This is a genomic window from Aureimonas sp. AU40, assembly GCF_001463785.1.
Lineage (GTDB): Bacteria > Pseudomonadota > Alphaproteobacteria > Rhizobiales > Rhizobiaceae > Aureimonas.
The window spans coordinates 226,419-271,784 of record NZ_BBWL01000054.1 but is presented as its reverse complement, the minus strand read 5'-3'; the positions used below and the strand labels follow the sequence as shown (position 1 = coordinate 271,784).

Genomic DNA, 45,366 nt, shown 5'->3' with positions numbered 1-45,366 from the left:
CTGCGGGCCGTTGCGTAAGCTTCCCGCCTCGTCGGTCCAGGCGAGCGAGCCGCCGCCGGCGCCGATGGTCAGCACCTCGATCGAGGAGAAGCGGATGGGATAGCCGAACTCGATGAACCAGTCCTTGGTGACGCGCGACTGGCCCTCGTAGGCGAGCGAGACGTCGGTGGACGTGCCGCCCATGTCGAGGCCGATCGAGTTGGGATAGCCGCAGAGCGAGGCGATGTGGCGCGAGGCGATGGCGCCCGCCGCGATGCCGGAGCCCGCGAGCCGCGCGGCGAAGTCCTTGACGCTGGCCGGCGTCATCACGCCGCCGCCGGTGTGGAGGAGAAGAAGATCGCGGGTGTAGCCCTCCGTCGCCAAGCGCTCGCCGAGGCGCGTCGTGTAGCTGACGACGACCGGCGAGAGAGCGGCGTTGGCGACGGTGGTCGAGAAGCGCTCGTGTTCGAAGATCTCGGGCAGGACCTGCGAGGAGATCGACACCGGCACGTCCGGCATGGCCTCCAGCAGGATCTCGCGCATGCGGCGCTCGGGCTCGCCGTTGAGATAGGCGTTCATGAAGCAGACGGCGATGGCCTCGACGCCGCGCTTCTTGAGAATGCGCGCGACCTCGCGCGCGGCCGCCTCGTCCAGCGGCTCGACCACCTTGCCGGCGGAATCGACGCGCTCAGGCACCGTCAGCCGGTCGCGGCGCGGGATATAGGGCTTCACGACGTCCTTGTAGACGTCCCAAAGGTCTTCCTTGTTGGCGCGGCGGATTTCGAGCACGTCGCGAAAGCCGGCGCTGCACACCATGGCGGTGCGCGGCAGACGGCGTGTGATCAACGCGTTGGTGGCGACCGTGGTGCCGTGGCTGAACAGCGCGACCTTGGACAGGTCGATCCCCGCCTTGCCGACACCGGCGAGAATTCCCTCGATCGGGTCCTTGGTGGAGGACGTCTTCTCGATGCGGATGAGGCCGGTGTCCTCGTCCATGATGCAGATGTCGGTGAAGGTGCCGCCGACATCGACGGCGACGCGAAGATTCTGCAAGGCGGCACATCCCATGCTTCGACCGGGCTTGTCGGCACGAGAGTGCCCGGCGGCGCGAGGGATCGATGCGATCCTCGCCCGTTCTCACAAGGACGGTCGGTGATTTTCGAAAGGTTGCCGGGGGATTAAAGAGGCTTTCGCGCGGCCGCTCTTGTCGGCCAGCGCATCAATCCTTGCGCCGGCGCGCACTCGCCGCCCAAGTCTTAGGCGCCTTTGTGCGTTGCACTATCGATGATCACCCGCGCGCGGCGGCGCGGGTCTCGCTTGGGCTTCGCCCGAACTGGGCACGGTAGTTCCGGCTGAACTGCGCCTGATCGCCGAAGCCCCACTCGTAGGCGATCTCGGAAATGGCGCGGCGATGGTTCTGCGGATCCTTCAGGAGCGCGTCGCACATCAGAAGGCGCTGGGTGCGGATATGGGCGCAGACCGTGGTGCCCTCGGCCTCGAAGAGCTGGTGGAGGTAGCGCAAGGATATGCCGCAGCCCTCCGCGATGCGCTGCGGCGACAAGTCGGTCTCGCGAAGGCGCGCGCGGATGAAATGCTCGGCGCGGTGAAGATGGGCGTTGCGCACCGATGAGCGCGAGCCCGACAGGACGCGCTGGTCGGCCTCCACCGCCATGGCCAGGAGATCCACGAGATGGCCGCCCATGCGGTCGCGCGCCGCCTCGTCCATCTCGTCGAGGCGTGGCGCCGTCATGCGCACCATGTCCACAAACAGGGCGCCGACACTGCGGCTGGCGTCGAACTGAAGGGTCGCCAGCCGCTCGGGCCGCGCGATGCGCGAACGAAGCAGTGCGCTCGGCACCTTCATCACCCAGAGCGCGGCGCGCTCGCGGTGGCTGAACTCATAGGGCAGGTGGCTGCGCTCGATCAGGAACTGACCGGGTCGGCAGGTCACGTCCTGATTGTCCTGCGAGAACCGGATCTCGGCGATGTCCGGCACGGTGATGAGATAGCTTTCCTCGCGCTCCGACACGAGATGACGCTCCCGCCGCCGATACAAGAGCCCGTCGCAATGGTTGCGTGAGATCGAGACCTGGCCGAGCGACCAGAAGTCGAGGTCGCCCGCGAACTCCTGAGCGTTGCGGAACTGGATGTCGAGCGGGAAGTAGGTCCGCGAAACCGCGTCCTGCCAGAACTGCTTGCGCTGGCCGCCTGGGCTCTGGTTGGTGGAATAGCTCATTCGCATCGCACGCCTTCCTACCCGGTTCCGGCCACGGGGCCGGCGAACAAGAGTTCAGCACCCGATCGGCGGGGTCTGAAGCCCCACACCCATCGACACGTCGGAACGACCTCAGCAGGAAGCGTGCCAACTCGAGGCGACGACGGTTGACTTTATAAGAACACTGGAATGCAGTTCATGCATAGTCTGCCTGTCAATTTTTAAAGCCTGCCAACAAACGAAGTCGAACAGGCCCTTGGCGGCTTTCTTTCTATGGTTGTATTGCCGAGATCGACTGCCGCCCCCAGTTTCCGCATCGGTCCGGCCGTTTTCGCGGAAGGTTTCTTGAAGCTCGTCGCCCGCGCTTTCCGAGACGAGGCGGCGGCGGCCGCGCTTGCCGAGCGAGAGCGGCCTATCGCGGAGTGGGGAGGGGAGCGCGGAAGGCCCGTTCGCGTCAGCCTGAACGCTTGGTTTCCTGGGAACGCGGTCCGTTGCCCAGCGAGCGCCACCAGTGCAGGAGCCTTTGGGCGTCCGGGCGCACGGAGACAGCCAGCCCGCCGGTGCTTCGGACCCATGCGTCGCGCAGCCCGATCGGAACGGCCACGGCGATCGGCACGATATCGACGAGGGCGGCGGACAGGATTTCGACCAGTCCGCCGCCCTCGAGCTCGGCGCGGCCGAAGCGGTTGAGCAGGATGAGGTCGGGCTTTCGATCCAGCGCACCCGCAAGGCGGTGTCCGAGTTCGGGGAGTCTGTCGGACGCGCGTCCCTCGTACCGGCTTTCGTCGCTTCCGGCTTCCGGCCATTCCATCTCCGGGGCCAGAACGAACTTCACGGAACGGCTTTTCGAGGGAGCATCCGCCACGCGCCGCTGAAGGATGCCAAGAACGTCCCAGCCCTCCGCCAGCAACAGGCGGATGAACTCCGCGAGAATGGCGTCCGGATCGTCTCCCGGCGCATAGAGCATGCCCGCGACATCGTTGTCGGAATAAAGGCGGGGAAGGGTCGCCATCGCCTCAGCCTACCGACCGCAGCCAGTCGCGTCTCCAACAGCGGGAGACGCAAGGCCGGTCGACGTGAGGGGAGGGCAGACGCGCCGCGAGGCTGGGCCTTCGAGCCTAACGAACGGCCTTCGCGCGCTCGGGCGTTCGCGCGGCATCATGCCCGGACATAGACCCAGGCGAGAAGGCCGGACACGGTCGTCGCCTCCACGCGCCGATAATCGTCCACCTCGTAGCGATCGGCGGCTGCAAGCTCTTCGCCCGTGATCCGGAAGAGCGTCCCCTCGACGAGATCCGAGGCGTCGCCCGACGGCATGACGACGGGGTGAAAGCGCTCCCCGCTCGTTTCGAGAACGGCCGGGTCCGTGATCTCCAGCATCTCGCGCCGAAAGCCTCGGATCGCGTCCGGCTCCCCAGCCAGTTTGCGCCCGAACGACGCGATCTGAACGTTCTCCTGTTGAAGCGTGCCGTAGGAAAACAGGCGAATGTCGGCGTCTTCGGTCAATGAAATCTCCTTTCGAAACGGCCCCAAACGGGGCGCCGCGAATCTCCCGGCCTCCAACCACCATAGAGGTTTGGCGCATCGGCTATATCCCGGAGAATACAGCGACTGGCCGACGGATTCCAACAGCTCGAAAGGTTTCGAATTCCCGGGCGCTTGCGCTTTGCGCCGGCATGGATAGGCGGTTGATTGACATGGCCAGCCTGAAGCGCGAGAGGGCGAAGGCCTGAGCCGGAGCGGCACCTGCGCCCAACCTTCCCTCAGGAGCTTGCCAGGCCGCGTGCCGCGCATTCGTTCGGAGGATCGAGACCATGTTCGTGACGGGCCCAGCCGAAGAGCACGCGACGAAGGCTGAGCTTTACGAGGCTTTGGCGGGACAGTTCGCGGCCCTCATCGCCGGCGAACGGGACGGTATCGCCAATGCGGCCAATCTCTCGGCCCTCCTGTTCACATCGCTCCCCAATCTCAACTGGGCGGGCTTCTACTTTCTCCGGGCGAACAGCGAACTCGTGCTCGGCCCCTTCCAGGGCAAGCCCGCCTGCGTGCGCATTCCGGTCGGCCGGGGCGTGTGCGGAACCGCCGTCGAACGGGCCGCGACGGTTCTCGTCGACGATGTCCATGCCTTTCCCGGCCACATCGCCTGCGACGCCGCCTCCCGGTCGGAGCTCGTGGTTCCGCTGCTTCGGGAGGGGCGGGTGATCGGCGTCCTCGATCTCGACAGTCCCATTCCCTCGCGCTTCGACGCGGAAGACCGGGAGGGCATCGAGAGGCTCGCCGCGATCTACGCAGAGGGCAGCGACCCGGTCTGACGAGCCGGTCGCGACCCGAACGATCCGGCGGCTTGAGCGGGGGCGCGATCCTGGCATCGTTCGGCTTCCTGCCGGCCTGACGCGGGTTCCGTGCGCCCGCGAGGCGCGACCGGAGGCGACGGATCGCAGGCTCCGGTCGCGCGATGGTTCGGTGCGTCAGCCCTCGTGCGCTTTGGCGGCCATCTCGTTCAGCGTGCGCAGCGTGTCGTCGAAGCGCCCTTCGGCTTCCGCGCGGCGCAGGAACCCGACCCGCTCCACCAGGATCTCCCGCGGCGTCGGCTCGCGCGCGAACAGCGCCATGACCTCGTCGATGAAGGCCTCGAGCGGCAGGTAGCCGGGGCGGCTTTCCTGGCCGGGGGTGAGACCGGTCTGCACGGCGGGCGGCGCGAGCTCGATGACCTCGACCCGCCCCTTCAACACCTCGCGCATCGACACGGTGTAGGAGTGCATGGCGGCCTTGGTGGCGTTGTAGGTGGGCGTCGTGACCAGCGGCACGAAGGCCAGCCCCGAGGTCACGTTGACGATGGCGGCATCGGGCCGAGCGACGAGGTGGTCGATCAGGGCGTTCGTCAGGCGGATCGGCCCGAGGAGGTTGGTGGTCACCGTCGCTTCCGCGTCCGTGAGATCGCGGCTCTGGTCCAGCGCCTCGAAGCGCATGATGCCGGCATTGTTGACGATGACGTTGAGAGCGGGGTGGGCGGCGAGCAGCCGCTCGGCGAAGTCGGCCACTCCCGCCGCGCTTTCGATGTCGAGCGTGATGGCGTGCATGTCGGCGCGCCCTTCGCAGGCGCGCTCCAGCGCCTCCTTTCGGCGTCCGGCCACGATCACGGTGTTGCCGTTGTCGTGGAAGCGCTGGGCCAGCGCTTCGCCGATGCCGGAACCGCCGCCGGTGACGAGAATGGTGTTGCCGGTCTGCTTCATGGGAAAGCTCCTGCCTGGGTTCGATGCGCTCTTATCTGTCGATCCACGATGCGATAGGAAGAAGGCACCGAAAATATCCATACGCACCTTTCGGAGAGTGACGCGATGTCCGGCCTTCCCTTCGACGACGCCACGGTCCGCAGGGCGCGGGCCATCGCCCAGACCAAGCCGCCGGCCGACAGCGACCCCAGGGTGGAAGCGCTGGTCAACGACCTGATCGGGCGTGTGGCCGACAAATGGACCATGATCGTGCTCGAGGTTCTGAGCGAGCACGAGGAGCTGCGCTTCACCCAGCTCTCGCGTCAAGTCGCGGGCATAAGTCAGAAGATGCTGACGCAGACGCTGCGGCAGATGGAGCGCGACGGGATGGTGACGCGAACTGTCCATGCCGTGGTGCCGCCGCGCGTCGACTACAGGCTCACCGAACTCGGCCTCAGTCTCGGCGCGGCCTTCTGCGGCGTCTGGATCTGGGCCGAGGAAAATCTCGGCCGGGTCGAGACGGCCCGGGAGACATTCGATCGCACCAGCCGGTAGATGGCTTCTCGCGAAAGCCGGCGCCCTCCATGGCGATCGGGCTCGCAACCGAGAAGCGACGCGGCGTCGAGGCCGGGCGCGAGGAGCGTCCCGCCACCCCGCCGGGCAGGGTCGCGATGGATGTCCCGATCAGGTTTTGGGCGCACGAGATCGCGGCGCGACAAACCGCGCTTCCCCTCGGCGGCAAGACCGTTATATCTGGCTGGCCATATCGCTCTGATCGGGAGACAACCATGCCCAGCCGTAGATCCTTCCTCGCCCTGCTTACGGGCGCGACCGCATGCCTCGGACTTGCGTTCCTGCCGGGGCAACCGGCCCAAGCGCAGGAAAAGGCGCCCGTGGTCTTCGCCGCGGCAAGCCTGAAGAACGCGCTCGACGAGATCAACACGGCCTGGACGGCGGAGACGGGCAAGTCCGTCACGATCTCCTATGCGGCAAGCTCGGCGCTTGCCAAGCAGATCGAAAGCGGCGCCCCGGCCGACCTGTTCGTATCGGCCGACCTCGACTGGATGAACTATCTCGAGGGCAAGAAACTGATCAAAACCGATACGCGGGAGACGCTTCTCGGAAACGACATCGTCCTGATCGCGCCCAAGGACGCCGCGACCACGGCGGAGATCCGTGAAGGCTTTCCGCTGAAGGACCTCCTCGCCGGGGGCAAGCTCGCCATGGGCAGCGTCGCGAGCGTTCCCGCCGGCAAGTATGGAAAGGCGGCGCTGGAAAAGCTCGGCGTCTGGGACAGCGTCAAGGGCAACGTGGCGGAAGCCGAGAACGTCCGCGCCGCGCTGGTTCTGGTTGCCCGGGGCGAGGCGCCGCTCGGCATCGTCTACAAGACCGACGCGGCGTCCGACCCGTCCGTCAAGATCGTCGGCACGTTCCCGCAGGACAGCCACCCGCCGATCCTCTACCCCGTCGCCCAGACGGCGGACGCCACCCATGCCGATGCCGCGACGTTCCAGACCTATCTGCGCTCCGCCAAGGCGAAGGCCGCCTTCGAGAAGCAGGGCTTCAACGTGGTGAGCGCGCAGTAAGCTATTGCGGGGCGGCGCAGACCGTGGAGCGGGTCAGGAAACGCCGCTCCCGGCCATTGTCGAGCGAGAACATGCCGCCTCGTCCCGGCACCACGTCGAGGATGAGATCGGTGTGCTTCCACACCTCGAACTGCGCCCCGCCGATATAGACGGGCGTGTCGTCGACAAGTCGGCCCAAGAGAACGTCGCCCTCGCCGATACGGAACTCGCCCCTGGGATAGCACATGGGCGAGGACCCGTCGCAGCACCCGCCGGACTGGTGAAACAGCACCGGGCCGTGGTCCGCGACGATCTCGGCCAGGAACGCCATGGCCTCCGGCGTGGCCGTGACCTTGTCCATGATGACCTCCGTGAAAGCGGGCAAGGCGGCGGGAGAAAGACCCCCGCCGCCCTTCGCGGCCTCTTGCTCAGAAGAAGCCTAGCTTCTTGGGCGAGTAGCTGACCAGCATGTTCTTGGTCTGCTGGTAGTGATCCAGCATCATCTTGTGCGTTTCGCGCCCGATGCCGGACTGCTTGTAGCCGCCGAAGGCGGCATGCGCGGGATAGGCGTGGTAGCAGTTCGTCCAGACGCGGCCGGCCTGGATGGCGCGGCCGAAGCGATAGGCCCGCGTGCCGTTCCGGGTCCAGACGCCGGCGCCCAGGCCGTAGAGCGTGTCGTTGGCGATGGCGAGCGCGTCGGCATCGTCCTTGAACTTCGCGACCGAGACGACCGGGCCGAAGATTTCCTCCTGGAAGACGCGCATCTTGTTGTGGCCGGCGAAGATCGTCGGCTCGATATAGAAGCCCTGCGAAAGCTCGCCGCCGAGGTCTGCTCGCTTGCCGCCCGTCAGAACTTCTGCCCCTTCCTGTCGCCCGATGTCGAGATAGGAGAGGATCTTCTCCATCTGCTCGTTGGAGGCCTGGGCGCCGATCATGGTCGTCGGGTCGAGCGGGTGGCCCTGCTTGATCGCCTTCACGCGGGCGACCGCCTTCTCCATGAATCGATCGTAGATCGATTCGTGCACCAGGGCGCGGCTGGGGCAGGTGCAGACCTCGCCCTGGTTCAGCGCGAACATGGCAAAGCCTTCCAGCGCCTTGTCGAGAAAGTCGTCGTCCTCGTCCATCACGTCGGCGAAGAAGATGTTGGGCGACTTGCCGCCGAGCTCCAGCGTGACCGGAATGAGGTTCTCGGAGGCATATTGCATGATGAGCCGGCCCGTCGTCGTCTCGCCGGTGAAGGCGATCTTGGCGATGCGCTTGGACTGCGCCAGCGGCTTGCCGGCCTCCAGGCCGAAGCCGTTGACGATGTTGAGAACGCCCTCGGGCAGGATGTCGGCGATCAGCTCGGCGAAGACGAGAATGGAGAGCGGTGTCTGTTCGGCGGGTTTCAGCACCACGCAATTGCCGGCAGCGAGAGCCGGGGCGAGCTTCCAGACCGCCATCAGCAGCGGAAAGTTCCAGGGAATGATCTGGCCGACGACGCCGAGCGGCTCGTGGAAATGGTAGGCGACCGTGTCCTCGTCGATCTCCGAGATCGAGCCTTCCTGGGCGCGCAGGCAGCCGGCGAAGTAGCGGAAATGGTCGACCGCGAGCGGCAGGTCGGCGTGGGTGGTCTCGCGGATCGGCTTGCCGTTGTCGAGCGTCTCGACCATGGCGAGGAGATCGAGATTCTCCTCCAGCCGTTCGGCGACGCGGTTGAGCAGCTTGGCGCGCTCGGCGGGCGCGGTCTTGCCCCATCCCTCGCGCGCCTTGTGGGCCGCGTCCAGGGCAAGCTCGACATCCGCCGCCGACGAACGGGCGACATGGCAGAGCGTCTGGCCCGTGACCGGGCTCGGATTGTCGAAATAGCGCCCGTCGGCGGGCGCGACCCATTGTCCGCCGATGAAGTTGTCGTAGCGATCGCGGATCAGGACCTTCTTGGAGACCTGGTCGATGGCTTGCTGGTACATGGGTTCCTCCCGGTGGCATCATGGCCGGCGGCCGTGTGGTTTCGCCGATCCGGGCGCGCTCCCACGTCGCCCGAGGCGGTGCGGAGGGGGCGCCGATCGACCGCCGGACACGACCCGCCGTCCGATCCCTGCCGGACGAAGCCCTCGCACGGCGGCAACCTGCGCCCGATTGGAGGCGCCGTCAACGTTATGTCCGCTCGAATATAACGGTTCTAAATTGTGGGCGCCCGAGCCTTGACCCATGGGGGCCGGCGAACGACTTTGGCCTGATGCCAAGCGGTCGGACCGGCGCCATGACTTCGAGAATTACTCTGCGGTTCGACCTCGGATCGCAAGGCCGGATCGGCCATGGCAAGATCGCTCTCCTCGAGGCGATCGGCACCACGGGCTCCATCTCCGCGGCGGGGCGGGAATACGGCATGTCCTATCGGCGGGCCTGGCTGCTGGTCGAGGAAATGAACGGGATGTTCGACCAACCCGTGGTGGAAACCCGAAACGGCGGCCTGAAGGGCGGCGGCGCCGAGTTGACGGCGCGGGGCCAGCATCTCGTCCGCGTTTATCGGGAGACCGAGGAACTGGTGGCCAAACAGGCGCGGTCCTCGCTGCGCGAACTCGAGCGATGGCTCGCCCCCGCCACGGACGCCGAGACGCCCACGACATAAACGGGCGGGCACCGCGCCGCAGGGCGGTTGCCGCGCCGGTTCTTCCGTTATATCCGTATGGACATAACGAGAGGGTCGAGCCCATGTCCATCCTCCTGCGCCAGCTGCCGCCTGCGGTTCGGTTCGAGCCGAGCCCGGTTTCGTTCGAGCCTGCGGCGGAAGGGCCTGCGCCGAAGGCGAGGCGGAAGGACAGGGACCGGATCTGGGATCTGTCCACGAACCTTCACTGCTCCATCGTCGGCACCTGCCTCACGACGGGGGAGCTCAGGCAACTCCTGGCCAAGCTGGGGGACACCAACACGAGGACGGCCAGCAGCCACGCGATCCACCATCGCGCCGTCCAGGCCGCAAGCCTCGGAGACCTCGCGGGCAAGCTTCTGAACAAGCTTCTCGACCGCAAGCACGAAACCTTCGTGCGCCGGTTCAACAAGGCGACGACGCGCGACGAGGTGGCCGGCCTGTGGCGTGCCGCGCTGGAGGCCGGCGATATCCCCGGCGCCTACTGGGCGACGCTGACCCATCCGCTGACCGACGACCTCTTGGTTCGGGAAGCGTTCGGCGAGGTGCACATGCTCTCGCATCTCGTCGGCACGTCCAATCGCCTCGACCTGGCCCGCCTGCGGCGGCTGGAGGAAGCGCTGGCGGAGCGCGAGGACACCATCGCCCGGCAGCAGGCGCGGCTTCAGGAGAAGGTCGCCGAGATCGAGCGGCGGGACCACCGGATCGGCGAACTCGAAGCGCTGACGAAGGTTTTGCCGACCGAGCCCGCAAGGCCCGCTCCGGACGAGCGCAACCGGCTCGATTTGCTCCGGCGCGCGGATGTGGCGGAAGAACGGTGCGCGCGCCTGGAGACGGAGCTTGCGGCAGCGCAGGCGGCGCAGACGCGAACGGAGCGCGCCCTTTCCGCCGCCGAGACCCGGGAGGCCGAACTCAAGCGGGAATTGGCGCAATTGGACGAGGTGCTGGCCGGGCCGGGCGAGGAGGCCGAGGCGATCGACTTCCGCGGAGCGACGTTTCTTTATGTCGGCGGCCGTCCGGGTCAGGTCGAAAGGTTGCGCGACCTGATCCGGACCAAAGGCGGGGAGCTCCTGACGCATGACGGCGGCGTCGAGAACAACCACAGCCTCCTGCCGGGGCTCGTGGCGCGCGCCGACGCGGTCTTCTTCCCGGTCGACTGCGTCAGCCACGGCGCGGTCAACACGGCCAAGCGGCATTGCCGCGAGATGCGCAAGCCCTTCGTGCCCGTGCGCCACGCCAGCCTCGCGAGCTTCCTCTCAGCCGCCATCCAGCATCTCGAAGCGACGCACTGAATTGACACGGTCGATCGCGATCGGGCGCTCGAATGCCTTGAGCGACGCTGGGTCGGCTCGGTTCGAACGGCCGCGCCAGCTCGGCGATCGTCGCTTCGCAACGGTCTCGCCGCTCGCTGCCCTCGGGCCTTAGCGCTCCGAACGCATGAGATCGATGATGTAGCGACCTGACCCGCGCACATGCGTCTCGATCGCAGCCACCGCACCGACCGCGTCCTGTTCCTTGAGGCAGCGAATAAGCTCGCGATGCTCCACCTGCCGCGCCGCGTAGCGAGATCGTCCGATCGTCAAGCCTCGGCTGATCGTACCGAGCGTCTTTCGATAGCGATGCCAGAGCTCCACCGCGTTTCGATTGTAGTGCCGATCGTAGACGGCACGGTGAAATTGCTCGTCGAGTTGGTCGTACCGGTCGTGTCGCTCCACGCCGAGCGCCTCGATCTCGTCCTGGATGGCCTCCATGCGAAGAATGTCGGCGTCGGTCGCGTAATCGGCGAACCAGCGGACGAGATAGGGTTCGATCAGGACGTTGATCTCGTACATGTCCCGCACGAAGCTTTCGTCGATCGGGCGGACGCGGGCGCCCCGGTTCGGCTCGATCACCACGAAGCCTTCGCCGCGAAGCTGCTGAAGCGCCTCGCGTACCGGATTGGTGCTGGTGCCGTATCGCTTGGCGAGATCGGTCACCTTCAGACGCGCGCCCGCGGGAACATGCCCTGCCAGGATATCGTCCAGCAATCGGTCGTAGACGCGCCCGGCGGCCGCCGGCGCCAGTGCGTCGACCTCGGCATTCGGCAGCGATCGAGCGAAGAGAAGTTCGGTTGCCATACTTTTTTCACACATTCGATTTGACAGATAATGTACGATCTGAGCGTTATGATGGCAAATCTGCTGGTGAGGGCGGGTTGGAAAATAAGCGGGGACACTGCGGAAAGCGGGCTCCGACGGGAGGAAAATCAATGGCATCCGCTGTCCGGCAACGCTTGGCATGGAAACTGACGCTCGGTGCGGCGATCGCCCTGTCATGGGGGGTGGCCGGGGCCGCCGAGTTTCGTCAGGCGCCTATGCTCGACGCCAAGGTCTCCGACGGCAGCCTGCCGGCGGTCGCCGAGCGTCTTCCCGCGACGCCCTTCGTCGAGACGTTGATCGACGGGCCGGGTCGCTACGGCGGCAACCTGCGCACCACGATTCTGGGCGGCGGCGACCAGTACAACATCACCCGCACCATCGCGAACGAAACGCTGGTCCGCTGGACGCCCGACTGGACCAAGGTCGTGCCCTCGATCGCCGAGACCGTCGAGGCCTCGCCCGACGCCAAGACCTTCACCTTCAAGCTGCGCAAGGGAATGCGCTGGTCGGACGGCGCGCCCTTCACCGCCGACGACATCCTGTTCTGGTACGAGGACGTCTTCTCGAACCCCGCGCTGACACCGTCGAAGAACCCGACCTTCACGGTGGCGGGGAAGCCCGTCGTTGTGGAGAAGGTCGACGACGCGACCGTGGTATTCCGCTTCGAGAGCCCTTACGGCCTGTTCCTGCAGCAACTGGCCTACGGTCAGGGGCACGCCCCGATCATCTACCCCAAGCACTACCTCTCGCAGTTCCACGAGAAGTACAACAAGGACGGCATTCCGGCGCTGCTTGCCAAGAACCCCTCGGTGGGCGACTGGGTCTCGCTCTTCAATTCGAAGGTCTCGCCGAACTTCCAGCCCGTCTACTGGCAGAATCTCGAGCTGCCGACCTTGAACCCCTGGGTTCTGACGGTGCCCTATGCCGACCAGGATCGCGTCGTGGCGAGCCGCAATCCCTACTACTGGAAGGTCGATCCGGCCGGAAACCAGCTGCCCTATCTCGATACCATCACCTGGGCCAAGCTCGACGACGTGCAGCTCATGCTGCTGCGCGCGACCAGCGGCGAGCTCGACTATGCCTTCCGGCACATCAACAACTCGACCTACAAGTCCGTTCTCTACGACAGCCAGGAGCAGGGGCACTACCGGCTGATGGACGTCGCCGACCTGCCGGCCAACGACGCCACGCTCCTCCTGAATCTCAACGTTCAGGACCCCATCAAGAACGCGCTCTTCAACAACAAGGACTTCCGCATCGCGCTCAGCCACGCGATCAACCGGCAGGACATCATCGATCTCGTCTATGTCGGCCAGGGCGCGCCCGCCCAGGTCGGGCCTCTGCCAGAGCACGAGCTCTACAACGAGCGTCTGGCGAACCAGTATGTCGAGTTCGACCCCGAGCAGTCCAAGGCGATCCTCGACCGGATCGGTCTCGACAAGAAGGACGCGCAGGGCTTCCGCCTCGGACCGGACGGCAAGCGCTTCACGATCACCTTCATGGTCGCCGACGTCTTCGGCCTGTCATATCCCGACATCATGCAGATGGTGCAGCGATACGCCGCCGACGTCGGGCTCGACATCCAGATCCGCACCACGGACCGGGCGCGCCTCAACTCCATGTGGTACGCCAACGAGCAGGACGCCTACATCTGGAACTGCGTGGGCGGGCGCGCCGAAGCCTATACGGACGTGCGCTGCTACATGCCCTTCCAGAAGGCCGACATCTTCTTCGCCTCGAAATGGGCCGATTGGTACGCGGACCACTCGAAGGGCGAGGAGCCGCCGGCAGCGGTGAAGGAGCACATGGCGCTCTACGACAAGGTCAACGAGGCGGTGACCGACGAGACGCGGCTCGCGGCCATGAAGGTCTACCTGGAAAAGGCGGCCGACAATTTCTACACGATCGGCATCTCGCGCCCGATGCCGAAATACGCGCTGATCAACCGCGACATCAAGAACGTCTTCGAGCCGATCCCGATCACCGGCAATCTCTGGCACCCCGCCCCGACGCTGACCCAGTGGTATTTCGACCGGCCGGCGCCCTGACGCGGTAGCCGCCAGCGCGGCCGGCTGAGAGCCGGCCGCCCCTTCTCGAACATCGGCAAGGAGACCGGGATGCTCAGGTTCATCCTGCGACGCGTCGCGTACATGGTTCCCACCTTGTTCGCGGTCTCGATCGTGGCCTTCGTCATCATCCAGCTGCCGCCCGGCGACTACCTCACCACGCTCATGGCCGACTGGGCGAGCGGCGGCGGGGCGGTGGAGATGGGCACGGTGGAGGTGCTGCGTCAGCGCTACGGCCTCGATCAGCCGGTCTGGATCCAGTATTTCTACTGGATCTCCGGCATCGTGACGCGCGGCGACTTCGGCATTTCCTTCGAGCTGAACCGACCCGTCACCGACGTCATCTGGGGACGGCTCGGCTACACGTTCCTCATCTCCTTCTGCACGCTCCTGTTCATCTGGGCCTTGGCGCTGCCGATCGGCATCTACTCGGCCGTGCGCCAGTATTCGATCGGCGACTACGTCGCGACCTTCCTGGGCTTCCTGGGCCTGGCGATCCCGAACTTCCTTCTGGCTCTCGTCCTGATGTATGTGACGGTGAGCTATTTCGGCGCGAGCGTCGGTGGCCTTTTCTCACCTGCCATGGTGGACGCGCCGTGGGGGCTCGCGAAGTTCGCCGACTTCCTCGCCCATGTCTGGCTGCCGATCCTCGTCGTCGGCACCGCCGGCCTCGCCTCGCTGATCCGCATCATGCGGGCGAACCTTCTGGACGAACTCCACAAGCCCTACGTCACGACGGCGCGGGCCAAGGGCGTTTCGGAGTTTCGCCTTCTCCTCAAATATCCCGTGCGTGTCGCGCTGAACCCGCTGATCTCCACGCTCGGTTGGATCCTGCCGGCCCTCGTTTCGGGCGAGATCATCGTCTCAGTGGTTCTCAGCCTGCCCACCACCGGCCCGATGCTCCTGCGCGCGCTGCTCGCCCAGGACATGTACCTCGCCGGCTCGATCATCCTCATGGTGAGCGTCCTGACGCTCGTCGGGACGCTCGTTTCCGACATCCTCCTCGCCATCGCCGATCCGAGGATCCGCTTCCAATGAGCGACATCGCGACAACCATCGGTCAGCCCCTCGACCCGCAGCCCTCGCCGCTCGAAACGGGCAGGCGCGACCTCGCCGTCGCGGGGCAGTGGACGCTGTTCTGGCTGAAGTTCCGCCGGCACAAGCTCGCCGTCGTCAGTCTCGTTGTGGTCCTCCTCCTGTATCTCGTGGCGCTCTTCGCCGACTTCATCGCGCCCTTCGATCCCAACGCCGCCAACGCGCGCTACACCTACGCGCCGCCGCAGGGCATCGCCTTCTTCCTGTCGGAAGGCGAGGGGACCCGCTTCGCTCCGCACGCGGCGGGCCTCAAGATGGAGCTCGACCGCGTCGCCATGCGCCGCGTCTTCCAGGCCGACCCCGAAAACCCCGTGCGCCTCGGCTTCTTCGTGCCGTCCGCGCCCTATAAACTCGCCGGGCTCATCCCGATGGAGCGCAAGCTCATCGGCTCTGTGGAGCCGGGAAAGCCGTTCTATCTTCTGGGCGCCGACCGGCTCGGGCGCGACATCTTCAGCCGCGTCGTCTACGGCGCTCGCATCTCGCTCTCGATCGGCCTCGTGGGCGTCGCCATGAGCCTCGTGCTCGGCGTCGTGCTCGGCGGCATCTCGGGCTACTACGGCGGCGCCGTCGACACGGCGATCCAGCGCGTGATCGAATTCCTACGCTCCGTGCCGACCATCCCTCTCTGGATGGGGCTTGCTGCGGCCGTGCCGCTGAGTTGGCCGCCTGTGCGCACTTACTTCATGATCACGCTGATCATCTCGCTGATTGGCTGGACGAGCCTGGCGCGCGAGGTGCGGGGTCGCTTCCTGAGCCTTCGAACCGAGGATTTCGTCCTGGCGGCCCGGCTCGACGGGGCGTCCGAGGCGCGGATCATCCTGCGCCATATGGTGCCGTCCTTCGCCAGTCACATCATCTCGGTGATGACGCTCGCCATCCCGACCATGATCCTCGCCGAGACCTCGCTGTCCTTCCTCGGCATCGGCCTCCAGCCGCCGATCGTCTCCTGGGGCGTGCTCCTGCAGGAAGCGCAGAACATCCGCGCCGTCGCGCAGGCCCCCTGGCTGCTCTTCGTTCCCGGCGGCGCGGTGGTGATCGCGGTGCTTTCCCTCAACTTCCTGGGAGACGGGTTGCGCGACGCCGCCGACCCCTACAGCCGATGACCGAGACCCTTGCCACGATCGAGGCCGCCGAGATTCCCGAGCTGGTTCTCGAGGTGCGCGACCTCCGGACCCATTTCGAGAACCGGACCGGCGTTCTCAAGGCGGTGGACGGCGTCAGCTTCGACGTGCGCCGGGGCCGGACGTTGGCGGTGGTCGGCGAGTCCGGCTCGGGCAAGAGCGTGACCGCGCGCTCGATCCTCCAGATCGTCGATCGGCCGGGGCGCATCGTCGGCGGCTCCGTGCTGCTCCATCGCCAGGATGGCTCGAGCGCCGATCTCGCCAAGCTCGACCCGCGCGGACGCGAGATCCGCGCCGTGCGGGGCCGAGAGATCGCCATGATCTTCCAGGAACCGATGAGCTCGCTCTCGCCGGTCCACACGATCGGCAACCAGATCGAGGAGGCGCTCTCGGTTCATCTGGAGCTGACGCGGGCGGAGGCGCGGCGCCGCGCGATCGATCTTCTTTCCCAGGTCGAGATTCCCAACGCCTCGGCGGCGGCCGACCGTTACACGTTCGAGTTCTCCGGCGGCATGCGCCAGCGCGCCATGATCGCCATGGCGCTGGCCTGCAACCCGTCGATGCTGATCGCCGACGAGCCGACCACCGCGCTCGACGTGACGACGCAGGCCGAGATCCTCGACCTCATCGCCAAGCTCCAGCGCGAGCACGGCATGGGCGTCCTGTTCATCACCCACGACATGGGCGTCGTGGCCGAGATCGCCGACGAGGTGGCGGTCATGCACCACGGCCAATTGGTCGAGACCGGGCCGACCGACCGCATCTTCCATGCACCGCAGGCCGAGTACACGCGCATGCTCATCAACTCGGCCCGCAAGCTCGAGCAGAAGGCCGAGATCCGCCTGAGCCGCCCGCCGAAGCCGGCGCCCACCGCGCCGCTGATAGAGGTGCGCTCGCTCACCATGACCTTCGGCAAGGGAGCCTCGGCCCTGCGCGCCGTGGACGATGTTTCGCTGACCGTCGCACCGGGCGAGACTCTCGGCATCGTCGGGGAATCGGGGTCGGGCAAGACCACGATGGGGCGTTGCCTCCTGCGCGTCTACGAACCGTCCAGCGGCTCGATCGGCTATCGGCGCGCGGACGGCTCCTCGGTCGATCTCGCATCGGCGGACCGACGCACGCTGCGCGATTGCCGGCGCGAGATCCGCATGATCTTCCAGGACCCGGTCTCCTCGCTCAATCCGCGCATGACGGTCGCTCAGATCGTCGGCGAACCGCTCTATGTGAACGGCATCGCCAAGGGGCGCGAGCTCGACGAGCGCGTCTGCGCGCTTCTCTCTCAGGTCGGGCTCGAGCCTGCCTGGCGCGAGCGATACCCGCATGCCTTTTCGGGCGGGCAGCGCCAGCGCATCGTCATCGCCCGCGCCATCGCGCTGAAGCCCCGCCTGATCGTCGCCGACGAGGCGACCGCCGCGCTCGACGTGTCGCTGCGCGCCCAGATGCTCGACCTCCTGATCCGCCTCCAGGACGAGCTCGATCTCTCCTACGTCTTCATCAGCCACGACATCGGCGTCATCCGCTACATGTGCGACCGCGTCGCCGTGATGTATCGGGGCCGCATCGTGGAGACCGGGCCGACCGACGAGGTCTGCGACAACCCGCGCCACGGCTACACGCAGGCGCTTCTCTCGGCCATTCCGCGGCCCGATCCGCGCGCCCGCCGCCTCCACACCCGCTTCCGCTACAACGCCTGAAAGAGACGTCCCCGTGAAGATCCAGGACATCAAGGTCATCGTGACCTGCCCGGGCCGCAACTTCGTCACCGTGAAGATCCTCACGGACGAGGGCGTCACGGGCATCGGCGACGCGACGCTGAACGGTCGGGAACTGGCCGTCGTCAGCTACCTCCAGGAGCATGTCGTACCCTGCCTCCTCGGGCGCGACCCCGCGCGCATCGAGGACATCTGGCAGTATCTCTATCGCGGGGCCTACTGGCGGCGCGGCCCCGTCACCATGGCGGCGATCGCGGGCATCGACACCGCGCTCTGGGACATCAAGGCCAAGGCGGCCGGCATGCCCCTCTACCAGCTTCTCGGCGGCGCCTCGCGCGAGCATGTCCTGTGCTACGGCCATGCCCAGGGCACCACGATCGAGGAAACGGTCGAGGCTGTCGGCCGCCGGAAGGAGGAAGGCTACCGGGCGATCCGCGCCCAGTCCGGCATTCCGGGTCTGCCGAACGTGTACGGGACGGGCGCCTTCTCCGTCTCGACGACGGCGGCGACCGACGCCTTGCCGCGCGAAGAGGCTTGGGACACCGCGAAGTATCTCGTCCATACGCCCAAGCTCTTCGCGGCGCTGCGCGATGCCCACGGCTTCGATCTGCATCTTCTTCACGATTCCCATCACCGCCTGACGCCGATCGAGGCGGCGCGCCTCGGCAAGGACCTCGAGCCGCACCGCCTGTTTTGGCTGGAGGATGCGGTCGCGGCCGAGCATCAGGAAGGCTTCCGCCTGATCCGACAGCATACGGTGACGCCGCTGGCGGTCGGCGAGGTGTTCAACACGATCTGGGACGCGCGCCTCCTGATCGAGGAGCAGCTCATCGACTATATCCGCACCACCGCCGTCCATGCCGGCGGGCCGACGGCGCTGCGCAGGATCATGGACTTCGCCGCAATCTATGGCGTTCGCACGGGTTGCCACGGCGCGATGGACATGTCGCCGGTGTGCCTCGGCGCCAATCTGCATCTCGACCTCTGGGCGCCGAACTTCGGCATCCAGGAATATTCCGGCTATACCGACGCCACGCACGAGGTCTTCCCGCACGCCTGGACCTACGAGTCCGGCCAGCTCCATCCCGGCGACCAGCCGGGCCACGGTGTCGAGATCGACGAGACGCTGGCCGCCCGATACCCCTTTGAGCGCGCCTATCTCCCCGTGAACCGTCTTGCCGACGGCACGCTCTGGCACTGGTAGCCCGCCACCTTCTCTCTTTCCCGTTTCGAGGATCCGTCCATGAAGATCGCCGCCGTGCGTCCGTTTCCCGTCTGGGTCGGCACGCGAAACCAGCTTCTCGTCAAGATCGAAACCGACGAAGGTATCTTCGGCTGGGGTGAGTCCGGCCTGTCGAGCCGCGAAAAGGCGGTGGCGGGCGCGATCGAGCATTACGCGCAGTATCTCGTCGGGCGCGACCCGATGCGGATCGGCGCGCTCTGGCAGGAGATGTATCGCTCGCAATATTTCGAAGGCGGGCGCGTTCTGACAGCCGCCATGTCGGCCATCGACATCGCGCTTCACGACATCAAGGGCAAGGCGCTGGGCGTTCCCGTCTACGATCTCCTGGGCGGCAAGCAGCGCGACCACGTGCCGACCTTCGCAACCACGGCCGCCGAGCCGGGCGAGGCGATGATCGATCAGGCGCGCCAGCTGATCGAGGCGGGCTGGGACTGCATCCGCTTCATGTCGACGGGGCAGGAAAGCCCCGATCTCCTCGACCCCCGGCGCTCCCTCGCCGAGACCGCACGCTGGATGGTGCGGGCGCGAGAAGAGCTCGGCACGGATGTCTCGCTCGGCATCGACTACCATCACCGGCTCAGCGTCGCGGAAGCGGCCTCCTTCTGCCAGCGCATGCCCAAGGGCACGCTCGACTTTCTGGAGGAGCCGATCCGCGACGAGACGCCGACCGCCTACGAGGCCCTCCGCCGCTTGACCGACGTGCCCTTCGCGATCGGCGAGGAGTTTTCCTCCAAGTGGCAGTTTCTGCCCTTCATCGAGCGCGACATCCACCAGTTCAACCGGATCGACGTCTGCAATGTCGGCGGCCTGACCGAAGCGATGAAGGTCGCCGGCTGGAGCGAAGCGCATTATGTCGATCTGATGCCGCACAACCCGCTCGGGCCCGTCTGCACGGCAGCGACCATTCATCTGGCGGCGGCCGTCCCGAACTTTGCGTGGCTGGAAACGCGGTCCTCGCCCGTCGAGCGGCATCTCGGCTTCGACTCCAGCGAAATCTTCCCCGTGCAGCCGAGGCTTGAGGGCGCCGTCTACCCCGTGTCGGATGCCCCGGGGCTTGGCATCGAGGTGGACGAGAAGGCGCTTACCCGCGAGCCTTTCCGCTTCTGGGAAGCTCCCCACCTGAAACGGCCGGACGGGTCCGTCACCAACTGGTGACGGGTCGCCGTTGGCTTTCGCATCCGCAAGCACGCCCCGATCTTCACCGACGCGCGATCGGCACGGGCCGCCCGCGCGTCGGTGCCACCGCCCGGCGGCCAGTCACGCGACTGAGAGCGCCTGACGAAACCCTTGGGGGAGGATGGTCGAGGGCTTTCCGTCGGAGACGAGGAGCGAAGCTTCTGCGATGCCGGCGGCAGGGCGAAGCATTCGCGACGAAGTCCACGGCGGAAAGATCAGGGCCAGCCGACCCCGTGCTGTTTTGTCAGCTGCTCTTAGCTCTCGGTTGGACGACCAGACGCAATGGCCGCTCGAACCCGTTCCCGTCAGTCGGCCGATCGCGGGGTCCGTCCCATGGTCCGCTTGTAGGCCTGCGTGAAGGCGCTCTGGGACCCGTAGCCGACTTCTTCGGCGACGGCGGCGACGCTTGATCCCGAGGACAGCTTGCGCCGGGCCAGGACCATTCGCCAAAGGGTCAGATAGTCCATCGGCGGGCGACCAACGCGCCGCGTGAAGCGCTGTGTGAAGGCGGAGCGGGACATGCCGACCTCCCGCGCCAGCATCGGCGCCGTCCAGCGACGGGCGACCTCGCCGTGCATCAGACCGATCGCCTTGGCCAGGCGGGGATCGGACAGGGCGGAAATCCAGCCGATCGTATCCTTCGACCCCGCCGCCACGAAGGCACGAACGGCCTCGACGACGAGGATTTCGGCCAGCCGCTCCGCGACGAGCGAACTGCCGACGTCCGCGTTTCGGATCTCCGCCTGGAGAGACAGCAGGGTCCGGGCGATGGCTGCGGCGGCCGGCGACGTGCGGTCGATGCGAAGGAACGGCGGCAGCGCGTCGAGCACGAACGGGGCGCAACCGTTCGCGAAGGCGCTGCCGCCTCCCACCATGGCGGTGTCGCGGCCTTCGCCCAGACGAACGGCGTCGTGCCCGGGAGCGGCGTAGAGGTCCATGCCGTCGGTCGGCTCGACGTCGGGGTGGCTGGAAACCGTGTAGCGTGTGTCGCTGAGCAGGAAGACGTCGCCCTCTTCCATTGGCTCCGTCCTGCCGCCCGGCAGAACGAGCCAGCATCGACCTCGGGTCATCGCGACGAACTTCAGGCGCGCCCGTCCGTCGAAGGAAAGCGCCCACCTGCCCGATGCCTCGAGGCTGGTGCCGCGAACGCTCCGCGTGCCCAGGAGGGACACGACGTCGGAGAAGGGATCGAGCATGATTTCGGCGGATCGCGACAAGAGAACGGTCGATCGAACATAGAGCCGCCAGCGGTGTCGTCCTAGCCTGCTTCCATCGCAACGAAGGAGGTTTCTCATGACCCTCGAGAACAAGATCGTCGCCGTCACCGGGGCCGGGCGCGGCATCGGCCGGGCCACCGCCCTGCTCCTGGCCGCCCGCGGGGCTCGCCTCGTGCTGGGAGCGCGCAGCGAGGCCGAGATCGCCGCTGTCGCCGCCGAGATCGAGAAGGCGGGCGGGAACGCCATCTACCAGGCAGTCGATGTCACCCGGCGCGCGGATCTGGAAGCCCTTGTCGGCCTCGCGGTGGAGCGGTTCGGTCGGCTGGACGTGATCGTCAACAATGCCGGGATCGGCCCGATCTCGCGCTTCGATGCCCTGAGGGTCGAGGACTGGGACGCGATGATCGACGTGAACCTGAAGGGCGCCCTTTACGGCATCGCGGCCGCGCTGCCCCTATTCGTCGCCCAGCGCAGCGGCCACGTCGTGAACGTCGTCTCGACGGCCGGCCTCAAGATCGTCCCGACCATGGGCGTCTATGCCGCGACCAAGAACGCGTTGCGGACGGCGACCGAGGCCTTGCGGCAGGAATGCGTACCCGGCCTGCGGGTGACGGAAGTCTCCCCCGGCTTCATCGACACGACCTTCGTCGATTCTTCGGTCAGCGATCCCGACGTCAGGGAGGAGCTCGGCAGGCGCAAGCGCGAACTCGCCATTCCGCCCCAGGCCATCGCGCGGGCCATTGCCTTCGCGATAGAGCAGCCCGACGACGTCGAGATCGGCAGCATCGTGGTTCGTCCCACGGCGCAAGACTGAGGACCTGAGGAAGGCGTCGATCATGAGCCTTCGGCGACCACGATGGAAGGTTACGCGGGCAATGATGGGTCGAAGGCCGTCAGGCAGCGACCCGATAGGCGCCTCTTCTTAAGGTATACCGGGACACCGCCTGACAGGTCGATTCAGATCAGGATTGGACGCTCACCATTCGACGCCGATCTTCCCGAAATGGCTCGCGCCTTCCTCGTGCCGAAAGGCGCTCGCGAGGTCCGCGAGGGGGAAGCGGCGGTCGATGACGGGGCGGATCGCGTTCGCCTCCAGCGCGCGGACGAACTCCTGCTGCTGTCGACGGCTTCCCACGATAAGCCCTTGCAGTTTGGCCTGCTTCGTCATGAAAGCGCCCGTCGGGATCTCGCCCGAAAAGCCCGTGAGAACCCCGATGAGCGCGATATGCCCACCGATCCGCACGGCCTCGATGGACTGGGCGAGGGTTCCAGGGCCGCCGACCTCGATGACGTGATCGACGCCCCTTCCACCGGTCCAGTCGCGAACCCGTCGTCCCCACTCCGGCTCAGCTCGATAGTTCAGCGTGAAGTCGGCCCCCATCGAGCGCGCGCGCTTGAGCTTCTCGTCCGACGATGACGTGATGGCGACGCTCGCTCCGAACATCTTCGCGATCTGAAGCGCCCAGATCGAGACGCCGCCCGTGCCGAGAAGGAGCACCGTGTCGCCCGCCTTGAGATGGGCGTCGCCGACCAGGGCACGCCAGGCCGTCAGGCCAGCCGTCGTGATGGCGGCGGCCTCCACCGCATCGTAGCCCTTCGGCGCGCGGGTGAACGCGGTGGCGGGAAGAACGACGCTCTCCTGTGCGAATCCATCGATGCCGTCGCCCGGCGTTCGCGCGAAGTCGCCAACGGTCGGCGAGCCGTCTTGCCAATCCGGGAAGAAGCAGGAGACGACCATGTCTCCCGGCGCGAACTCAGCCACGCCCTCGCCAACGCTTTCGACGATGCCCGCGCCGTCGGCCAGGAGAATGCGCCCGTCCTCGGTCTTCATCTGCCCCTTGGCGACGGCCAGATCATGGAAGTTCAAGGAAGCCCCGTGCAGGGCGACACGGATCTCCCCCGGCCCAGGCCGACCGGGATCGGGGCGGTCCTCGGCCACGATACGGTCCAGACCGGCCGGTGCTCGCAATGCCATTGCCTTCATCGTTGTGTTTCCCTTCCGTCTCGCGCGTTGGATGCGCCAACCTGCGTTGGAGATAGGGCATCTCCGCGTCCGGGAACGAAGAGGATCCGCATTCGCGACCTGGGGAGGCGGAAACCCGTCCGGCGGCGAGTTCTTCGGGTCGGGTCGTGACGCGGGTCGTGACGCCCCTGGCTCTCGCCGGAATTTCCAGCACCTCGACGCCGACCCTGCCGGCGTCGACATACCGACTGGCGGGGTCAGGGCTCCGAGATAGATCACCTGTTCGTCGGACCATGTCCGAGCCAGCGAGCGGCTGTTCCGACATCGGCAGTTCGCGACGGCGGGACCGTCCCTTGCATATGTCGAAGACCCGAAATCGAATGCACGCCTGCCGCTTCAGTCGCGAGGGGCCAGGCTGGCCCGCTCGACGAGGCGCGGCCGTGTGAGGTGATGGTGCGGCGCGTAGCGTCCCTCGATCCGCTCCAGAAGCTGGTGGGTCGCCTGCGCGCCGAGTTGGCGCCCTGACTGATCGACGCTGCTCAGCGCGTTCTGCGCGAGATTGCAGAGCGGCGAGTTGTCGTAGCCGACGATCGACAGGTCGCGCGGGATCGCCAGACCCATCTGCGTGGCGACGCTGATGGCTTCCAGCGCGCAGGCGTCCGTCCAGCAGAACAGGGCCTCTGGCCGGGGCGATTGTTCCAGAAGCGGACGGATGACCTGTCCCGCGAACGGGCTGTTCTCGGCCCGGTGCACCTCGATCCAGCGGTCGAGGCCGCGCCGCTGCATGGCGCGTCGATAGCCGATCTCGCGGTGCGCGGTCACGGCGAAGCTCTCGTCCGGCGTCAGCGCGAGGCTGACATGGGCGATGCGGCGAAGGCCCGCCTCCGCCAGCCGGTCCACCACCATCTCGGCGCCCAGCGCGTCGTCGTTGTTGATCGTGTCGTAATGCTCGGCCTCGGGGCGATGATGGCCGATCACGACGGTCGGAATGCGCTGCGCGGCCTCGTCCAGAAGCGCCAGCGGCATTCGGGGCGCCAGGAAGATCAGCCCGTCCATCTGCCGGTCCACCATGGCCTCGACCAAGGTTCGCTCCGTGCCGACCGCCGAGTTCGAGACGCCGAGCAGGGGCTGGTAGGGCGTCTCGGCCAGAACCGTGCCGATGCCGATCATGATCTCGGAAAAGAAGGGGTTGCGGATGTCCGACAGGACCACGCCGAGCGTGTAGGAGCGCCCGCGCATCCCTCTCGCCGAGGCGTTCGGACGATAGCCGAGGCGCTGGATCGAGGCGTTGACGCGCTCCTTCAGCCCGTCGCTGACCCCATAGGCGTTGCGCAGGACCTTGGACACGGCCGAAACCGAGACGCCCGCGTCGCTCGCGACGGTTCGGATCGTCGCGCGGCCCGGCCGTCCACTCGTTTGCTTCGGCCCCGTGCCCGACCCTGGCTTCACAGCGACCTCGTTCTTCCCGACCGTACCTCAGTTCTCCTTATCGTATCGGATGGCGGTTCGGCTATTGCCACGGAGACGATTTTGTAGAACGATGCACGTAGAACGATACACAAAATGATGATGCCGGTTCGTGGCGGGATGAAGGGCCACGGACCGAGGGGGGAGACAGGCGGATGGACGGTGGAAACCTGAGCATTGGCGCGCCGGGAGCGGACCACGCGAACTGGACGGCGCGGATGATCCACCCGTTGAGCGACGGGGGCGTCGGCACGCCGGCGTCGTTTCTGCGCCGGCGTTTCACGTTGGACGGTGTTTCCGGCGCCGAGACGCTGCGGATCAGCGCGCTCGGCCTTTATCGCTGCTTCATCAACGGACGGCGTGTGGGCGAGGACCTGCTGACGCCCGGCTGGACCAGCTACGACCGCCGCCTGTCCTACCAGACCTATCCCGTCTCCGATCTTCTGACGCCGGGCGAGAACACGATCGAGATCTGGCTCGCCGACGGCTGGTATCGCTCTCAGATCATGTGGGGGCAGGCGCCGATCTTCAACTGCTGGGGCGACAAGACCGGCGTGATCGCGGAGCTTCGGGCGCGCGCCGATGGCGCGCTGCTGCTGGCCACCGATGCGTCCTGGCGCAGCGGCCTGCTGCCGATCCTCGCCTCCGGTCTCTACTTCGGCGAAACCTTCGACGCGCGTCGCACCGCGCTGGAGGAAACCCACGGCGCGGAGGCGCTCGCCTTCGACACGAGCCTTCTCCTCCCCCACGAAACGCAGCCGGTGCGCGAACTGGCCGCCCTGGAGCCGATCGCGCAGACACGCGACGCGGAGGGGCGCGCGATCTACGATTTCGGACAGAACGCGGCGGGCTACATCGCCTTCGAGGTCGAGGGCGAGCCGGGCGCCAAGGTGATCGTCGAGCATTCCGAGATTTTGGACCGCGACGGACACTTCGAGAATTCGAACTACCGCACGGCCGAGGCGCGCATCACCTATATCCTGCGCGGCGAGGGGCCGGAGGCGTTCCGGCCGCATTTCACCTTTCAGGGCTTCCGCTACGCTCGCGTCTCCATCGAGGGCCGCGCGATGTTGCGCTCGATCCGCTCGGTGCCGATCAGCTCGGTCTACCCGCAACGCGGTCGGTTCACCTGCGGCCATCCGCTGGTGAACCGACTGGTGGAGAACACGCTCTGGTCGCAGCGGTCCAACTTCATCGAAGTGCCGACCGACTGCCCCCAGCGCGACGAGCGCCTGGGTTGGACGGGCGACGCGCAGGTCTTCGCGCCGACCGCCTGCTACCTGCACGACAGCCACGACTTCCTGCGCAAATGGCTGCGCGACGTGATGGCGGATCAGCGGGCCGACGGGGCGATTCCGCATGTCGTGCCCGATCCGACGCGCCTTCACCCCGATCTTTATCCCGGCTTCTTCGGCTCGACCGGTTGGGGCGACGCGATCGCGATCGTGCCCTGGACCCTTTACCTCCACTACGGCGATCTCGACATTCTCGCGGAAACGCTGCCCGCCATGGTGCGCTGGGTGGACTTCGTCTGGTCGATTTCGGACGGGCCGATCGTTCGCCCGCCGCGCCAATGGGGCGCGCGCGGCTTCACCTTCGGCGACTGGCTCCAGCCCAAGGGGCCGAGCGCCAAGCCGCTGCCGACCATCGGCGACGAGGCGGCGGCGACGATCTATCTGTTCATCACCTCTAGCCTCGTGTCGCGCATCGCCCGGCTGGTGGGCGACGAGGCGACCGCCGAGCGGATGCGCGAGCGCGCCGAATGCGTGCGCCGGGCCTTCGCGGACGAATTCGTCACGCCAGCGGGGCGGGTCGGAAACGACGACCAGACCTCCTACGCGCTCGCGGTGCTCCACGATCTCGTGCCGCCCGAACGTCTGGGCGCGGTTCGCGCGAACTTCCGCAATGCCATCGCCCGGTCGGAAGGGCGCATCGGAACCGGCTTCATCGGCACGCCCGCGCTTCTGCCGGCGCTCGTGAAGCTCGGCGAGACGGGGCTGGCCAGCCAGGTCTTCCTGCAGGAGGACGTGCCGGGCTGGCTTTATCAGGTGAAGCAGGGCGCCACCACGATCTGGGAGCGCTGGGACGCGATCCAGGTGGACGGATCGGTGTTCGATCCGCAGATGAACTCCTACAACCACTATGCCTATGGCGCCGTGTGCCAGTGGCTTTTCGAGGCGGTGGCGGGACTGCGCCCCGACCCCGACGCCCCCGGCTTCGGCCGCGTGATCTTCGAGCCGCTCGTGCTGCCGGCGCTCGGCCATGCGCGGGCCGAGTACGAGAGCCGGCTCGGAACCGTCCAGGCGGCCTGGCGGGTCGATGACGAGGGCATGGTGGACTATGACATCGTCCTGCCGGCGGGGAGTTCCGGCCTTCTCCGCCTACCGGCCGGGGCCGGGGAGGCGACGCTGGGGGGGCAGCCCGTATCGGCCGATGGCGAGACGGCGCTGGCCGCCGGCCACCACCGGGTTCGTTTCTGCGCGCCGGAGCTGCGGCCCGGCCTGCCGGCCTTCGCGGCCCATACCAGCCGAACGCCTTGAGCCCCGGATGGCGGGACGGGAGCCCGCCTTCCGCCATCATCCACATCGTTTTTGGGAGGAAACAGATGAACCGTCGCAAAGGCCTGTCCATTCTGTGGGGAACGCTCGCCATCGGCCTGCTCTCCGGATCAGTGGGCGCATCCGCTGAGGACACGCAATTGTCCCTGCTGGTCGACAATGCGCCCCATACGATCGCCGTGTCGCAGGCGCTCGTCGCCGCCTTCCAGGACAAGAATCCCGACATCGCGATCGAGATCGAAACGCGCCCCAGCGGCGGCGAGGGCGACAACATCGTCAAGACGCGCCTGGCCACCGGGCAGATGACCGACGTCTTCTGGTACAATTCGGGCGCGCTCCTGCAGGCGCTCGCCCCCACGCGCACGCTTCTGGATCTCGCCGATCAGCCCTATGCCGCCACGATGGACCCCGCCTTCAAGGCGGCGGTGAGCATGGGCGGCGAGGTCTTCGGCGTTCCCACGCGCCCGGCCGAGGCTTTCGGCATTCTCTACAACCGTCGCCTCTATGCCGAGCTCGGGCTCCAGGTCCCCCGGACCTGGGCCGACTTCATGAAGAACAACGAGGCGATCAAGGCGGCGGGGCACACCGCCGTGATCCAGACCTATCGCGACACCTGGACCTCGCAGATCCTCGTGCTCGCGGACTATTACAACGTCCAGCGCCGAGAGCCGGACTGGGCCGCGCGCTTCACGGCGAACAAGGTCAAGTATGCCGACGACCCGGTGGCCCTCAAAGGGTTCGAGCGCCTGAAGGCCGTGCATGACGGCGGCTTCCTGAACGAGGATTTCGGCGCGGCCGGCTACGAGGACGGGTTGCGCATGCTGGCGGAAGGGGAGGGCGCGCACTATCCCATGCTCACCTTCGCCATCCAGGCCATCGCCGAGCTCTATCCCGACCGGCTGGCCGACATCGGCTTCTTCTCCCAGCCCGGCGAGGACGCGGCCGACAACGGCCTGACGACCTGGCTGCCGGCGGCCTTCTACATTCCGCGCTCCACCAGCCACGCCGAGGAAGCCAAGCGTTTCCTCGCCTTCGCGGCGAGCCCGGAAGGCTGCGCGGTGCAGAACAAGGCGGCCGCCGCCAACGGACCCTATCTCGTCCAGGGCTGCTCGCTGCCGGCCGATCTCCCGGCCGTGGTCCGCGACGTGCTCGCCTATTTCGACGCAGGCAAGACCGCGCCGGCTCTGGAATACCTCTCGCCGGTCAAGGGGCCGCAGCTCGAGCAGCTGACGGTGGAAGTCGGATCGGGCATCCGCCAGCCCGAGGACGCCGCCCGCCTCTACGACAAGGACGTCGCCCGGCAGGCGCAGCAGCTCGGCCTCCCCGGCTGGTGAGGCTCGCACAAAGGGGCCGCGCCGGAAGCGGGCGGCCCCGACGCGGCGAAAACCCCCTTCCGCCAAGCCTTGCCCCACGCCCCATCCGTCACGCAGGACGACGATGACCGAGATCCATTCCCCGTCCGCCGAGCCGACCGCGCGTCGGCGGCGCAGCCCCTATCCGTTCTGGTTCTACCTGCCCGCCGCCGCGATCTACGGCGTCCTGTTCCTGTTTCCGGCGCTGTCCTCGATCTGGTTCAGCCTCACGCGCTGGACCCTTTTCGAGTCGAGCTTCATCGGCCTCGACAATTTCCGTGCCTTCTTTCAGGAGCCCTTCCTGGTTCAGGGCCTCGTCAACACCGTGATCTTCGGCTTCCTGACCTCGGGTCTGAAGACCGTGCTGGGGCTGCTTCTGGCGGTGCTTCTGACCTCGCGCATCGCGGCGCGCGACTTCCTGCGCTCGCTCGCCTTCTTTCCCGTCCTCGTCAGCACGATCGGCGTCGGCATCGCCTTCACGGCCATGATGCATCCGACCCACGGGGTCATCAACGAGGGTCTGGCGCTTCTCGGCGTCAAAGGGCCGGGCTGGCTGACCGACCGGCGCCTGGCGCTCCTGTCGGTGGCGGTCGTGGATGTCTGGAAAGGCGTCGGGCTCGCCACGGTGATCTTCATCGCCGGCATCGTTTCGATCCCGAAGGACTATTACGAGGCCGCGCGGATCGACGGGGCGCGCTCGCTCGCGCAGTTCACCTATGTCACGCTGCCGCTGGTGCGGCCCGCCACCGTGACGGTGGTGACCCTGTCGTTCATCGGAGGGCTCAGAACCTTCGACCTCGTCTGGGCCATGACCAAGGGCGGCCCGGGCTTTGCCTCCGACGTCGTCGCCTCGGTGATCTACAAACAGTATCAGGCCGGCTTCTACGGTCTGTCGACGGCGGGAAACGTCATCCTCTTCGCGCTGATCGCGGTGCTGGTGCTGCCGCTCTACGCCTTTCTGAACCGTGAGGAGGACCGCTCGTGAAACGCAAGCGCAGGCCCGTCGCAAACCTCGCCTCGGTCGTGATCTTCGCGGTCGTCTTTCTCGTGCCCTTCGCCTTCATCGCGCTCAACGCCGTGAAGACGCGCGCGGAGGCCAACCGGCTCGACTTTTCCTGGCCCACCAGCTTCGCGCTCTGGGACAATCTCGTGGCCGTGATCTCGGCGCGCAACTACATGTTGCTCACCGCCTATCTCAACTCCACCCTCATCACGCTCGCCAGCGTCACGCTGCTCGTGATCCTGGGCGCGATGGTCGGCTATGTCCGGCAGCGCCGGAAGAGCCGCTGGAACGGGGTGATCGACGCTCTGGTTCTGGCTGGGCTGATGATCCCGCCCGCCGTGGTGCCCACCATCTGGCTGCTTCAGCAGATCGGCCTCTTCGCCACGCTGCCGGGCATGGTGCTGATCCAGGTCGCCTACAACATCTCGTTCTGCGTGATCCTCTATCGCGCCTTCATCGCCACGCTCCCGCGCGAGTTGGACGAGGCGGCCATCATCGACGGCGCCAAGCCGCTCGACCTCTTCTTCCGGGTGATCCTGCCGCTCTTGAAGCCGGTGACCGTGACCAACATCGTGGTGCAGTCGGTCGCCATCTTCAACGACTTCGTCAATCCGCTCTACTACCTGCCGGGCAACGGCAACGTGACGGTGCAACTGACGCTCTACAATTTCCAGAGCCAGTACGCGACGCAGTACAACCTCCTGTTCACGAACATCCTGCTCGTGACGATCCCGCCGCTGGTCGTCTTCCTGTTCTTCAACCGCCAGATCGTGGCCGGCATGACCGCCGGCGCGGTGAAGGGCTGAGCGACGGGAAACCGGGGCACGCGCCCGAAAGGAACTCCATGGCCGACCTGTCGCTTCAATCCATCCGCAAGGCGTTCGGCGCCGTCGAGGTCATCAGGGGCATCGACCTCTCGATCCGGCACGGCGAGTTCGTGGTCTTCGTCGGGCCGTCCGGCTGCGGCAAGTCCACGCTCCTGCGCATGATCGCGGGGCTCGAGGAAATCACCAGCGGCGAGCTCCGCATCGGCGGGCGCCTGTGCAACGACGTCGAGCCGAGCGAGCGCGGCATCGCCATGGTGTTCCAGTCCTATGCGCTCTACCCGCATATGAGCGTCTACGACAATGTCGGCTTCGGGCTGAAGCTGGCGAAGACGCCGAAGGCCGAGCGAGACCGGCGCGTGCGCGAGGCGGCGCGCGTCCTGCAGATGGAGCATCTTCTGGAGCGCCGCCCGCGCGAGCTTTCGGGCGGCCAGCGCCAGCGCGTGGCGATCGGACGCGCCATCGTGCGCAAGCCCGAGGTGTTTCTGTTCGACGAGCCGCTCTCCAATCTCGACGCGGCCCTGCGCGCCGACACGCGCATGGAACTGGCGCGGCTTCATGCCGAGCTGGGCGCGACCATGATCTACGTCACCCACGATCAGGTCGAGGCGATGACCCTTGCCGACAAGATCGTGGTGCTGGACGGCGGCGTGGTGCAGCAGGTCGGCCGACCGATCGATCTCTACAAGAACCCCGCCAATCTCTTCGTCGCCGGCTTCATCGGCGCGCCGAAGATGAACATGCTGCCCGTTCGCGTCGCGGCGGGCGGGAATGGGGAAAGCGTCCTGCTTGCCGAGGGGGCGGGGGAGGTGTTGCGCCTGCCGTCCGTCGCCGGGCTGAATGTCGGCCGCAACCTGACGCTGGGCCTGCGCCCCCAGGCCCTCCGCCTGAACGCGGACGGCTCGATCGCGGGCGAGGTCGAGACGGTGGAGCGACTGGGCAACGAGACGGTGGTGGCGTTCCGCTGGGCGGGCGGGCGGCGCTGGCTGGCCGTGATCGCCGGAGACCACATCCTGCGCCGAGGGGACGCCATTCGCATGGCCGCGATCGAGGAGGAGGTTCTCCTGTTCGACGAAAGCGGCAACCGGCTTCCCATCGATCGAGCCGGCTCGCCCCCGCCTCGCGCGGCCGCGGAGAACGGTTCCGCCCCTGCCGACCTCGACGCCTGAGGCTTCGCGAACCGCCGGGGGCGGATGCGATCGCAGGGTCGCCAGACGCCGTTTCGCTCGGCCCGACAATTGCGCCTCGACTGGATAGGAGCTCTTCGCGAGGCCGACCACCGGGCATTGTCACCGGTGGAACCGGTGATCGGCGCGCTGTCTCGTCGCCGACCGGGTGATCGATCCCGGTCGCGGTAGCAGCAAGCTTGCGATGCGCTTCCAGAACGGCTTCGAGAAAGCGGCCGGTCCAGACATGCCATCGGCCTTCCCCAAAACGATCGTACTGGAAGAAAGGAAGTCGCAGCGGAAGCGAGTTGCTCCTGACGCGCGTTCTCGCCTACAGGCCGAGTATTTCGAAGGCGTCGTCCTCGGGCGAATAGCCCAGGACCTCTCGGCTTTCCTCCAATGTAAGACGCTTGTAACGATTGTCGGACACGCCGTTGACGATGGCAAACCCGACCGTTTCGACGTCAACCGCGCGGACCAACAATTGCACGGCATCGCGATGGCTTATGAACGCACTGACATCACGGGGCGAATGGTTTTCTCCGGGCAGGAATTCGGCGAAATTGGCAATTCGGACGGCGATAACGGATAGGCCTTCCTGCGTCGAGAAATAGGATCCGAGCGCCTCGCCAAAGCACTTCGTTACACCGTACAGATTCTTCGGCCTGACGGGATCGCGAACCGAGACCTGGCGATCCTCCGGATAACCCTCGATCGTCTGCGCGCTGCTGGCGAACACGACGCGGCGGCAACCGGCATCCGCCGCCGCGCGGAAGATATTGAACGCTCCCTTGATGTTGGCGTCGAGCAGCGATCCATAGAAGTCTGCGATCGGCCCGGGATCGGCGGCAAGATGGACGACCGTATCGATACCCTCGCAAGCTCGTCTGCATGCTTCCAGATCGGCAATGTCCATAGCCATGGTGTCGTCCTCGGCACCGAACGACGACGTGTCTCGATCCGCAAGGCGAAGGTGTAGCCGCTTCGGAGCCATCGACCGAAATGCAGACCCGACCCGACCAGCGGCTCCCGTCAAAAGAACTGTCCTCGAGCCGTTCCCAGCCATTCCATCATCTCCGATCAATGTCAGTCTCCACGGGTTCGGCTCTCTCGCGAGACAGGCCGAGCCGATATGGATGCTTTCCGTCCATAACCGAACGAGTCGTTCGAAAGGCACCGTTCCCCTCCGAAACCGTGCTTCTTCGCAGACGCCGAGTTCCGAAGACCTGTTCCGGATCGGATACGCTCGAAACCGCTCGATGCAAACGGCAAAGCGGAAGAGGTCCCTGCGTTCCGAATGAGCGGTTTTGGCCCGTCGCTATCACGATCGAACCAAACGCTCAGTTGGCGATCTCGCGCCTCGCAGCCTCCCTCGCGTCATCGGAAAGACCGGCCCCAGGCGCGCCTCTCCTCGCGCCGCAGCCAAAAGGGGGGCGCCGAGTATAGAGCCCCTCTTGCGGAGTTTCAGTCAGACGGTGTCTCTCAGTCAGCGGGCCCGGATACAGGGTTTGTTGTATCGTCGTTGCGCCGCAGACGAGACACATAGGAAAAACGCTGGCCCGGATGCAGGCTGATGGAGAAGAGCGCGAGCTCGCTCTCGCCGAGGAAGTATCGTCGCGTGATTTCAAGCGTGTGATCACCGGCATCCGCCTCGAGCGGCGCGGCCAGAACCGCCGGGAGTCCGCAGGCCTTGAGCGTCTGCTCTACCAAGGTTACCGGCCTTCCGGCGAATTCTTCGACGAGTTCCGACACGGTACCCCGATGGCCGTCCATATGTTGGCGGACGAATTCGGAAAAGCTTTCCGCCACATAGACATCCGTCCAGCAGATCGGTGCCATCGGCGGATCGGAGCGTTGGCAGCGCCGAAACGAGACGACGAGCCAGCGTGACCCCGCCTCGATCTCGAAACGGGCGGCGGCGGCGCGATCGGCGACCCAGCTGGAAATCGTCAGGCTGTCGCGCAACGTGTCTGAAGCATATTGGACGATCGCTTCGACCGATCCCAACGTCTGGGTGAAGCCGCGTTCGTGGGTTTGCGGGATGGCCGCCTCGACACGCGTGCCAAGGCTTGGGCGGCGTGAGACGAGGCCCAACTTCTGCAACTCGCCTAGCGCTGCGCGAAGGGTCGAGCGGCTTACTCCAAGCAGGACGGCGAGCGTCGGCTCGTTCGGCAGCGTGGAGCCGACGGGATAGACGCCCTCGGCGATCTCGCCTGCCAGCCGATGAGCAACCTGCGCGTAACGCGTCTTCAATGCGCACCATCCTCCATCGGCAGCCACGACAGCATTAGCGCAATTCTCTGTCCGGACAAAGCCGTTGACATTGTTCGGACCGCGTAGTTTGTTCGAACAAAAGGAAAGGGTGGTCGTTTGTCTAGCACCGTCTTCGACTCGCTGTTGTTTCGTGACATGTTCGGAACGGCCGCCATGCGCGCCGTCTTCGCCGACGAGGCATTGGTTGCTCGCTATCTGGAAGCGGAAGCGGCCCTCGCCCGCGCGCAGGCGCGGCTCGGCGCCATTCCCGCCACGGCCGGGACAGCGATCGACGCGGCGGCCCACGCTATCCAGATCGATTTCGATCGTCTGCGCCGCGAAACCGAAATCGTCGGCTATCCCATCCTGCCGCTCGTCCATCAGCTCGCCGAGGCGGCGGGCGAGGCCGGTGGATATGTCCATTGGGGTGCGACGACGCAGGACATCATGGACACGGCGAACGTGCTCCAGATCCGCGCGGCGCTGGATCTCGTTGAAGCCGATATCGAGGCTCTGCGCACGATCCTCGCCCGACTCGCCAAGAGCCATCGCGATACGCCGATGGCTGGGCGCACCCATCTGCAGCAGGCGCTACCCATCACCTTCGGCTACAAGGCGGCGGTCTGGCTGTCTTGCCTCGATCGGCATGCCGAGCGCCTGCCGGGCCTGCGCTCACGGGTCTTGTTCGGCGAGTTCTCGGGCGCCGCCGGAACCTTGGCATCGATCGGCCAGGGCGGCCTGGAGATGCAGGGCGCGTTCTGCGCGGAACTCGGCCTCGCTCAGCCCCCGATCACATGGCACGTCGCGCGTGATGGCATTGCGGAGGTCGTGTCCTTTCTGGGGCTCGTCACCGGCTCCCTCGCCAAGATCGCGACCGACGTCATGCTGATGATGTCGACGGAGTTCGGCGAGGTCTCGGAGCCCTTCGTTCCGGGACGCGGCGCGTCCTCCACCATGCCGCAGAAGCGCAATCCCATTTCCAGCGAGCTGATCCTGGCGGCGGCGAAATCGGTTCGCCAGCAGGTCGCCACGATGCTGGACGGCATGATCCACGATTTCGAGCGCGCTACCGGTCCCTGGCACGTCGAATGGATCGCCGTGCCGGAGAGCTTCATTCTCACGGCCTCAGCGCTCGCCAACGCTCGGTACATGCTCGACGGGCTTGTGGTCCACGAGGCGCGCATGCGCACCAATCTCGATCTGACAGGCGGGCTCATCGTCGCCGAGGCGGTGATGATGGCGGCCGCCCCCAGGCTCGGGCGCCAGCACGCGCATGATGTCGTCTACGAGGCCTGCCGCGCCGCGATCGAGGGCGGTGGTCGTCTCGCCGACATCCTGAAGACCAAGCCTGAAGTGATGGAGGCCCTGGGAGGGGCCGAGGCCATCGAGAGCGCCTGCAATCCGGCGAACTATCTCGGCCTGTGCGGCGAGATGGTCGACCGGGTTCTGGCCGGCCGGGGCTGAGGCGCCAGAGAAATCGACCAAGGGGCCGGATGAATCGCGCGCACGGCGCGCCATCCGGACGGGAGGAGTACCCCATGAACAGCATTTCGCCCAAGGCGGCCGGAGCGGCCGCGATCAAAGCGGGCAAGCCCATCTGGAAAGGGCTTGGGTTCCAGGTGATCGTCGGCATGGTGCTCGGCATCCTGGTCGGCCTGATCTGGCCCGAATTCGGCGCGTCGCTGAAGATCCTCGGCGACATCTTCCTGCGCCTCATCAAAACCGCCGTCGCCCCGCTCGTCTTCCTGACGGTGGTGGCGGGCATCGCGGCGGCGGGCGACTTCAAGCGCGTCGGCAAGGTGGGGCTCATCGCCACCCTTTATTTCGAGATCATCTCCACGATCGCAATCGTGTTCGGCTTGGCCGCCGCCTACCTCTTCGACGTGGGACGCGGCATGGGGCAGATCGCGGCCTCGGCGAGCGCGACGCAGGGCGCGGCCGACGCGGCCAAGAAGGCCGTCGATTCCCATACGACCTTCAGCCAGTTCTTTCTGAATGTCTTTCCCGACAACTTCTTCGGCGCCTTCGCGCGCGGCGAACTTCTCCAGGTGCTCGTCATCGCCATCATTTTCGGCGCGGCGCTCTTGTCTCTGAAGCCGGATAAGCGCGCACCAATCGAAAGGGGTCTCGCCACGATCTCGACCGCCTTCTTCGAATTCATCCATCTCATCATGAAGCTCGCGCCGATCGGCACGTTCGGCGCGGTGGCCTATGCTGTCGGCGCGAACGGCACGAACGTCCTGGTTGCCCTCGCCTGGCTTGTGCTGAGCTTCTACATCGCCATCGTCGGCTTTGTCGTGATCGTGCTCGGCACGGTGTCGATGATCTTCCGTATCAACCTTCTCGGCCTCCTGCGCTATATCAGGGACGAGATCGTCGTCGTGCTTGGCACGGCCTCGTCCGAAAGCGTCCTGCCGAGACTTCTCGAAAAGCTGCCCGGCTACGGCGCCTCGAAACAGGTCGTCGGTCTCGTGATGCCGACCGGCTACGCCTTCAACCTGGACGGCACGTCCATCTTCATGGGCATGGGCGTCGTCTTCCTCAGCCATGCCTATGGCATCGACATCACCTGGACGCAGCTCGGAACGCTGATGGCCATCATGCTTTTGACGTCGAAGGGCGCGGCGACGGTTTCGGGCGGTAGCTTCGTCGTCTTCGCGGCGACAGTCACCGCTTCCGGCTTCATCCCGGTGGAGGGCCTCGCCTTGATCTTCGGCGTCTATCGCTTCATGTCGATCGCCGTTTCCACCTGCAACGCCATCGGCAATTGCGTGGCCACCGTGGTGACGGCGAAACTCTGCGGCGAGTTCGACCCGGCTATGGCGGAGCTGGCAAATCGCGATCCCCTTGCCGCCGAGCGGGCCGTCACATCCGAGTTCGAGCGTGGGGACGCGGCTGCCGCCCCCGCCTGAGGAGCTGAGATACCTCAGCTACTGGATGGTTCTTCCGGGGAGACTCACGAGCTCCCCGCCGTCCCGGCTTTCGCCATCGGCCCACCCATCAAGGACCTCGAACATGACCGATCAACCGGCTTGCCGGATCGAGCACGACGCCTTCGGCCCGGTCGAGATTCCCGCCGACCGCTATTGGGGCGGGCAGACGCAACGCGCGCTCGGTGTGTTCGAGATCGGCGACGAGCGTTTCCCGGCTGCTCTCGTTCGGACCTTCGGCCTGCAGAAGCTCGCGGCGGCCCGCGCCAATCGACGGCTCGGAACGATCGACCCGATCCTGGCCGACGCAATCGAGGCAGCGGCCCGCGAGTTGTGGGAGGGTCGCTTCGACGACCACTTTCCGCTGACGATCTGGCAGACGGGGTCCGGTACCCAGACCAACATGAATGCGAACGAGGTCATCGCAAACCGCGCCAACGAGGCCCTTGGGCACCCGCTCGGACGTCGCCAGCCGATCCATCCCAACGACCATGTGAATCGCTCGCAATCCTCGAACGACAGCTTTCCGACCGTCATGCACCTTTCGACGGCGATCGAGCTGCGCAACGGGCTGCTGCCCGCGCTCGGGCTCCTACGCGACACGCTCGCCGCCAAGGCGCGGGAGTTCGAGGACATCGTCAAGATCGGCCGGACCCACATGATGGACGCCGTTCCGATGACGGTCGGACAAGGCTTCGACGCCTTCGCCCGGCAGATCGGTCTCGGGATCGACCGGGTCGAGGCGACGATGCCGCGCCTGTACCTGCTGGCGCAAGGCGGCACGGCCGTTGGCTCGGGACTGAACGCGCCGGATGGGTTCGACGAGGTTTTCTGCGCCGAGGTGGCGAGCCTGAGCGGGCTCCCGTTCCTGCCCAATCCGAGCAAGTTCGAGGGGATGGGTGCCCATGACAGTCTGGTCGAAGTCTCGGGCGCGCTCAACGTTCTCGCCGTCTCGCTGATCAAGATCGCCAACGACATCCGCCTGCTCGCCTCCGGGCCGCGATGCGGCCTTGGCGAGCTCGTCCTGCCGGACGACGGGCTGTCCTCCTCCATCATGCCGGGAAAGCGCAACCCGACCATCGCGGAGGCGCTGGTGCAGGTCGCCTTTCAGGTCATCGGCAATCACGCGACGATCTCGGCGGCGGGCGCGTCGGGAAGCTTCGAGCTCAACGTCGCCAAACCCGTTCTTGTCCACAACCTCCTGCAATCGATCCGCCTCCTGACGGACGGTTCGCGGATCTTCGCCACGAAACTGGTTCGAGGCCTCGACGTCGACCGAGAGCGTCTCGCCGCGAATGTCGCCGACGCGCTGCTCCTCGCCACGGTTCTCAATCCAATCTTGGGCTACGATCGCGTCGCCGACATCACCAAGAAGGCGCTGAGCGAGAACCTGACGCCGCGAGCGGCGGGCATCGCGCTGGGCTACGTGACAGGAGAGGACTACGACCGCATCGTCGATCCGAAGACGATGGTCGCACCTGTGCCGCGCTAGCCAGGGCAGCGCCCCCACGAACTCGGGAGTCAGGTCGTCGCTGAGAACGGCGATGCCGAAGCCCACTCCTAAAACCGGCGTGATGAGCGACAGGACGCCAAGGCGCGACGCGAGGTAGGCGCGCATCGACGGTTTGCCGAAGATGCGGGCTCGGCATCTTCGCATGGGGTCGGCACGCCTCGATCAGCGGCTCCGCATCAAACCATTGCTCCTCGCTCAGCATCCCACATCTCCTTGCAGGAAAGCCAACGACATAGAGTCGGACTGAGGCGCCAACAGGCCCCAGAGGGTTCAGCCGGCGTCGGCGCCCGGCTTGGTGCCGACCGAGATGCCGCCGGCGCGCTCCAGGGCGCGCTTGGCGGCCTTGGGCGGGCGGGCGCGCAGGGCCTCCAGGCCCTCGCGGGCGAGAGGGCGCAGGCCCGCGCCGTCCGCCGCGTCGAGATGGGCGAGGATCGTGTCGCGCATGCGCGGCGTCCAGAAGGCGGCGACATGGTCGGCGACGCCGAGCGCGCCGGGCTCGTGCGCCTGCGCCTCGAAGAAGCGCGCCACCTGGTTCAGCATGGAGACGAGCTTCTCGGCCTCGCTCGGACCCGTCTCGTGCGCTCCGGTCTCGTCCGATCCCGCGTCGTGTGGCGCGCTCATTCCGCCGGCTCCGCCTGGGCGACGCGGCGCGAGCGCTCCGCGAAGCTGTTGTAGTGCTCCTGCCAGTCGCTCGGCCCGTTGGAAGGCGAGACCTGAACGGCGGTCACCTTGTATTCCGGGCAGTTGGTGGCCCAGTCCGAATAGTCGGTCGTCACGACATTGGCCTGCGTCAGGGGATGGTGGAAGGTCGTGTAGACGACGCCCGGCGCGACGCGATCCGTGATGCGCGCGCGCAGGCTCGTGTCGCCGGCCCGGCTCGCCACCTTGACGAAGGCGCCCTCGCGGATGCCGCGCTCCTCGGCGTCGTGCGGGTGGATCTCCAGAAGATCCTCCTCGTGCCAGAGCACGTTGTCCGTGCGCCGCGTCTGCGCGCCGACATTGTACTGCGACAGGATGCGGCCCGTGGTGAGCAGAAGCGGGAAGCGCGGGCCGACCTTCTCGTCGGTCGGCACGTATTCCGTCACCACGAAGAGGCCCTTGCCGCGCACGAAGCCTTCCATGTGCATGAGCGGCGTGCCGAGCGGGGCCTTCTCGTTGACCGGCCATTGCAGGGACTCGGTCTCCAGGCGCTCGTAGGACACGCCCGAGAAGGTGGGCGTCAGCGCCGCGATCTCGGCCATGATCTCGGACGGATGCGCGTAGGCCATCGGCAGGCCGAGCGCGTTGGCGAGAAGCTGCGTGATCTCCCAGTCGGCATAGCCGTTCTTGGGTTTCATCACGCGTCGCACGCGCTGGATGCGGCGCTCGGCATTGGTGAAGGTGCCGTCCTTCTCCAGGAAGGTCGAGCCCGGCAGGAAGACGTGGGCATGGACCGCCGTCTCGTTCAGGAACAGGTCCTGCACCACGACGCATTCCATGGCGGCGAGGCCCGCCGTGACATGGCGCGTGTTGGGGTCGGACTGGAGAATGTCCTCGCCCTGAATGTAGATGCCCTTGAACTCGCCGGCGACCGCCGCGTCCAGCATGTTGGGAATGCGCATGCCCGGCTCGTCGTCGAGCTCGACGCCCCACATGGTCTCGAACAGGGCGCGCGCCGTGTCGTCGGACACGTGGCGATAGCCCGACAGCTCGTGCGGGAAGGAGCCCATGTCGCAGGCGCCCTGCACGTTGTTCTGCCCGCGAAGCGGGTTCACGCCCGCGCCGCGACGGCCGATATTGCCGGTGGCCATGGCGAGGTTCGCGATGGCCATGACCGTGGTGGAGCCCTGGCTGTGCTCGGTGACGCCGAGCCCGTAATAGATCGCCGCCCGGCCGCCCGTGGCGTAGAGACGCGCGGCGGCGCGAAGGTCGACTGCCGGAACGCGGGTCATCGGCTCGCTGGCTTCCGGCGAGCGCGCGGGGTCGGACACGAACTCCGCCCAGGCCGCGAAGGCCTCCAGATCGCAGCGCGCGCGCACATAGTCCTCGTCCACCAGCCCTTCGGTGACGATCACATGTGCCATGGCGGTGAGAACGGCGACGTTGGTGCCGGGGCGCAGCGGCAGGTGGTGCGCGGCCTCCACATGCGGGGTGCGCACGAGGTCGATGCGGCGCGGGTCGATCACGATCAGCTCCGCGCCCTCGCGCAGCCGCTTCTTCATGCGGCTGGCGAAGACCGGGTGGCCGTCGGTCGGGTTGGCGCCGATCACGAGAATGACGTCGGACTCCTCGACGGAATCGAAGTCCTGCGTGCCCGCCGAGGTGCCGAGCGTGGTCTTCAGACCGTAGCCGGTCGGCGAGTGGCAGACGCGGGCGCAGGTGTCGACATTGTTGTTGCCGAAACCCGCCCGGATCAGCTTCTGGACGAGGAACGTCTCCTCGTTGGTGCAGCGGGACGAGGTGATGCCGCCGACCGCGTTGCGCCCGTACTTCTCCTGGATGCGGCGGAACTCGGACGCCGTGTGGGCGATCGCCTCCTCCCACGACACTTCCTGCCAGGGATCGGAGGTCGAGGCGCGGATCATCGGCTTGGTGATGCGCTCGCGGTGGTTGGCATAGCCGTAGGCGAAGCGGCCCTTGACGCAGCTATGGCCGTGATTCGCCTTGCCGTCCTTCCAAGGCACCATGCGCACCAGCTCCTCGCCGCGCATCTCGGCCTTGAAGGAGCAGCCGACGCCGCAATAGGCGCAGGTCGTGACCTTGGAATGCTCGGGCACGCCAATGGCGACCACCGACTTTTCCATCAGCGTCGCGGTCGGGCAGGCCTGGACGCAGGCGCCGCAGGACACGCATTCGGAGGAGAAGAAGTCCTGCCCCTGGCTCGGCGAAACGCGGCTGTCGAAGCCGCGCCCGGCGATGGTCAGCGCGAACGTGCCCTGCACCTCCTCGCAGGCCCGCACGCAGCGCGAGCAGACGATGCATTTGGACGGGTCGTACTGGAAATAGGGGTTGGAGAGGTCCTTCTCCATGAAGAGCGGGTTCGCCTCGCCATGCTCGTGGGCGTGGACGTGGTTCTCGCCGTGCTGGCCGTAGCGCACCTCGCGCAGGCCGACTTCGCCCGCCGTGTCCTGCAGCTCGCAGTCGCCATTGGCCGAGCAGGTCAGACAGTCCAGCGGGTGGTCGGAGATGTAAAGCTCCATCACGCCCCGGCGCAGCTTGGCGAGCCGGTCGGTCTGCGTGTGGACCACCATGTTGTCGGCCGCCAGCGTGGTGCAGGAGGCCGGCGTGCCGCGCAGCCCCTCCACTTCCACGAGGCACATGCGGCAGGAGCCGAAGGGCTCCAGCGAGTCGCTCGCGCAGAGCTTGGGGATCTTGGTGCCCGTCAGGCTCGCGGCGCGCATCAGGCTGGTGCCCGCCGGCACGGTGACGCTTTCGCCGTCGATCGTCAGCGTCACCATCTTCTCGGAGCGGCGCTCGGGTGTGCCGTGGTCGGTCTCGTGAACGAGCGACATGCCGTGTCCTCCTCAGTTCGCCGTCTGGAGCGCGGCCGGGAGCGGCCGCGCGTCGAGATCGAAGTCTTCGCGAAAATGCGTCATCGCGCTCATGACGGGGTAGGGCGTGAAGCCGCCGAGCGCGCAGAGCGAGCCGAACTTCATCGTCTCGCAGAGGTCGGCGAGGAGATCGAGTTCGGCCCTGGCGGAGCGCCCGGCCTCGCGCGCGGCGAGCACGCGGTCCATCGTCTCCTGCCCGCGCACCGCGCCGATGCGGCAGGGCGTGCACTTGCCGCAGCTTTCCGCCGCGCAGAACTCCATGGCGAAGCGCGCCATGTGCGCCATGTCGACCGTGTCGTCGAACACGGTGATGCCGCCATGGCCGATCAGCCCGTCCTTGGCCGTGAAGGCCTCGTAGTCGAAGGGCGTGTCGAAGAGCGAGGGCGGGAAATAGGCGCCGAGCGGGCCGCCGACCTGCACCGCGCGCACCGGCCGGCCCGAGGCCGTGCCGCCGCCGATCTCGTTGACGAGTTCGCCCAAGGTGATGCCGAAGGGCACTTCAACCAGGCCGCCATGGCGCACGTTGCCGCCGAGTTGCACGGGCATGGTGCCGCGCGAGCGCCCCAGGCCCAGCCGCTCGTAGGCCTCCGGCCCTTCGGCGAAGATCGCCGGCACGGCGGCGAGCGAGAGGACGTTGTTGACCACGGTCGGCCTGCCGAACAGGCCCTTCAGCGCCGGCAGCGGCGGCTTGGCGCGCACGATGCCGCGCTTGCCCTCGATCGAGTTGAGAAGCGAGGTTTCCTCGCCGCAGACATAGGCGCCTGCGCCGACGCGCACCTCCATGTCGAAGGCCAGCCCCGAGCCACCGACCGAGCTCCCGAGCCATCCGACGCGGCGCGCTTCGCCGATGGCATGTTCCATCGCCTCGATCGCGTGCGGATATTCCGAGCGGATATAGATGTAGCCATAGGTCGCGCCGACGCTGACGCCGGCGATCGCCATGCCCTCCACGAGGCGGAACGGATCGCCCTCCATGGTCATGCGGTCCGCGAACGTGCCGGAATCGCCTTCGTCGGCATTGCAGACGACATATTTCTGGTCGGCCGATGCCATGCGCACCGTGTCCCACTTGATGCCGGTGGGAAAGCCCGCGCCGCCGCGCCCGCGCAGCCCGGAAGCGGCGACGGTCTTGACCCGTTCCTCGGCGCTCATGGCGAGCGCCGCTTTGAGCCCGCGCCAGCCGCCATGGGCGCGATAGTCGCTCTCCGAACGCGGATCGACGATGCCGCACAGCGCCATGGTGGAGCGCGTCTGGCGGGCAAGGAACGGATGCGCCTCGGGCCGACCGATGCGCAGCGGATGCGCGCCGCCCTCGAACAGGCCCGCCGCGACTAGCGCGGCGACGTCCGCCACGCCAACAGGGCCGTAGCCGATGCGCCCGTCCGCTGTCTCGACCTCGACCAGCACTTCCAGAAAGTGCATCCCGCGCGAGCCGGTGCGCACGATCTCGACGGCGCGCCCCGCTTGCGCTGCGGCCTGCGCGATGGCGCTCGCCACCTCGTCGGCGCCGACCGCGAGAGCCGCGGCGTCGCGCGGCACGAAAACACGAACCAGCCCGCTCATCGCACGGCCTCCCCGAGAAGCGTCGCCAGTCGCTCGGCTGACAGGCGGCCATGGATCTTGCCGTTCACCATCGCCGCCGGGGCGACGGAGCAGAGGCCGAGGCAGTAGACCGGCTCCAGCGTCACCGCGCCGTCGCCGCTGGTCGCTTTCATGGGCACGCCCAGAAGCTCCTCGGCCCGGGCCTGGAGCGCCCGCCCGCCCGCCGCCTGGCAGGCCTCGGCCGAGCAGAGCTTGACCACGGTGCGGCCCGCCGGCTGGCGGCGGAAGTCGTGGTAGAAGGTGAGAACGCCGTGTACATCGGCGCGCGACAGGTTGAGCGCCTGCGCGATCACCGGCACGGCGGCGTCGTCCACCATGCCGAACTCGCCCTGCACCTCGTGCAGGATCGGCAAGAGCGCGCCGGGCCGATCCTTGTGGGCGGCGATGATCTCGTCCAGCCGCTCTCGGTCGAAGGGAACGGAGCGTCGCGCGGAATCGAGCATGGGTGATCTCCCGAATATCGAAAGGCCGGCGCCGCGAGGGGCGGCGCCGGCGCGACTTGATCGTCAGAACAGGGCTGCGGCCTTCTGCAGCGTGATGAAGACGCCCCAGAGAAGCGGCAGGGCGATGATGCCCCAGGCCAGAAGCGCCGGGCCGCTGAAGCCGCCGCGCCCGATGCCGTAATCGCCGCCCGCCGGGGCCGTGCCGACCAGCGTCGGCTTCGAGGCGCCCTTGCCCTCCTGGCGCATCTGCCACTTCTGGGCGACGGGGCGAACGAGGAGATTGGCCACGAAGCCCACCACCAGAAGCGCGGCGACCGTCAGGAAGATCGGCTGGTACACCGTCTCGCGCGGCACGCCGGCCGCGATCTGCCGGTCTCGGATCGTGCCGGTGATGAGACCGCCGAAGACGCCTGCGAGCGACCAGGCGGTGAGCAGCCGGCCATGGATGGCGCCGACGAACTTGGTGCCGAACACGTCCGCGAGATAGGCCGGCACGGTAGCGAAGCCGCCGCCATACATGGAGGCGATCACGCAGAACGAGGCGACGAACACGAACAGAAGGCCGCCGGTAGCGCTGAGCGGCAGCAGGGCGGCATAGATCGCAAGGCCGAGCGCCAGAATCACGGCATAGGTGGTCTTGCGGCCGAGCCGGTCGGAGAAGGAGGCCCAGAAGAAGCGCCCGCCGATGTTGAAGAGCGAGACGAGGCCGACGAAGCCCGCGCCCACGGCGGCGGCGGCAGCGCGCTGCTCGGGCGTGAAGTCGAGGAAGCGGACGCCCTCGGCCCCGATCAGCCGTCCGGCGAAGATTTCCTGCAGCATGGGCGAGGCGACGCCGATGATGCCGATCGAGGCGGAGACGTTGGTGAGGAGCACCACCCAGATCAGCCAGAACTGCGGCGTCCTGTGCGCGTCCTTCAGGTGCACGTCGCCGGTGGCGATCATGCGGTTCTTCGCCTCGGCGGGCGTCCAGCCGGCGGGGCGCCAGTTCTCGGGCGGCACGCGATATCCCAGCGCGCCGGACACCATGAAGACGAAGTAGACGGCGGCGAGCACCAGGAAGGTCTGCCACACGCCGACGCCTTCGGGCGAAGCGAAATGGCGCATCAGCATGTCGGCGAGCGGTGAGCCGATCATCGCGCCGCCGCCAAAGCCCATGATCGCCATGCCGGTCGCCATGCCGCGACGGTCCGGGAACCATTTGATGAGCGTGGAGACCGGCGAGATGTAGCCGAGCCCGAGGCCGATGCCGCCGATAATTCCCGAACCCAGCCACATCAGCCAGAGCTGGTGGAGGTAGATGCCGAGCGCCGAGATCACCATGCCGCCGCACCAGCACACGGCCGACACGAGCCCGGCCTTGCGCGGACCGGCGCGCTCCAGCCAGCCGCCCCAGA

At 66.9% G+C, this 45,366-nt stretch carries 38 protein-coding genes (1 of these 38 cut by a window edge); 20 read left to right on the top strand and 18 right to left on the bottom strand.

Annotated elements, in window-relative coordinates; genetic code table 11:
* From AUL32_RS22300 to AUL32_RS25795, 4 genes are all read right to left on the bottom strand, one after another.
* A partial coding sequence (locus tag AUL32_RS22300; protein ID WP_192847505.1) for a hydantoinase/oxoprolinase N-terminal domain-containing protein occupies positions 1 to 1,032 on the bottom strand: 1,032 nt, incomplete at its 3' end.
* A gap of 235 nt (positions 1,033 to 1,267) precedes the next feature.
* Entirely contained in the window at positions 1,268 to 2,215 is a 948-nt protein-coding gene (locus tag AUL32_RS22295) for a helix-turn-helix domain-containing protein (RefSeq protein WP_244498017.1), read from the bottom strand.
* A 433-nt stretch (positions 2,216 to 2,648) separates the two neighbouring features.
* Complete coding sequence (locus AUL32_RS22290; RefSeq protein ID WP_062120076.1) at positions 2,649 to 3,206, bottom strand: DUF2478 domain-containing protein; 558 nt, start codon at positions 3,204 to 3,206, stop codon at positions 2,649 to 2,651.
* 146 nt (positions 3,207 to 3,352) lie between these two features.
* Entirely contained in the window at positions 3,353 to 3,700 is a 348-nt protein-coding gene (locus AUL32_RS25795; RefSeq protein WP_062120074.1) for a gamma-glutamylcyclotransferase family protein, read from the bottom strand.
* A gap of 308 nt (positions 3,701 to 4,008) precedes the next feature.
* On the opposite strand from AUL32_RS25795, the gene AUL32_RS22280 reads away from it, so the two are divergent.
* Positions 4,009 to 4,506 (top strand): GAF domain-containing protein, encoded by a 498-nt coding sequence (locus AUL32_RS22280; RefSeq protein WP_062120072.1) that lies wholly within the window; start codon positions 4,009 to 4,011, stop codon positions 4,504 to 4,506.
* A gap of 156 nt (positions 4,507 to 4,662) precedes the next feature.
* Here the strand turns inward: AUL32_RS22280 and AUL32_RS22275 are convergent, their stop codons facing one another.
* On the bottom strand, positions 4,663 to 5,427 hold the full coding sequence (locus AUL32_RS22275) for an SDR family oxidoreductase (RefSeq protein WP_062120070.1): 765 nt from the start codon (positions 5,425 to 5,427) through the stop codon (positions 4,663 to 4,665).
* Positions 5,428 to 5,532: 105 nt separating this feature from the next.
* Between AUL32_RS22275 and AUL32_RS22270 the strand changes: the two genes are divergently transcribed.
* Positions 5,533 to 5,961, top strand: a complete 429-nt coding sequence (locus tag AUL32_RS22270) for a winged helix-turn-helix transcriptional regulator (RefSeq protein ID WP_062120068.1) — start codon at positions 5,533 to 5,535, stop codon at positions 5,959 to 5,961.
* 233 nt (positions 5,962 to 6,194) lie between these two features.
* Positions 6,195 to 6,992 carry a molybdate ABC transporter substrate-binding protein gene (gene modA / locus AUL32_RS22265; RefSeq protein WP_062120148.1) on the top strand — a complete coding sequence of 266 codons (798 nt, stop codon included), beginning with the start codon at positions 6,195 to 6,197 and terminating at the stop codon, positions 6,990 to 6,992.
* 1 nt (position 6,993) lies between these two features.
* Here the strand turns inward: modA and AUL32_RS22260 are convergent, their stop codons facing one another.
* Together AUL32_RS22260 and adh are read right to left on the bottom strand one after the other, a co-directional pair.
* On the bottom strand, positions 6,994 to 7,332 hold the full coding sequence (locus AUL32_RS22260) for a DUF779 domain-containing protein (protein ID WP_062120143.1): 339 nt from the start codon (positions 7,330 to 7,332) through the stop codon (positions 6,994 to 6,996).
* A 67-nt stretch (positions 7,333 to 7,399) separates the two neighbouring features.
* Positions 7,400 to 8,920 carry an aldehyde dehydrogenase gene (gene adh, locus AUL32_RS22255; RefSeq protein ID WP_062120065.1) on the bottom strand — a complete coding sequence of 507 codons (1,521 nt, stop codon included), beginning with the start codon at positions 8,918 to 8,920 and terminating at the stop codon, positions 7,400 to 7,402.
* 293 nt (positions 8,921 to 9,213) lie between these two features.
* On the opposite strand from adh, the gene AUL32_RS22250 reads away from it, so the two are divergent.
* Both AUL32_RS22250 and AUL32_RS22245 read left to right on the top strand, forming a co-directional pair.
* Positions 9,214 to 9,582 (top strand): winged helix-turn-helix domain-containing protein, encoded by a 369-nt coding sequence (locus AUL32_RS22250; RefSeq protein WP_061978975.1) that lies wholly within the window; start codon positions 9,214 to 9,216, stop codon positions 9,580 to 9,582.
* Positions 9,583 to 9,665: 83 nt separating this feature from the next.
* Positions 9,666 to 10,892 (top strand): DUF2325 domain-containing protein, encoded by a 1,227-nt coding sequence (locus AUL32_RS22245; protein ID WP_062120062.1) that lies wholly within the window; start codon positions 9,666 to 9,668, stop codon positions 10,890 to 10,892.
* A gap of 129 nt (positions 10,893 to 11,021) precedes the next feature.
* On the opposite strand, the gene AUL32_RS22240 is transcribed toward AUL32_RS22245, so the two are convergent.
* Positions 11,022 to 11,717 carry a GntR family transcriptional regulator gene (locus AUL32_RS22240; RefSeq protein WP_062120059.1) on the bottom strand — a complete coding sequence of 232 codons (696 nt, stop codon included), beginning with the start codon at positions 11,715 to 11,717 and terminating at the stop codon, positions 11,022 to 11,024.
* 131 nt (positions 11,718 to 11,848) lie between these two features.
* Here AUL32_RS22240 and AUL32_RS22235 point away from each other — a divergent pair, with 131 nt between their 5' ends.
* The 6 genes from AUL32_RS22235 (at position 11,849) to AUL32_RS22210 (ending at position 20,130) form a co-directional block, all read left to right on the top strand.
* Positions 11,849 to 13,786, top strand: coding sequence for an ABC transporter substrate-binding protein (locus AUL32_RS22235; RefSeq protein ID WP_061978894.1), 1,938 nt, complete (start codon positions 11,849 to 11,851; stop codon positions 13,784 to 13,786).
* Positions 13,787 to 13,855: 69 nt separating this feature from the next.
* Positions 13,856 to 14,842, top strand: a complete 987-nt coding sequence (locus tag AUL32_RS22230) for an ABC transporter permease (protein ID WP_061978893.1) — start codon at positions 13,856 to 13,858, stop codon at positions 14,840 to 14,842.
* A complete protein-coding gene (locus AUL32_RS22225) occupies positions 14,839 to 16,002 on the top strand; it encodes an ABC transporter permease (protein WP_062120056.1) in 1,164 nt (387 codons plus the stop codon). Before AUL32_RS22230 ends, AUL32_RS22225 begins: the two co-directional genes overlap by 4 nt.
* Positions 15,999 to 17,714: an ABC transporter ATP-binding protein gene (locus AUL32_RS22220; protein ID WP_062120053.1), complete on the top strand. Its 1,716-nt coding sequence runs from the start codon at positions 15,999 to 16,001 to the stop codon at positions 17,712 to 17,714. The genes AUL32_RS22225 and AUL32_RS22220 overlap by 4 nt, the downstream gene beginning before the upstream one ends.
* A 13-nt stretch (positions 17,715 to 17,727) precedes the next feature.
* The gene (manD, locus tag AUL32_RS22215) at positions 17,728 to 18,936 is read left to right on the top strand and encodes a D-mannonate dehydratase ManD (RefSeq protein WP_061978890.1); all 1,209 of its coding nucleotides are present in this window, start codon (positions 17,728 to 17,730) and stop codon (positions 18,934 to 18,936) included.
* 39 nt (positions 18,937 to 18,975) lie between these two features.
* Positions 18,976 to 20,130, top strand: a complete 1,155-nt coding sequence (locus AUL32_RS22210; RefSeq protein WP_062120050.1) for a mandelate racemase/muconate lactonizing enzyme family protein — start codon at positions 18,976 to 18,978, stop codon at positions 20,128 to 20,130.
* Between the two features lie 326 nt (positions 20,131 to 20,456).
* Here the strand turns inward: AUL32_RS22210 and AUL32_RS22205 are convergent, their stop codons facing one another.
* The gene (locus AUL32_RS22205) at positions 20,457 to 21,368 is read right to left on the bottom strand and encodes an AraC family transcriptional regulator (RefSeq protein ID WP_192847504.1); all 912 of its coding nucleotides are present in this window, start codon (positions 21,366 to 21,368) and stop codon (positions 20,457 to 20,459) included.
* A gap of 76 nt (positions 21,369 to 21,444) precedes the next feature.
* Between AUL32_RS22205 and AUL32_RS22200 the strand changes: the two genes are divergently transcribed.
* Entirely contained in the window at positions 21,445 to 22,182 is a 738-nt protein-coding gene (locus tag AUL32_RS22200; RefSeq protein WP_062120048.1) for an SDR family oxidoreductase, read from the top strand.
* Positions 22,183 to 22,344: 162 nt separating this feature from the next.
* Here the strand turns inward: AUL32_RS22200 and AUL32_RS22195 are convergent, their stop codons facing one another.
* Together AUL32_RS22195 and AUL32_RS22190 are read right to left on the bottom strand one after the other, a co-directional pair.
* Complete coding sequence (locus AUL32_RS22195) at positions 22,345 to 23,352, bottom strand: zinc-dependent alcohol dehydrogenase family protein (protein WP_062120046.1); 1,008 nt, start codon at positions 23,350 to 23,352, stop codon at positions 22,345 to 22,347.
* A gap of 375 nt (positions 23,353 to 23,727) precedes the next feature.
* A complete protein-coding gene (locus AUL32_RS22190) occupies positions 23,728 to 24,780 on the bottom strand; it encodes a LacI family DNA-binding transcriptional regulator (RefSeq protein ID WP_061978885.1) in 1,053 nt (350 codons plus the stop codon).
* Between the two features lie 173 nt (positions 24,781 to 24,953).
* On the opposite strand from AUL32_RS22190, the gene AUL32_RS22185 reads away from it, so the two are divergent.
* From AUL32_RS22185 to AUL32_RS22165, 5 genes are all read left to right on the top strand, one after another.
* Positions 24,954 to 27,338, top strand: a complete 2,385-nt coding sequence (locus tag AUL32_RS22185; RefSeq protein WP_062120043.1) for an alpha-L-rhamnosidase — start codon at positions 24,954 to 24,956, stop codon at positions 27,336 to 27,338.
* Between the two features lie 65 nt (positions 27,339 to 27,403).
* Positions 27,404 to 28,690 (top strand): ABC transporter substrate-binding protein, encoded by a 1,287-nt coding sequence (locus AUL32_RS22180; protein ID WP_062120040.1) that lies wholly within the window; start codon positions 27,404 to 27,406, stop codon positions 28,688 to 28,690.
* 103 nt (positions 28,691 to 28,793) lie between these two features.
* On the top strand, positions 28,794 to 29,693 hold the full coding sequence (locus AUL32_RS22175; protein ID WP_062120037.1) for a carbohydrate ABC transporter permease: 900 nt from the start codon (positions 28,794 to 28,796) through the stop codon (positions 29,691 to 29,693).
* Positions 29,690 to 30,517: a carbohydrate ABC transporter permease gene (locus tag AUL32_RS22170; RefSeq protein ID WP_062120034.1), complete on the top strand. Its 828-nt coding sequence runs from the start codon at positions 29,690 to 29,692 to the stop codon at positions 30,515 to 30,517. Before AUL32_RS22175 ends, AUL32_RS22170 begins: the two co-directional genes overlap by 4 nt.
* A 38-nt stretch (positions 30,518 to 30,555) precedes the next feature.
* Positions 30,556 to 31,704 (top strand): ABC transporter ATP-binding protein, encoded by a 1,149-nt coding sequence (locus AUL32_RS22165; RefSeq protein ID WP_082659999.1) that lies wholly within the window; start codon positions 30,556 to 30,558, stop codon positions 31,702 to 31,704.
* 328 nt (positions 31,705 to 32,032) lie between these two features.
* Here AUL32_RS22165 and AUL32_RS22160 read toward each other — a convergent pair whose 3' ends face one another.
* Positions 32,033 to 32,767 (bottom strand): NAD-dependent epimerase/dehydratase family protein, encoded by a 735-nt coding sequence (locus AUL32_RS22160; RefSeq protein WP_062120030.1) that lies wholly within the window; start codon positions 32,765 to 32,767, stop codon positions 32,033 to 32,035.
* A gap of 416 nt (positions 32,768 to 33,183) precedes the next feature.
* Positions 33,184 to 33,954: a GntR family transcriptional regulator gene (locus AUL32_RS25355; protein WP_061978879.1), complete on the bottom strand. Its 771-nt coding sequence runs from the start codon at positions 33,952 to 33,954 to the stop codon at positions 33,184 to 33,186.
* A 156-nt stretch (positions 33,955 to 34,110) separates the two neighbouring features.
* Here AUL32_RS25355 and AUL32_RS22150 point away from each other — a divergent pair, with 156 nt between their 5' ends.
* The 3 genes from AUL32_RS22150 (at position 34,111) to AUL32_RS22140 (ending at position 38,376) form a co-directional block, all read left to right on the top strand.
* Entirely contained in the window at positions 34,111 to 35,418 is a 1,308-nt protein-coding gene (locus AUL32_RS22150; protein WP_202814309.1) for a class-II fumarase/aspartase family protein, read from the top strand.
* 74 nt (positions 35,419 to 35,492) lie between these two features.
* Positions 35,493 to 36,866, top strand: coding sequence for a cation:dicarboxylate symporter family transporter (locus AUL32_RS22145; protein ID WP_062120027.1), 1,374 nt, complete (start codon positions 35,493 to 35,495; stop codon positions 36,864 to 36,866).
* Between the two features lie 103 nt (positions 36,867 to 36,969).
* Positions 36,970 to 38,376: a class II fumarate hydratase gene (locus AUL32_RS22140; RefSeq protein ID WP_062120024.1), complete on the top strand. Its 1,407-nt coding sequence runs from the start codon at positions 36,970 to 36,972 to the stop codon at positions 38,374 to 38,376.
* A gap of 291 nt (positions 38,377 to 38,667) precedes the next feature.
* On the opposite strand, the gene AUL32_RS24735 is transcribed toward AUL32_RS22140, so the two are convergent.
* The 5 genes from AUL32_RS24735 to AUL32_RS22115 form a co-directional block, all read right to left on the bottom strand.
* Positions 38,668 to 39,018 carry a formate dehydrogenase subunit delta gene (locus AUL32_RS24735; RefSeq protein WP_082659995.1) on the bottom strand — a complete coding sequence of 117 codons (351 nt, stop codon included), beginning with the start codon at positions 39,016 to 39,018 and terminating at the stop codon, positions 38,668 to 38,670.
* On the bottom strand, positions 39,015 to 41,888 hold the full coding sequence (gene fdhF, locus AUL32_RS22130; protein WP_062120021.1) for a formate dehydrogenase subunit alpha: 2,874 nt from the start codon (positions 41,886 to 41,888) through the stop codon (positions 39,015 to 39,017). The genes AUL32_RS24735 and fdhF overlap by 4 nt, the downstream gene beginning before the upstream one ends.
* 12 nt (positions 41,889 to 41,900) lie before the next feature.
* Entirely contained in the window at positions 41,901 to 43,490 is a 1,590-nt protein-coding gene (locus AUL32_RS22125) for an NADH-ubiquinone oxidoreductase-F iron-sulfur binding region domain-containing protein (protein WP_062120019.1), read from the bottom strand.
* A complete protein-coding gene (locus AUL32_RS22120) occupies positions 43,487 to 43,972 on the bottom strand; it encodes a formate dehydrogenase subunit gamma (protein WP_062120015.1) in 486 nt (161 codons plus the stop codon). Before AUL32_RS22120 ends, AUL32_RS22125 begins: the two co-directional genes overlap by 4 nt.
* A gap of 63 nt (positions 43,973 to 44,035) precedes the next feature.
* On the bottom strand, positions 44,036 to 45,366 hold the 3' portion of the coding sequence (locus AUL32_RS22115; RefSeq protein WP_062120012.1) for an OFA family MFS transporter. Its footprint extends 316 nt past the window's final position; the window shows 1,331 of its 1,647 coding nt (coding positions 317–1,647); its start codon lies beyond the right edge, outside the window — the gene reads right to left on this strand; it ends in the stop codon at positions 44,036 to 44,038.

What these genes read in the sequence shown, in the direction of transcription:
- adh (WP_062120065.1), bottom strand. Translation starts at nt 8,920, where the DNA reads ATGTACCAGCAAGCCATCGACCAGGTCTCCAAGAAGGTCCTGATCCGC.
- AUL32_RS22250 (WP_061978975.1), top strand. Translation starts at nt 9,214, where the DNA reads ATGACTTCGAGAATTACTCTGCGGTTCGACCTCGGATCGCAAGGCCGG.
- AUL32_RS22210 (WP_062120050.1), top strand. Translation starts at nt 18,976, where the DNA reads ATGAAGATCGCCGCCGTGCGTCCGTTTCCCGTCTGGGTCGGCACGCGA.
- AUL32_RS22260 (WP_062120143.1), bottom strand. Translation starts at nt 7,332, where the DNA reads ATGGACAAGGTCACGGCCACGCCGGAGGCCATGGCGTTCCTGGCCGAG.
- AUL32_RS22180 (WP_062120040.1), top strand. Translation starts at nt 27,404, where the DNA reads ATGAACCGTCGCAAAGGCCTGTCCATTCTGTGGGGAACGCTCGCCATC.
- AUL32_RS22275 (WP_062120070.1), bottom strand. Translation starts at nt 5,427, where the DNA reads ATGAAGCAGACCGGCAACACCATTCTCGTCACCGGCGGCGGTTCCGGC.
- AUL32_RS22120 (WP_062120015.1), bottom strand. Translation starts at nt 43,972, where the DNA reads ATGCTCGATTCCGCGCGACGCTCCGTTCCCTTCGACCGAGAGCGGCTG.
- AUL32_RS22125 (WP_062120019.1), bottom strand. Translation starts at nt 43,490, where the DNA reads ATGAGCGGGCTGGTTCGTGTTTTCGTGCCGCGCGACGCCGCGGCTCTC.
- AUL32_RS22225 (WP_062120056.1), top strand. Translation starts at nt 14,839, where the DNA reads ATGAGCGACATCGCGACAACCATCGGTCAGCCCCTCGACCCGCAGCCC.
- AUL32_RS22140 (WP_062120024.1), top strand. Translation starts at nt 36,970, where the DNA reads ATGACCGATCAACCGGCTTGCCGGATCGAGCACGACGCCTTCGGCCCG.
- AUL32_RS22165 (WP_082659999.1), top strand. Translation starts at nt 30,556, where the DNA reads ATGGCCGACCTGTCGCTTCAATCCATCCGCAAGGCGTTCGGCGCCGTC.
- AUL32_RS22230 (WP_061978893.1), top strand. Translation starts at nt 13,856, where the DNA reads ATGCTCAGGTTCATCCTGCGACGCGTCGCGTACATGGTTCCCACCTTG.
- AUL32_RS22195 (WP_062120046.1), bottom strand. Translation starts at nt 23,352, where the DNA reads ATGAAGGCAATGGCATTGCGAGCACCGGCCGGTCTGGACCGTATCGTG.
- AUL32_RS24735 (WP_082659995.1), bottom strand. Translation starts at nt 39,018, where the DNA reads ATGAGCGCGCCACACGACGCGGGATCGGACGAGACCGGAGCGCACGAG.
- AUL32_RS22150 (WP_202814309.1), top strand. Translation starts at nt 34,111, where the DNA reads ATGTTCGGAACGGCCGCCATGCGCGCCGTCTTCGCCGACGAGGCATTG.
- AUL32_RS22220 (WP_062120053.1), top strand. Translation starts at nt 15,999, where the DNA reads ATGACCGAGACCCTTGCCACGATCGAGGCCGCCGAGATTCCCGAGCTG.
- fdhF (WP_062120021.1), bottom strand. Translation starts at nt 41,888, where the DNA reads ATGTCGCTCGTTCACGAGACCGACCACGGCACACCCGAGCGCCGCTCC.
- AUL32_RS22235 (WP_061978894.1), top strand. Translation starts at nt 11,849, where the DNA reads ATGGCATCCGCTGTCCGGCAACGCTTGGCATGGAAACTGACGCTCGGT.
- AUL32_RS22200 (WP_062120048.1), top strand. Translation starts at nt 21,445, where the DNA reads ATGACCCTCGAGAACAAGATCGTCGCCGTCACCGGGGCCGGGCGCGGC.
- AUL32_RS22175 (WP_062120037.1), top strand. Translation starts at nt 28,794, where the DNA reads ATGACCGAGATCCATTCCCCGTCCGCCGAGCCGACCGCGCGTCGGCGG.
- AUL32_RS22145 (WP_062120027.1), top strand. Translation starts at nt 35,493, where the DNA reads ATGAACAGCATTTCGCCCAAGGCGGCCGGAGCGGCCGCGATCAAAGCG.
- modA (WP_062120148.1), top strand. Translation starts at nt 6,195, where the DNA reads ATGCCCAGCCGTAGATCCTTCCTCGCCCTGCTTACGGGCGCGACCGCA.
- AUL32_RS22160 (WP_062120030.1), bottom strand. Translation starts at nt 32,767, where the DNA reads ATGGCTGGGAACGGCTCGAGGACAGTTCTTTTGACGGGAGCCGCTGGT.
- AUL32_RS22270 (WP_062120068.1), top strand. Translation starts at nt 5,533, where the DNA reads ATGTCCGGCCTTCCCTTCGACGACGCCACGGTCCGCAGGGCGCGGGCC.
- AUL32_RS22295 (WP_244498017.1), bottom strand. Translation starts at nt 2,215, where the DNA reads ATGAGCTATTCCACCAACCAGAGCCCAGGCGGCCAGCGCAAGCAGTTC.
- AUL32_RS22280 (WP_062120072.1), top strand. Translation starts at nt 4,009, where the DNA reads ATGTTCGTGACGGGCCCAGCCGAAGAGCACGCGACGAAGGCTGAGCTT.
- AUL32_RS22245 (WP_062120062.1), top strand. Translation starts at nt 9,666, where the DNA reads ATGTCCATCCTCCTGCGCCAGCTGCCGCCTGCGGTTCGGTTCGAGCCG.
- AUL32_RS22185 (WP_062120043.1), top strand. Translation starts at nt 24,954, where the DNA reads ATGGACGGTGGAAACCTGAGCATTGGCGCGCCGGGAGCGGACCACGCG.
- AUL32_RS22290 (WP_062120076.1), bottom strand. Translation starts at nt 3,206, where the DNA reads ATGGCGACCCTTCCCCGCCTTTATTCCGACAACGATGTCGCGGGCATG.
- AUL32_RS22240 (WP_062120059.1), bottom strand. Translation starts at nt 11,717, where the DNA reads ATGGCAACCGAACTTCTCTTCGCTCGATCGCTGCCGAATGCCGAGGTC.